The sequence below is a fragment of the Sphingobium sp. WR1 genome (assembly GCF_059693745.1).
In genome coordinates this window covers 112,924-170,594 of the sequence record NZ_JCATID010000005.1, presented here as the reverse complement: position 1 = coordinate 170,594, position 57,671 = coordinate 112,924, and the positions used below count along the sequence as shown (strand labels likewise).

Sequence of the window (57,671 nt, the reverse complement as noted above, 5' to 3'; positions counted from 1 at the left end):
CAATCCCTTTACATGAGGCAGCACGAAACGCATTGGCCAGATGATATGCGGTGCGATGGCCCATAGCTGCTCCCGCTCGCTCAACGCTTCGCGCACCAGCCCGAACTCATAATGTTCCAGATAGCGCAACCCCCCATGGATCAGCTTGGTCGAAGCGGAAGAGGTGCCGCCCGCCAGATCACCCTTTTCCAGCAGTAGCACCTTCGCGCCCCGGCCTGCAGCGTCGCGGGCGATGCCGCAACCGTTCACGCCGCCGCCGATGATGGCGATGTCATAGAGAAACTCGGGCATCAGACGGCTCCCAACAACGTCCATGTAAACGCCATGGCGACAAGAAGGGAAGCCAGCGTGGCGGCGGTCACGGGCAAGGTCGCACGCCAGCCCAACTGCATGATGAGGTCGAGGCGCGAGCGCATGGCCGTCGCGGTCACGGCCAGCAGCAGCAGCGCCTTGGACAGGATAAGGCTGGCATGGGCAACCGGCGCGGGAATGATGACAAGGGAATTGATCGCCACCACCGCAAGGAACAGGGTGATGAACCAGGGCAGCGCCAGCTTGCGAATCCAGCCTCTGTCCTTGCCCTCATCGTCGCTGACCATGATCGACACGATCGCGACGACCGGCGCCAGCAGCGCGACGCGGGTCAGCTTGACTATCGTGGCGTAGCTTCCTGCCATGTCGGAATAGGCATAGCCGCCACCTATCGCCTGCGCGACATCATGGATTGACGCGCCGATCAGGAAACCGGCCTGTCGGTCATCCATATGCAATGCGCCGGCAAGTGGCGGGTAGAAGGACATGGCGAGCGCGCTGGCGACTGAGATGATGACCAGCGTCAGGGCGAACTGGCCCTGGCTTATGCGGCGGCTGCCCAGCACGCCGTACAGCGCCAGCGCGGCTGAGGCGCCGCAGATCGCCGTCGCGCCGCCTGCAAGCAGACCGATCGCCATGGACTGGCCGGCAAGCCGGGCCGCGATGAGCGCCGCGCCCATCGCGGCGGCCATGACCATGAACAAGGCGAGGAAAGGCACCGGCCCCAATTCCCCGATTTGCGCAACAGTGACCTGCGTTCCCAGCACAACGATGCCCCAGCGCAAGCAAGTCTTTGAGGCGAAGTCGAGCCCCGGGTGGGTCCGGGCCTCGCTTGTGACAAAATTGAGCGCCAGCCCGATCAGCAAGCCCATCAGGATGATCGGCGCGCCATAATGTTCGGACAACCAGGCGGCCGCGATGCTGGCGATGCCACAAATGGCGAACCCAGGCCAAAGCCGGCGCCACAGGGCGGTGCGCGACGGGGCCGGCGTGCCCGTCTGCGCGGCTAGGAATAGTTCGCCGTACAGGTCCCCGGCATGATCGGAATGAATAGTCTTCATCCTCGCCCGTCTCTCGCTTATCAAAAGGCTTGTCGTATGTCCTACGGTGTCATATCCCATCTGTATGAGCACAGACGCGGCAGGGCAAGAGCTTTGCACGAAAACGGCCAGGATGGTCGGGGAGAGGTAAGGATGACGACGGAGCACGAAACCATGGGGGCTGGCTCGCCAGACGCGAGCGGGGGCATCGCCCTATGAAAGCGCCGCAACCCGGCGCCGCGCGCGCGCAGAACATGCTGATCGGGCTTATATTTCTTGCGACCGCGCTTAACTATGTGGATCGGCAGGTGCTGGCCTTGCTGAAGCCAATGCTGGAGGCTGAGTTTAAATGGTCGGACCAGCAATTCGCCCATCTCGGCTCCGTTTTCCAACTGGCGGCGGCGGCATCGCTGCTTGGCGTCGGCTGGTTCGTGGATCGGTTCGGTGTGCGCTTTGCCTATGGATTCGCGGTCGCGTTATGGAGCCTCGCCGGCATGGCACATGCTTTGGCCGCCAGCGTGCAGCAGTTCGTCGTCGCCCGCGCCGTGCTGGCGACCGCTGAATCCGTCAATACACCCGCTGCGATGAAGACCGCGGCTATCTATCTACCCACCGAAAGGCGATCGGTCGGCATAGGCATCATCAATACCGCGCCCAACATCGGTGCGATCCTGACGCCGTTGCTGATTCCACCCTTTGCCATCGCCTTCGGCTGGAAGGCGGCGTTTCTGGTGACGGGCGGCCTCGGGCTGGTGTGGCTGGTCCTGTGGCGGATCAATACCGCACAGCTGACGCCGGTCGCCGGTGCATCCGCTCCGGCCGGCGGTAAGGTGGAATGGCATGCGATCCTATCTGATAAGCGCAGTTGGACCATCATTGGAGCGAAGGCCTGTACCGATTTCGTCTGGTGGTTCGTCCTGTTCTGGACCCCGGACTTTTTCGCGCGGCAATTCGGCATGGCGCAGGGCGCGTTGGGTTGGCCTATAGCCATTATCTTCACGCTTGCAGCGCTCGGCGCCATCTGTTCGGGTGCGCTCTATCCGGCATTGCTGCATCGCGGCCTTACTATGAATGTGGCGCGTAAAGGGGCGATGCTGGCCTTCGCCTTGACCGTGCTCATCATGCCGATCGCTATGGCGGTGTCCAGTCCGTGGGTTGCGGCTCTGTGCATCGGCATGGGGCTGTTCGCGCACCAGGGCTTTTCGACCAACCTGTTCGGCATGGCGACGGAAATCGTGCCCGCACGGCGCATTGCCACGGTGATAGCGCTCGGCGCGATCGGCGGCAATCTGACTGGCACAGCCATTATCGAACTGGCGGGCTGGTCGCTGGACAGCGGCCTGGGTTATGCGCCACTCTTCGTGCTGTGCGGTGGTGCCTATCTGGTGGCGCTGTTCTTCATCCACTTGATGCAACCGCGATTGCACGCCGCAGACGGCGCCGCCTGACAAGGATGGTAGAGGCGGGGCAGCCCGTTGGGTCGTTCCTGCCTTTGACCATATCGGTGCAGGCCATCTTCCGGCCAGATGCGACTGATGCGCAAAATGAAGCCCCCGGACGCGAAGCATCCGGGGGCAAAGGGTGAGCGGAATGGCGCGTGCAGACGCTGGCCGCTCTCCCCTTATTTCATGCGCACGCGCAGCGTCAGGCCGGCATAGCGATCCGCGTCGCGCGGGATCATCAGGCGCTGGCCTGCACTGGTGTTCAGCAGCACATAGCTGTCGTCCAGAATGTTGCGGACCATGAAGGTCAGGCGATAGCGATCATCCGGGTCGGAAAAGCCGATGCTGGCGTTCCACAGGCCATAAGCGTCGATCGGGCCGCTTTCACCAAGGTCGGAAAACTGCTTCCCGACATGGCGCCAATCGGTCGACAGGTAGGTTTTCACCGGGCCGAGATCCGCGTCATAATCCACGCCCAGCGTATAATTGAACTTGGGTGCAAGCGGCAGGCGCGTGCCGTCCCGCGCGTCCGGCGCATTGGTCAGCGGGTTCGGGTTGAACTTGCGCACCCGCGCATCGGCATAGGCCGCGTTGGCGCGGAAGGTGAGGCCGGCGACCGGCGCGAACGTCGCGTCAACCTCGAACCCCTTGGACCGCACGGTGCCCGCATTGGTGAGGTTGGTGACGACCGCTCCGTTCAGCAGGACAAAGTTGTTTGCCTGGAATCCGTCATAGTCGACCAGGAAGGCAGCCGCGTTCAGCTGGATCTTGCGGTCCCAGAACTGGCTTTTGAAGCCGACTTCATAGCTGTTGGACGTCTCCGGGTCGATCGGCGTCGAATTGGTTGGGGCGGTGTGATTGAAGAAGACGTTGAAGGCCGGTCCCTTGTAGCCGCGCGTATAGCTCGCATAGGCCATGACGTCGGACGCGACATCATATTGCACCACCGCCTTGCCTGAAAAATTGTTCGCGCTGGTCGCGCCGCTCGACAAATTAGTGCCGTTGCCGCCGCTGGCCAGACTACCGCCTGCGCCGACGCCGGAAACGCCCGGGCCAGTGGCGGGAAGGCCAGTTGTCGCATTGAAGCCGGGCGCACGATAATGGGTGTAGGACACATTATCGTGCGTATAGCGGCCGCCGAGCGTCAAGCGCAGGCTGGGGGTCACTTCATAGGTGGCTTGACCGAAGAGCGCCCAGTTGCGGAAGGACACGTCGCTGTTGGACGAGGCGGTCGGGAACAAGGTATTAACCGTATCGTTCAGGTCGCACGGTTGGCCGCCCGTCACCGGGTCCACCGGCAGGGTGGATCTGTCGCAGGTGATATCGGCGCGAGTGAAATCCTGCGTGTTCTTCGAATACCAGAGGAAGCCGCCGACCTGGTAGGTGAGCGCCTGGTTCTGCGGTGAGGCAAGGCGGACCTCTGCCGACACCTGTTCGGTCTTGACGACGCCACGATCGTGCAGTTCGCCCGTGCCGACGATGGGACGGGGCAGGAAGTCGCCGTCGCGAATTTCGGTATTCTGCCAGTTGCGATAGCCGGTCACGATGCTGAAGGTGTGATCGGCAAAGGTGTCGATGTCGGCATTGAGCGTGACGCTCCACTGGCGGTCGAGCGAGCGGGTAACCAGATTCTGGTTCACCTTGCGCGTGTCTTCGCCTTGCGGGGTGATGCCCAGTTCCTTGTCAAGGACGGTTCCGCGCGACACGCCGGTTACTTCGGCGCAGCAATCATCGTTCGCCTTGAAATAGTCGGCGATCAGGCGCAGCCGCCCGCCTTCGCCGTCATAGTCCAGCAGGCCGCGTGCGCCATAATGCTCATATCCGTTAACGGTGCGATCCTGGCCGCCCGCGATATTGGTGATATTGCCGTCGAAATTGCCATAGAAGCCGGTGATGCGGCCGGTGAGATCCTGCGCAATTGGGCCAGCCACGGTCAGGCGGGCGCGATATTCTTCATCGGTTGTGCCCGAAACAGTAGCTTCGGCCTCCAGATCGTCGGTGCCGCCCTTGGACACGATATTGACGAGGCCCGCCGACGCATTCTTGCCGAACAACGTGCCCTGCGGGCCGCGGAGTACTTCGAGCCGATCGAAATCCACCAGATCGAGGAAGGATTGCCCCGACCGGCTGAGAACGATGCCGTCGACAACGGTGGACACACTTGGTTCTGCCGCGATCGAAAAGCTGATGGTGCCGACGCCGCGCATCACAATGGCGCTGTTGGCGTTGGTCGTGCCCTTGCGGAAGGTAACGGAAGGGACAACAGCGCCGATATCTTCCAGACTCTTGGCGCCGGCACGGGCCATGGCTTCGCCGGTCACGGCGCTGATGGCGATGGGCACATCCTGCACATTTTGTTCAACCTTTTGAGCAGTAACGATAATCTCTTGCACCTGCGCATGGGCGGGCAAGGTCGTCGCCATCGCCAGAATCGATGATGAAAGGCCCAGCGCAACTCGGCCGGCATGAGCAGATGTGCGTGTAATCAAGGTCATAATCCCCTCCATCCTCAAAGCGACATGCAGTTCCAATGTCGAAGCTGTACCTCGGGTTTTCCCGTAGGTTTAGGTTAGCTCTTGATCGACGTCGGATTTTATGTCAAGCGGTGTCATATCAAACGGGGCTGGTGCAGCGGACCCTGTTTCATAAAAAGCACAGACGGGGCTGGGTGTGGCGCTGATTTTCTCCAGGCATGATGACGGGTTTTCCTGCTGGCTGAACGGGTTGGAGATATTGCGTCATACATCCGGGCGGCCCGCACTGACTATTGCGCGGGGCAGCCCCGACGTCGAAATGGTGCGCGGCAATTTCAGAATAAGTGACACGCCCACCGGCTTTTCTCCTTTGCCGCACGTCGAATTCGAATTGTCCGGCGATGGCGTCATCCTGCGCGCAGACGGGGGCGGCCCACCGGGCGCGCGACTATGGTGTCAGGGCGAGTCGCTGCATGTCGAAGTGCTGCGGCCCGGATTCGACCGCATCTGGATCGACCTGATCGCGCTGCCGGGCGAGCATGTCTGGGGCGGCGGCGAACAGATGAGCTATCTCGACCTGTCGGGCCGCCGCTTTCCGATCTGGACCAGCGAACCGGGCGTCGGACGCGATAAATCGACCGAACTCACGCGCTTGATGGACGAGCAGGGCATGGCCGGCGGAGATTATTGGTGGACCAACTATCCCCAGCCGACCTTTCTGTCATCGCGCCTCTATGCCTGCCATTTGACCAGCACGGGCTATTCGGTGCTGGACTTCACTGACTGCGAACGGCATCGGATCGAAATCTGGGAGGGGAATGCCCAGCTCGATTTTCTGGCTGCATCTGACATCGCTGGACTCGTGGGCCGGCTCAGCCATTATTTCGGACGCCAGCCGGCGCTGCCGGACTGGGCGATAGGCGGTGCCATTGTCGGCCTGAAGGATGGCGACAACAGTTTTGCCCGTCTCGATCGGATCATCGATGCTGGGGCGGCGATAGCGGGCCTGTGGTGTGAGGACTGGATCGGCATCCGGCAGACCAGCTTTGGGCGCCGTCTGTTCTGGAACTGGGCCTGGCAACCCGCCCGCTATTCCGACCTGCCCGGCCGCATCACTTCGCTGGCGGAACGCGGCATTCGCTTCCTTGGCTATGTGAACCCCTATCTGGCGGCGGACGGCGCGCAATTTGAGGAAGCGCGAGCGGGCGGGCATCTGGCGCTGCGGCAGGATAGCGACGAACCCTATCTTGTCGATTTCGGCGAGTTCGATTGCGGCGTCGTCGACTTCACCAATCCCGACAGCCTCGACTGGTTCGCCGAGCGGATCATCGGACGGGAAATGCTCGATTTCGGCCTGTCCGGTTGGATGGCTGATTTCGGCGAATATCTGCCCGTCCACCTGCGCCTCCATGATGGCAGCGATCCGATGTTCGCGCATAATCGCTGGCCAGTGCTGTGGGCGGAGGCGAACGCGAAGGCGGTGGCGTCGCGGGGCAAGACCGGTGAGGCGGTCTTCTTCATGCGGGCCGGCTTTTCTGGCGTGCAGGCGCATTGTCCGCTGCTCTGGGCGGGCGACCAGTCGGTCGACTTCACCCGCCATGACGGCATCAACACGGCGGTCACCGCCGCCCTGTCGGCGGGGCTGGTGGGCAACGCCTATTCGCACAGCGATGTCGGGGGCTATACCAGCCTGCACGGCAATGTTCGGACCATCGACCTGATGCTGCGCTGGTGCGAGCTGGGCGCTTTCTCGCCGGTGATGCGCAGCCACGAGGGCAATCGCCCCGATGACAATATCCAGATCGACAGCACGCCCGAACTGCTCGCTCACTTTGCCGCCATGTCGCGGGTGCACGCTGCGCTCGCGCCCTATGTCCGGCACCTCAGTGACGAGGCGGTCGCCACCGGCCTGCCGGCCCAGCGCCCTCTCTTCCTCCATCATTATGAGGAGGCATTGTTTGGCGTTCAGGACCAGTATCTCTATGGCGCGGACATGCTGGTCGCACCAGTGGTCGAAGCGGACGCGGCCATGCGGTCGGTTATCCTCCCGGGCGACGCGCCCTGGCGGCACTTATGGACCGAGCGGGACTATGCACCTGGCCGCCATGACATAGTAGCCCCCTATGGCCAGCCGCCGGTTTTCTATCGACCCTCCAGCCCCTTCGCTTCATTGTTCGCCTCCTTGCTGGAGGTAGCGAAGAAATGAGTGAGAGATCCAATATCCGCGATGTGTCGGCGCGTGCGGGCGTGTCGGTGAAGACCGTCAGCCGGGTGCTTAACGGCCATCCCTACGTCAGCGACGAAATGCGTGAGCGGGTCGAAAGGGCGATGCAGGAACTGGATTTCCGTCCCAGCATAGCCGCGCGTATCCTGGCGGGCACCAAGTCCGGTCAGATCGCGCTCATCTACGATAATCACAGCCCCTATTATATGAACCAGATTCAGATGGGCTGTTCGGAAGGATGCCAGCCTTCGGGTACGCGCCTGCTGGCCCAGCCGGTCGATGTCACGGACCCTGGCGTCGGAGAGCAGGTGCGGGGTTTGGTGACGGAGACCCATGTCGACGGGGTAATCCTTTCCTCTCCCGTCACCGACTGCGTTCCGGTGCTTCAGGCGCTGGAACGCATGGACATTCCCTTCGTGCGGATTTCCCCCGGCACGAACCATGCCATGACCGCATCGGTCTTCATGGACGACGCGCAGGCTGCCGACGACATGACCACCTACCTCATCAACAAGGGGCACAGGTCGATCGGCTTCATCAAGGGCCATGCCAATCATATGGCATCGGAGGAGCGCCTGTTCGGCTACCGTCGTGCGCTGGATCGCGCCGGCCTGCCTTTCGAGCCTGCGCTGGTCGCGCCGGGCGAGTTTGATTTCGAAAGCGGCGTCACGGCAGCGCACCGTTTTCTGGGCGCATCCAGGCGGCCCACCGCCATTTTCGCCAGCAATGACGACATGGCCGCCGGCGTTCTGTCGGTCGCGCATGATATGGGCATAGCCGTGCCCGAAAGCCTGTCTGTCGTAGGTTTCGACGACACCACATTGGCGCGCATGGTGTGGCCGCAGCTGACCACCATTCATCAGCCGACGCGCGAACTGGCGCTTGCCGCCACCCGCCTGCTGCTGGAAGGCGCGCAGCGGCAGCACCAGCGTCTGCCGCATCAGCTGGTCGAACGAGCCTCCGTCGCCTCCATCCTTCCTCCTTTGCAAGACCGACAGGATCACGAATGACTTTTTTACCTGCCCCTGATGCGCGACGCCCGCTCGGGCAAAGCGATATCACCGTATCTTCGCTCGCCTGGGGCAATTGGCGCCTGTGCGGTGAGGATGTCGACGGTGTGGTCGGCCTGATCCACGCCGCGATCGATGCGGGAATCGACTTCATCGACACGGCGGATATCTACGGACCGGACAATGATGAACCGTTCGGCGCATCCGAAGCGCTGCTTGGCCGGGCGCTGGCACGCGATCCGGGCCTGCGCAACCGGCTGGTGCTGGCGACCAAGGGCGGCATTTCCATGGGCGTCCCCTATGATTCCAGCGCCGCCTATCTGGAGAATGCGATCGACGCGTCGCTGACCCGTTTGGGCGTCGACCATGTGGATTTGTGGCAGATCCACCGCCCGGATATATTGACCCATCCGTCGGAGATCGCTCGCGTGATCGGTGCTGCGCACCAAGCCGGCAAGATCCGCGCCTTCGGTGTATCCAACTTCACTTCGAGCCAGATTGCGACGCTGCAGCAGTTCCTGCCGATGCCGATCATATCGACCCAGCCGGAGCTTTCTCCGCTCCAGCTCGGGCCGATCGACAATGGCGAACTGGATCAGGCGATCGCGATGGACATGGCGGTCATGGCCTGGTCGCCGCTGGGGGGCGGGCGCATCGCTGCGCCCGGTAACCCCCGTGAGGAAGCCGTCGCCGCCGCGCTGGACGCTGTGGCTATTGACCATGGGGTGTCGCGCGCCGCGGCCGCCTATAGTTGGATCATGGCGCATCCCGCGCGCCCCATTCCCATCGTTGGAACACAAAAGGCCGCCCGTATCGTCGAAGCCGCCGATGCGCTCAAGGTCCGCTGGACCCGGGAGCATTGGTACGGGGTGCTGGTCGCGTCAAAAGGAGAGCCCCTGCCATGAATGAAATGACGATCACCAAATCGTGCGAAGTCAGCTGGTTTTCGGCACTATGCGATGATGACTATGAATTTCTGGGGCAGCCTGACCCGATGCTGGCATCCAGCTGGGAGCATTGCCGCAACATCGTCCTTCAGGCGGAAAAGGGTGGTTTCGACAATATCCTGCTGCCTTCGGGCTATAGCCTGGGTATCGACACGACCATCTTCGCCGGGGCCATTGCGCCGTTGGTCCAGAAGATGCGCTTGCTGTGGGCCGTGCGCATGGGTGAGGACTGGCCGCCGCAACTGGCGCGCCGCATCGCGACGCTTGACCGCATCCTGGGCGGCCGGCTGACCGTCAACATCATCTCGTCGGACCTGCCGGGCCACAAGATGGAGAGCAAGCCGCGCTACCAACGCACACTCGAAATCATGCAGATATTGAAGATCATGCTATCGGGCGAGCATCTGACCTATAAGGGTGAATTCTACGATCTGGACCTGGCGCCCGCGCGGATCAGCACGGTTTCGGGCAAATGCCCGCCGCTCTATTTCGGGGGGCTCAGCGAAGATGCACGCGAAGCCGCCGCCCAGGGTTGCGACGTCTATTTGATGTGGCCCGACACGATGGACAAGGTGAAGGACATCATCGCCGACATGCGCGCGCGCGCCGCCAAACATGGCCGCACACTCAAATTCGGCTATCGCGCCCATGTCATTGTGCGCGAGACAGAGGAAGAAGCGCGCGCCTATGCCGATCGCCTGCTGTCCAAGCTGGATGCGGACACGGGCGAGGCCATCCGCCAGAAGTCGCTCGATACAGCCAGTGTCGGCGTCACTCGCCAGGCTGAACTGCGTGCGGCGGCGAGCGGCGACGGTTTTGTCGAAGATAATCTGTGGACCGGCATCGGCCGGGCACGCTCGGGTTGCGGCGCGGCGATCGTTGGCAATCCCGACCAGGTGCTGGCGAAGCTGCGCGCCTATCAGGACGCCGGCATCGACGCCTTCATCCTTTCGGGCTATCCCCATGCGGCCGAGGCGGACCTGTTCGCTCGCCATGTTCTGCCGCATATCAACCACGCCCCGCTGACGCTGTAAAAGGCGGCGCTTGGCGAAAGGGAGGAGGTATGGAGCGTTTCGATCCGATCCTGGCGCGCATGATGGCGCGGCGCCGGCTACTGGCCGGTGGCATGATGGCGGTGGCCGGCGGTGCCGCATTGGCGGCAAACCGGCTCCTGCCCGGCGGGCGAACCGAGACGCTGCCGCTGTCCAGCGATTATCCCGAAAAGTGGGCCATGCTGGTGCTGCGTAACCGCCCGCCGCTGCTCGAAACGCCGATGGAGGTGTTCGACAAGAGCGTCTTCACGCCCAATGACCGCTTCTTCGTCCGCTGGCACTGGGCCGACATTCCGCTGGATGTCGATGTCGCCCGGTTCCGGCTGGCGATCACGGGCGGGCGGCGGCCGCTTGCCTTTTCCCTGCCAGACCTGCTGAAGCTGCCGCGCATATCCTATGCCGCGGTCAACCAATGTTCGGGCAACAGCCGCGCCCTGTTCGAACCGCGTGTGCCGGGCGCACAGTGGATGCATGGCGCCATGGGTAACGCCCGCTGGGAAGGCGTGGCGCTGCGCACGCTGCTGAATGCCGCCGGCGTCGACGCGGCGCATCGGATCGTGCGCTTCGGTGGGCTGGACAAGCCGCTTACGCAGGTGGATGCATTCGAAAAATCACTGTCGGTCGATCATGCCATGGATGGGGAGGTGATGGTCGCCTTCGCCATGAACGGGGAGCAACTGCCCCTGCTCAACGGCTTTCCCCTGCGGCTGATCGTACCGGGCTGGTATTCGACCTATTGGATCAAGTCGCTCAACCATATCGAGCTGAGCGATGGAGCGGACGAGAATTTCTGGATGGCCAAGGCCTATCAGATTCCCGCCACGCCTCATGCCGATGTGCCGCCAGGAGCCAAGGATTTTCCCAAGGAGCCGATCAGCCGGATGAATCCGCGATCCTGGATCACCAGCGTCGCGCCGGGCGCACGCATCGCCTACCGCCCGCGCCTCGGCGTCGGCGGCATCGCAATGGGCGGCGATCGGGCCGTGCGCAGGGTCGAACTGTCGGCCGACGGAGGACGCAGCTGGCGCGACGCGCAACTGGGACCGAACGAGGGACGCTACAGCTTCCGGCGGTTCGCCACCAGCCTGCCTTTGCACGGCAAGGGCGAACTCATCTTGATGGCGCGGTGCACCAATGATGCAGGCGAGGCACAGCCGGTCGCGCCCAATTGGAACCCCGGCGGCTATATGCGTAACTGCATCGAAGCCTGCCCCGTAACGATTGTCTGAGCCATGCGCCTGTTCACACCCTTCATCCTATTTAGCCTGACCCTTATCAGCGCGTGCAGCGACACCGATCGTGGAGGCGCGAAAGGTTCCCGACAGGCCGCCGTCGTACCGATTGCGGCGCTGCATTCCGACAGCATCACCCTGCCTGACGACAGCGATAGCTTTGGCGACAGCCCGGCCGCCAGTCTGCTTAACGGCAAATGCCTGTCCTGCCATTCGGCGACGATGGTCCGATACCAGCCGCCCCTGACGCGTGAGCAATGGACCGCCATTGTCGAGAAGATGCGCGACACGTTCAAGGCGCCGATGGAGGAGGCGGAAACCCCGGCGATCGTCGACGCACTGGTTGCAATTGCACCGAGCCGACCCTGATTCCCGTCGGGGCTCCCGCATCTCAATAGGAAAAATGAAGTGTGGCGCGAATCGTGCGCCCAAATTCCGGGCGCGCCAGGAAATAGCGAGAGGTCATCCCCCCCGCATCAAAAGACCCCATGCGCGGATTGCCTTCAGTCAGGCCCAGATTGTTCGTAAGGTTCGTGCCGTTGGCGGTCAGCGTAACATGATCGTTAATTCTGGCGGTGATCCGGGCGTTGATCATGGAAAAAGGAGGCAGACGCTGCGAATTGGCGATGTCGGCATAACGCGCGGAATAATGGATGAGGTCGGCGCTGATCCGCAGGCGCCCGGACCACAGATCGACACTGGGGCTGGCGCGCAGAGCGATGCGCGGTACGCGGATCAACCGATTGCCGGTAACGTCATGGGTCACGGGCACCCCGTCGGACACCTCATTGTAGCGGAAATTGCGATAGCGCGAATCCTGTAGCGTCGCCTGCACATCGATGCTGAACGGGCCGGACAGCTTCGCATAAGCCGACATTTCGAGGCCCATGGCTTCGGTATCGGCGATGGATGTCTGGTCAACATAGGTGCTGGTGGCCGGGTCGAACCGATGGTCGGTGAAGGGAAGCCGCGAAAAATGCGTGCTGAATGCGACGGCGGACAAGTTCCAGTGGCGACGCTGCAGGATCAGGCCGGCTTCCGTCATGGTGATGGGGACGATCGCCTCGTCCGTCCGGTCGGGCTCGGCGTAGAATTCCGTCGCGCTCGGCAGTCGGGCGATGCGGGTGAAGCGCAGGAACAGGCCGGTGCCGCGATCGGGATGGAAATTAACGCCCGCGGTCCAGCTGAAGCCCGAGAAATGCCGGTCGACGGGAGAAAACAGACCCGTGCCGGTCAGCACCGCATCGTCGGCCAGGGTGGCCGGATCGCCCAGATCGACCGCTGAGGAGCCCTCCACCCGACCGCCGATATGCGTCTGTTCCCATCGCCCGCCAAGGTCGATGCGCCAATGTTCGCCCAGCTTCCACTCGTCCGCGGCATAGAGCGCCAGATTGGCGGTTTTCAGCGTTACGCCATCGTACAGGGAGCCATATTTGACAAAGCCATTGTCGGTCAGCGACCCGACCCGTTGCCCGCGCGCATCCACCGCCACAACATCCAGTCGTCGTGCCTGTCCGTGCAGGTCGAGCAGGACGGTGCCCATTATGCGATCATACTCCAGCGCGCTGTCGGCATAGGTCAGCCCCACCGCCAGATCCTGCGAACCCCATTGCTGCATTTGCCCGGTCAGGCGGACGTCGCCGATGAATTCGCGCATCGGCAGCCGGACGGAAAGCAGATTGGCGCCCACGACCAGGCCGTTGCCGTTGCTGTCAGGCAGAAGGGGGGCACCGCTGTCGGCATAGCGTATTTCCGTCCCGACGGCCGTGGGAAAGGCGGCCGCCAGCTGGGGCCAGACGCCGGCGGCATAATCGATACCCGATTGCGGACGCCCGACGGGGAACAGGCCGTTGCGCGATGTGATTCCCGTGCGCAGCCGCGCCTTCACGCCCAGCGCTGCATTCGCACCCAATGCGCGCCGGCCCGACAGCGTATAGAAATCCATACGACTATGGGTTCCTTCCGACAGGTCGAAAGTCTGCGGGCCCGACGACGTCTTGAATGTCACATGGAGATTGTCCGGTCCGGCCAGCGTGTCGAACAAGGGGTCGAAGCCGGGAATGGCGCCCACATTCCCCTGATCGTCGAATTGCAGCGGAACCGGGAGGTAGAGGATGACGCGGTCGTTCAGATGTTTGACATTGAACGACAGGCGCGTCGTCCCGTCATCATAATGGAGGCCGGCGCGGAACTGGCCGCCACGATCGGCGGTGTAGCCCGGATCGCGCAAACCGTCGTCGCGGCGATAGAAGCCGCCGATTGAAACGCCCAGTTCCGGCGTCAGCCGCATCCCGGCAAAGCCATCGACACGCTGATAGCCGAAATTGCCGCCGGTCGCCGACAGGGTGAAGCCGGGCTTTTGCAGAGGATCGCGGGTCAGGAAGTCGATGCTCCCGCCCGGCGCATTGGCTGCGAAGATGCCAGAGGGGCCACCGCGCACGGCCTCGACATGATCAATGGTCGCGTCGCTGCGGAATATCTGATCGGTGTTCAGATAACCAAGGCCCCCATCATATTGGACCGGCAGGCCATCTTCCAGCAACGCCACGGACGAATAGCCGTCGGTCGGTATGCCGCGCGCCCGGATATTGTTGCTGGCTTCACCGCCCGTGCTTTCCACCCAGAATCCGGGGATCTGCTTGAACAGGTCGGCGGTCGATGACGGTCCGGCACGGGCCAGCGCCTCGGCGTCGATCCGGGTTATCGCATAACTGAGTTCCGGCGCGCTCAGCGGCGTCTGGAGCGCGCGTCCCGTGACGATGATGTCAGGCGAGGGCGCGGGGCGTGGCTCGGGGGAAGGCGGGGGAGCGGGCGGCGTGGGCCGGGCGCCGCGCCGCACCGGAGTCGGTTGCGGTATCGCCTTCAGCGTGACGATGCCGTCGGCGAAGCGGATGATCCCGAGGCCGCTGCCGCGGAGCAGCCGCTCCAACGCGCGGCGAGGCGTCATCGCACCCTCCAGCGACGGACTGCGCCGCGCGGCGGCAAAGGCATAGGGGTAGAGGATCTGCATACCTGTCTGGCGCGCAAACTGGTCGAGTGCGCTGGCGAGACTTTGGGCAGGAATGTGAAAATGAGAGGGCAATGAGGTTGATGCCGCCGCCCCCGTTGGCGCAGCCGCCAGCAACGTCAGGAGGAAGCAAAGGCGGCGAGTCGGAGGCATCCCGCTCCAGTGGCGCTCCTACGCGACAGCTTTGTGTCAGGCTCTGGAAGCGTTCAAGTGCCGCGCGATGGGAACAGCAAGATTGTCTCGCCTTGCTGGCGATGGGCAATGCCGAAGCCGTCCTCAAGCGCGACGAGAAAGGCTTCGGGATCGGTGGTATGAAAAGTGCCACCCAATCGTGTCGCGCCAAGCGCCGGGTCCTGCACGACCAGCTTGACCTTGAGATAGCGATTATATTCGGCAATCGCCTGATTGAGCGTCATGCCGCGGAACAGGATCTCACCGCGTTCCCACGCGATTGCGTCCGACAGGGCCTCCGCTGAAAGCTGGTCGACATGCACATCGCCATGGCTGACGCTGAGCAGGCTGCCGGCATCGAGCGTTCGGCTTTGGGTGTTGCGGTAGATGGCGGCCGCGCGCCCCGCCAGGACCAGCAGACGCGCTTCGCTCGGGTCGATCCGCAGGCTGAACTTACCCGCGCTCAGCCGCCCGTCGATGGGATCGCTATAGAGCCGGAACGGCTGGCCGCCCTCCTTCACCAAGAGGGTCGCTTCCCCCCGTTCGACCCAGAAATCGCGCCCGTCGCCATGGAACCGCCATGCCACGCGCGTATCGGTGTTGAGCATGGCCTGGCTGCCGTCCTGAAGGCTCAGGATACGCCGTTCCCCTACGGTCGTTTCGGCATAGGCGCGACGCGGCCAGGCGATGAAGGCGCCCGCCCCGGCAAGCCCCAGCAGGCCGGCAAGTCCCCCTGCAACCGCACGACGCGAAACCATGGCGCGGGAGGCTGGGGTGCTGATTTCCTCATCCTGCGATACGGATGTGTCCAGCATGGCGGACAGGCGCTGGTCCGCCGTCCGCTTCCATGTCGCCGCCACCTGCGCAAAGGCCGAGGCATGACGCGGGTCGGCATTGCGCCACCTTTCGAACGCATCGGCGTCGGCGGAACCATTGTCGAGCGCCACCAGCCATTCAATGGCCTGATTGCTCAGACTTGTTCCAACCTTTCCCTGCTCTCGCATTGAGATGCCTGCTCCGCCTTCACCGATCCATCCAGTCGATTCCGCCGCTCTATCAACAGGCGAAGGGCTCTGACCAGATGCGTTTCCACGGTGGAGACGGAAATATTCATTCTCTCCGCTACAAGCGCGGGAGGAAGTCCCTCAATTCTCCGCAGATGCAGCGCCTCGCGCATACGGGGCGGCATCTCCTGCATGACGCGGACGATATGGCGCAATTCCGATCGGTCTATCGCGATCACATCGGGCGTAGGGTCCTGATCGGCGATCTCCAGCGATGTCAGCATCGCCCCCTGATCGAGCCGCACCACGTCCGCGCGGCGGAAGCGTTCGATGGCCAGATTGCGGATGATGCGCATGGTGAAGGCATGGGGATTGGCTATTCCGGCCCAATCCTCCAGCGCGAACAGCCGGGCATAAGCTTCCTGGACCAGTTCCTCCGCCTCGTCCTGTTGCCGCACGAGACTCAAGGCATAACGGCGATGTTCCTGATGGAAGACAAAGACATGGTCCGCAAACCAGATGTCGATGTCGCGAAGCATGGGCATGTCTCGTTACGCTCCATCGGAATCGGCAGATGGTCCGTGCCCTAGGGCGCGGTTGTTACAGTCGGTTGACAGTGAAGCGGACAGGCGCGGTTCGACGCTTGTGAAAAATATTTTCGTTTCGAGTAGCGGCGCCGTCCGCTTTCACCGTCTGCGCCTCGACAGTTCAACGCATGGCCATCCGCCCATGCCGGTCGCGCAACCGCGCTTCCGGCAACGGGGTCGGCTGCGCCTGCGCCAGAGCTTTCGGGAACGGAATAAAGGGGACACCGACCATGAAATCCTTGCTGACTACTGCATCGCTCGTTGCGATCCTGTGCGCGGGCGCCATGCCTGCGCTGGCCCAGGAACAAAAGCCCGCCGACAATGGCGTCGATACGCAGGGCGGCAATTTCAACGACATCATCGTCACCGGCCGCGCCGGCACCAAGGTGCGGACCAAGGCGGAAACCAGCTATTCGGTCACCAACATTTCCGAGGAAAATCTGCGCCTCCAGGCGCCCACCAGCGTGACCGAAGCGCTGAAGTCGGTTCCCGGCTTCTGGGTCGAGGCGTCAGGCGGGGAGGCGAGCGGCAATGTGCGCGCCCGCGGCGTGCCGGTCGACGGCTTCGGCTCGGTCCAGCTTCTGGAGGACGGCATCCCGGTCCAGCATGATCCGGCGCTCGGTTATCTGAACGCCGACCAGGCCTTCCGCATCGACGAGACGATCGAGCGGATCGAGGTGGTGCGCGGCGGTCCGGCCTCGCTCTTCTATTCCAACGCGCCGGCCGGCGCGATCAACTTCATTCCGCGCAAGGTCGGCGATCAGGCGGAAGGCCTTATCAAGATGACGCTGGGCGCCGACAGCCTCTACCGCACCGATTTCTGGATCGGTGCGCCGGTGGGCGACTGGAAGGTCGCGGTCGGCGGCTTCTATCGGTCCGAAGGCGGCGTGCGCGATCCCGGCTTTACAGCCAACAAGGGCGGCCAGATCCGCGCCACCATTTCGCGCGAGTGGGAAAATGCGAAGTTCAGCGTCGATGTGAAGCGCGTGGACGACCGGGTCGCCTTCTACACCGGCATCCCCATGCGCACCTATTCCGACGGTGAAATCCGCGCAGTGCCAGGTTTCAACGGCCACAGCGGCACGGTCGCCGGCCCCGAAACCGCGCATATCAAGATGGTGCAGGGCGATGGCAGCATCTATGATTTCGACAATACGGTTGGAACGCAGGTCAAGCGGACGCAGATCACCACCAATTTCGAGATCGAGCCGGTCGACGGCTGGAAGATCAGTAACACCTCGCGCTACAATGACACGACGACGCGGCGCAACGGCGTCTATCCCAACAGTCTGCAAAGCGCGACCAGCCTGCTGACCGCCAATGCGGGTCTCCTGTCGCAGGCGCCGGGCGCAACCGCGCTGCAACTGCGCTATACGACCAGCGGCGAAATCTACGATACCGCCAATCAGAACGGCAACGGCCTCGTCATCAATGGCGGTCTGCGCGGCATCACCATGCCGGTGAAGGAATTCATGAGCGACACCCATATCGCTCATCGCTTCGAGATGGGATCGACCACCCACGACGTCACCTTCGGCTATTATTTCGCAACAATCGATCAATATTTCAGCCGCTATTCCTCCACCGCGCTGCTCGACGTGCAGGACAATGCCCGGTTGCTCAGCCTGGTCGCGGTCGACGCGGCGGGCAATGTTGTGCGCAGCTTCTCCGACACCAACGGCATCTACAAATATGGCTATGAGTGGGAGGACGCCCATGGCGAGCAGACCACCCACGCCCTCTATCTGGCCGACGAATGGCAGATCACGCCGAAATTCCGCCTGGACGGCGGCGTCCGGTGGGAAAGCATGAATGCGCGTGGTTCGGTGGCGCTGAAAAAGACCGTCAATCTGGGCACGCCCTCGACCTCGTCGATCATCACGGGCAGCGGCCTTTCCGCCAATTATGACGAGACGTTTAACCATGCGACCGTGACGGCGGGCATGAACTATCAGTTCAACGCGCGCGCTGGAATGTTCGCCCGCTACACCTATGCCAACCGTATGCCCAGCCTTGGCAGCTTCATCACCAGCCCAACGGCCAAACCGATCACCCAGACGATGGATCTGGGCGAAGTGGGCTTCAAATATAACAGTCCGCTGTTCGACGTGTACGCCACCGGATTCTGGACCAAATATAATAATGTCTCCTTCACCAACTATCGCTTCGACCTGAACACGGGCGCTTCCAGGACCGAGGCGCTGTTCGCGGACACGCAGACCTTCGGTCTGGAACTGGAGGGCACGGTGCGGCCGGCGCGCTTCTTCGATGTGTCGGCAACACTCACCCTGCAGGATCCGAAATATAAGGGGCTGGTCTATACCGACTCGCAGCAGCGCGTGAACGATTATGACGGCAACCGCCTGATCCGCATCCCCAAGGTCAGCCTGCGCGTCGTGCCGGGCGTCAACCTGCTGGACGATCGCCTGCGTATCCAGGCGGCCTATGAATATCAGGGCCCACGCTATGTCGACACCGCCAACTCGGTGCGCCTGCCCGGCTATTCGGCCATTAACCTCAGCGCCCGCGCGCAGGTGACGGACCGCCTGTCGCTCTATGGCTATGTCGACAATCTCACCAACTCGCTGGGCCTGACCGAAGGTAATCCGCGTGCCGGTGAAGTGCAGAATGCAGATGCGGGGGCCAACACCTTCATTGCGCGTCCGCTGATCGGCCGGAATTTCCGTGCCGCCCTCATGTACAAGTTCTGACCATGGGGAAGGGGATCGCATCCGCCGCCTTCGTCGGCCTCGTCCTGACGCTGTCCTTTCCCGCATGGGGGCGGCCAGCCGAGCCGGCCCCCTCCACCGCGGGTCAGGAAGCGGTCCCCTATCGCACGATCACCGGCACGATCGGTCGTGCCGATTACGAACATTATCGACAGGTTCCTTTCGACTTGCCCGAAGGCGTCGCGCGCGTCACCATCCGGTTCCGCTATGGTGGCAAGGAGCAGAAATCAGTCATCGACCTCGGCCTTGCCGACCCGGAGCGTTTCCGGGGCTGGAGCGGCGGCACGCGCGATCATATGACGCTCAGCCTGGAGGAGGCGACGCCGGGCTATCTGCCCGGCCCGCTGCCGGCCGGACGCTGGAACATCATATTGGGCGTCCCCAATATCCGCGAGGGCGTGGAGGCGCCGTTCGAGGCTCGCATCTTCATCGACCGCGCGCCGACCTTTACCGCCTTCGAGGAAGCGCCGCTCAACCCCGCGCCGGGATGGTATCGCGGCGACCTGCACATGCACAGTGGCAACAGCGACGGCAAATGCCTCTCCCAAAAGGGAGAGAAGGTGCCATGCCCGGTCTATCGAACCGTCGAGGCAGCGGCGGCACGGGGTCTAGATTTCATCTCTCTCACCGATCATAATACGACAGCGCATTTTGCCGCCCTGCGCGAATTGCAGGGTTCGTTCGACAAGATGCTGCTGCTCCCGGGGCGGGAGGTGACGACCTTTTTCGGCCATAGCAATGTTTTTGGCTCTACCGGCTTTCTGGATTTCCGCACCATTGCGCCCACCTATGCCGAGGCGGCGAAGTGGATGGACGCGGTAAAGGAACAGGGCGGCATCGTGTCGCTTAATCATGCCGGCGCGCCGTCGGGCGAAATCTGCATGGGCTGTGGCTGGCGCATCGCCGACCTTCCTCCCGGCGCGGTGCAGGCGGTCGAGGTGGTGAACGGCGGCACCATGGCGGAGACCGGCTCGGCGGAAAGCCCCTTGCAGGGTCTGGGCCTTTGGCGTCGGCTGCTCGATAACGGACAGCATGTCACCGCCATCGGCGGCAGCGACAACCACAATGCGGACATTCCCGCCGACAAGCCGGGCGCCATCGGCACGCCGACGACGGTCGTCTATATGCAAGACCTGTCGACACGGGGCTTCCTGGACGGGGTTCGGGCGGGCAGGGCGTTCGTGGATGTCGAGGGGACGCATGATCGCATTCTCGACCTTCGGGCCGAAAGCGAGGGTGCCAGGGTCGTCATGGGCGGTACATTATCCGCCGGCAAGGGCGCGAAGGTCAGGCTCATCATCTCGGTCGAGGGGGTGACGGCGGGGAATATCGACCTGCTCATCGACGGACGGAAATATCGTCTTCCGATCGGAAAAGCTTCTATCGACAATAGGTTCGACTGGGTTTCGGACGGCGCGCGCCATTGGATCAGCGCGGATGTGCGTGGAAGTGACGGCCGTCTGCTGCTGATCGGTAATCCCATCTATGTAAATTCCGTGAATTGAGATCATGGGACTTAGCAGCCATTTCCGTGCCAACCGTTGAACGCCTGGGAAGGATCGGTTGTTGGTGGGCAGGGAATGGCGTTGGGTAAATCGTTGGATGGCCCTATGCTGTGCGAAAGGACCGCACTGCTTAGGGGAAAGAAATGAACCCGTTTCCGCATGACATCTTCACCGAGCCGACCAATGTCGATCCTGACACGCTGGCAAATCTGGGCCCGCTGGCTCGGCTTGCCGGTCGATGGGAAGCGCATAAGGGCGTGGATATCAACCCTAAGGCCGATGCGCCCGAGCGGCGCGTCTTCATCGAGCGCGCCTCGTTCGACGCCATCGATCCGCAGACCAATGGGCCTCAACTTTTCTATGGATTGCGCTATCACACGCACATCACGACCAAGGAAGAGGATATCACCTTCCACGACCAGATCGGATACTGGCTCTGGGAACCGGCGACCGGATTAATTCTTCAGACGCTCGCGATCCCCCGCGGGCAGGTCGCGCTGGCCGCAGGCCATGCGCAGCCAGGGGATGACAGGCTCTCGCTGCGGGCCACGCGCGGGCAGACCCAGGATGGCATCTGCTCGACGGCTTTCCTCGAATATGGCTTTCGTACGGACAGTTATCAGATCGACATATGTTTCGATGGCGATGATGCCTGGAGCTATGACGTGCGTACCACGCTGGTGGTGCACGGCCGACCTGCACCGTTCGACCATCATGACAAAAATACCCTCAGGCGCGTCGCATTCGGCAAGCCCAATCCCCTCAAACACATATTGGACCTGCGCGCGAAAAAGGCCTCAGGCGATTAAAGCCGACCGTTACGTTCCCTTGGCTGTTTGCCTATGGGAGATAGGAGATAGATGTTTTCTGTGATCGGCCCCCAGTGAGTGGTCCGTGTCGATTATTAGTGCATTGTTGCCTCCGTTGCCATTGCCGCCTGGAGGTGGAGCGAAGCGGAACCGGAGGGCGGCAATGGCGGCGAAGCCGTTTCCGGCGCTCGACCCGCTTGCGGTTGACCGTCCAGCCCGCATCGCGCAGCAACGCCGTCACCCGGCGATAGCCGTAGCAACCATATTGTCGTGCCAATATGTCTCTATCAGATACTCGGAGCGCCTCGCTGAAGCAGGCATCGAGCCCTCAGTCGGGAGTGTCGGTGACAGCTATGACTGTGCTTTGGCCGAAACCATAAACGGCCTTTACAAGGCCGAGGTTATCCACCGGCGAGCGCCATGGCGATCCTTTGAAGCCGTGGAATATGCCACGCTCGAATGGGTGGACCGGTTCAACAACAGGTGCTTGCTGGAACCCATCGGCAATATCCCACCCGCCGAGGCTGAAGAGCAATATTATGCCATGCTGGACGATGTCTCCATGGCTGCGTAACTTAAACCAAATAGCCTCCGGCAAACCCGGGGCGGTTCACAGCGCCGGAGATAGACCATCTTTCGTTGATCTTCACGCATGTCTCATCAAGGTGCCAGCGCCGATAGGTAACCCCGATCCGCTGCCGCTGGATTCTGCAGCAGACAGCGGACCGGACCTGTTCCGCCAGAGCTAGAATTTGGCGCGTACACCAAAATTATAGCGGGCGCCTGTATCCTGGAGCAGCAGGAAGCGGCTCTTCACCGCCGACCATTCGTCCACATATTCGTTAGTGACGTTGACGCCCTGAACATAGACCTGGAAATTGGACGTCAGGTCATAGGAAAGGTTGAAGTCCAGCTGGCCATAGGACGATCGGTTGCGCGGACGTGACTGGCTGTCGCGGCAGTTGCGAAGATAATCGGAGCGCCAGTTGTAGGACACGCGTGCAGACAAGCCATATTTTTCGAAGAAGAGGCTACCGTTCGCCGAGTGGGGTGACAGGCCGTTATAGCCGCATCCGTAATCCTCCAGCGTCTGGTCGCGCTTGGCCGAACTCGACACATAGGTGTAGTTGCCCGTGACGCCGAAACCCGATGCAAAACCGCCCAGTGCATCGAACGAATATTGGCCGCCGATTTCCACGCCCTTGATCGTGCCCGTCTGGCCATTGCGGGTGCGGGTGTCCTGGAAGGTGCGACCGAACTGCTGAACGGGCAGCGTCTGGAGTTCGAGAAAGTCGGACAGGTCTTTGTAGAAGCCGCCGATGCTGAGATAGCTGACACGCGAGATATACCATTCAAGCGCGAGGTCATAGTTGGTCGACCGGAACGGCCGCAGGTTGGGATTGCCGCCAGAGGAAGTCGGAATGGAAATACGGCCGCCGAAGTTGTTGTTGACGCCAAGGTCAGTCAGCGTCGGGCGGGTGATCGACTGAGAGAAGGCGGCGCGCGCGATCAGATTGTCGGTGAGATTATATTTGATGTTCGCCGATGGCAGCGCATTGACATAGCTGTTGCGCACCGCGATCGCGGTCGCGGGGCCATAGGTATATTGTAGCGTGTCGTCGCCCGGCGTGGCGGTGATGCTGGTAACAGGAGTGTCGAAGCCGGAGGAGAGAACATCGGTCTTGATGACGCGCACGCCAACATTGCCGTTCCAGGCCGATCCGCCAAACTCCATACTGATATAGCCCGCCGTGAGCCGTTCGCGGACGTTGACCGTGCCTCGCAGCTGTTCGCGGACACCGAAGGGGCCCCCGTCCAGCGCCAGCGCCGCCTGTGCAAATGCAGCCTGTTGTGCGGGCGTACGGCCGTTCGACGGGATGGACAGCGTCGCGGGATCGTTGAGATAGGCAAGGAAGGCTTCGGGGTCGAACTGGAACACGGTCGGCGGAATGTTGCGATCGCCGCCGAGCAGGTTGCTCCAATCATAGGGCTCCAACAGGCCCGATGCGATCGGCACCTGATAGCCGCAATAGGTGCAGCTGGAATCGCTGTTGTTGAAGGAGCGGTTGATCTTGCGCCGCTGGGTATAGGACAGGCCGATCTTGACCGACTTCAGGATCGAATCCTGGATGTCCCATTTGGTGTCGAGATGGAATTCCGACCCGCGATCGCGCGAGCGGTTATTGTCGATCCCCATATAGTGAAGGCGCTGGAAATTGGGATCGTTGATGATGCCATTGTCATAGGTGACGGTGGGCAGGTCGCCGCCGTCGTTCAGATTGAACTGATAGGTGTAGGGCAGCAGGCCGCCGATCACGAGATACTGGTTGGGCGACTTGCGGTTCGCTCCCGTCATCGACGCGTCGAACATGACTTGGATATCGTCTGTGGGGTTCCACTTGATGTTACCGCCGATCTGATAGCTGTCGGACAGGCGGTTGGTGGTGTTGTAGACATGATCGATCTTGGCATTTATCCCATTGTTGGTGAGCAGCGGACCATATTCCGCCGCGAATTGCGGGTTCTGCGCCAGGAAGTCGGCACCCAGCATGCTGAGGCTGGTCATGGTGCCGTTTTCATCGAAGGTCGGCTGATAATAGGGTGCCGCCATGAAGTTATCCATTTTGCGGACGACGCCGCGGACGTTGAACTTTGAATAAATGCCGTCGATCGTGATTTCAAGCGTATCGGACGGGCGATATTGCACCGTACCCGATAGGTTGATGCGCTCGCGCTCCTCCTGCGCGCGCTGATAGTAGAGGCTCTGGGGCACGTTGACGTTGCCCGACACCGGATAGCGAGGATCAGAGCCTGTGATGAGCGTCGGCACGCCGTTCACGTTCTGGACGATATCGGGCCGTCCATTGATCCAGCCGTCGATCGCGATGGTGTCGGCTTGGCTCTTGCGCTTGGTATAGGAGCCCGCCAGCACTATGCCCAACGTCTTGTCCGGATTGGTCCACGACACGTTCGCAGCGAAATCGGGCGATGCCTTTTCCCGCAGCGTGTCGTAGATGGCGCCAAGCTGCGCCGTCGCATGAAGACCGTCGCGTCCTTCGAGCGGACGGGCAGTGACGATGTTCACCGTCGCGCCGATACCGCCTTCCTGCAGTTCGGGCACCGGTGACTTGTAGATGTCGGTACGCTGGATCATGTTGGACGAAAGGACGTCGAACGAAAATTCGCGCCCCGTATTGTCCGTCGCCATGACGCGGCCATTGACGAGGACGGTGTTGAATTCGGGGCCGAGGCCGCGAACGGTGATGAACTGGCCTTCACCGCCCGAACGGTCAATGGCAACGCCGGTGATGCGCTGAAGCGATTCCGCGATGTTCGCGTCGGGGAATTTGCCGACTTCGACGGCGCTGATCGAATCCACGATCTGGTTGGCGTCACGCTTAGTCTGCGCGGAGGAACTGAGGCTGGCCCGAATGCCAGTAACGACGATATCCGCAGAGCTTGCGTCGGAGTTGCCGCGCGCCGTGCTCAGAGTGTCCGTTGCAGCGCCTGTCGACGGGTTTTGAAGGACTTCGGCGGCCGCGCCCTGCGCGGCGGCCAAGGAAGGTATTGAGCAGCCAGCACCCAATGCGGCCAGAATCCACCACTGCCTCATATCTCTCTCCCAACTAAATTATCGTCGTTACCGAGCAAGAATAGCGGTGCGCCTCATGAGTTTGATTTACCGCTAAACCAACTCAAGCAGATTGAGCTCTGCTGTAGAGTTGCGTTCAATGACAATGCGACGAACAAGCGCTGGTGTGCGATGAATTAACTCGCCGAGACCCTCAAATGCCGATAGCTCACCATGTTAACGCAAACGTTTGTTGAGATGCCTTCACGTTGCGAAGTTTGTCGCTCGAGTCGCCCACCTTAGGTGTTAGTCCCGGTATTTGATGGTGCATTATTGAGCCAGGAATGGAATGGGCCAGATTTTTCATGGGAGCGCCCGCACGACAGCGGCGGTCCATAGTCAAGAGAGCCTGAGGGTCTTGGCGAAGCGCTATGGCGTCAACTAGAAGACCGTCGCGAAGTGGAAGAGGCGCACGGCGGTCAAGTCATCGAGCCGGTCGCGCGGGTCGTCGAGCGCATCGTCGAGGAAGCGCCCAGGGCAGAGGCCGGAGAAAGCGCGTGGCGACGAGGATGGATGGTAATGCGAAATCAGATGGAAAATGGGGATTGCTCCAGTGGCGATGATGAGGCGCGGCGCGGCAAGCGGGTGCCTGCGCCCTCCGGACTGACATGGAGCCTTAGAGGAAGGCAGTCACGGCTCTCCCCTTCAATCCGGCAAAAGCTTGTCCAGCGTGATCGGTAGGTCGCGCACGCGCTTGCCGGTTGCATTGAACACGGCGTTCGCCACCGCCGCGCCGACCCCGGTGATACCGATCTCCCCGATGCCGCGTGCGCCCAGCGGCGACCGGGGATCGGGGATGCCGGTCCACATCACATCGATCTGCGGCACGTCCAAATGGGTGGGAATATGATAATCGGCGAGCGATGCATTCATGACCCTGCCGCTGCGCTCATCGAACAATGTCTCTTCCGTAAGGGCCAGCCCGAGGCCCATGATCATGCCGCCCCGAAACTGGCTAGCTGCCGTTTTGGGATTAAGGATCGTGCCGCAATCGAAGGAGCCGAGCAGCCGATCGACGCGCACCTCTCCGGTCACGTCGCTGACGCGCAGTTCGCAGAAGATGGCGGACGTGCTGTGCATCGCGAATTTGAACATTTCGAGCGGCACGCTGCCTGCGGCCGTCACCGTAACCTCTCCGCGCGCGGCGCGATCGAGGATCGACCGGAAACTCTCACATCGGATCGGATCGGCGATGCTCGCTATGCCTTCGTTGATCAGATGAACTTCGCCCGCGCGTAGACCGGCCAGAGGGCTGGCGTTGCCGGCCAGACGCAGCAGTTCCTCGATCAGCTTGTCCGAAGCCGCGATAATCGCCCCGGCGACTGACGCCGTCTGGGACGATCCGCCCGCCATGGGTGCTGCGGGTAGGTCCGAATCGCCCAGCTCGAAACTGATGGCCTCGAGCGGAAGCCCCAGCCGGTCGGCCGCATGCTGCACCTGCACCGTGGCCGTGCCCATCCCCATTTCCTGCGCGGAACAGGCGATGATTGCCGACCCGTCGCTCCGCAGCGTGATGCGGACATTGGCACCCGGCATGCGCGCATACGGGAAGCTGCCCGTCGCGCAACCCATGCCGATCCGCCATTCGCCCTCACGCTGCGATCCCGGTTCCCCATCTCGCCGGTCCCAGCCGAACCGCTTGGCGCCATCGGTGAAGGCCTGTGCCAGGGCATGTTGGGAAAAGGGCGTGCCGGAAACCGGATGCCGATCTGCGATGTTGCGCAACCGCAGATCGAGCGGGTCGATTCTCATATCATGCGCCAGCTCATCGACCGCGCTCTCGATCGCGAAGGTGCCGATCGCTTCGCCCGGCGCGCGCATGAAGGTGTTGGGCACGATGTCGAGATCGACATGACGCTGGAGGAACTCGCAGCTCTTTGCGTCATAGAGCGCGCGTGACCCAAGCGTATACTGCTCCGGGCAAGCGCCATAAGGTGGCATCACCGAATAACCGCTATGGATCAGTGCGGTGAACTTGCCCGCTGCGTCCGCGCCGATGGCGACGCGTTGTTCGGATGGAGTCCGGCCGCCGATGATGCGGTAGACGCCCTCGCGACTGAGCGTCAGCCGGACCGGCCGACCGACCATCCGCGCTACGGCAATCGCGACGATTTGGTGATCCCACATGCCCTTGCCGCCAAAGCCGCCACCGACCAAGGGCGAGAGGACGCGAACCTGCTCCTTCTTGAGGCCAAAAAGCTTGGCTATCGCGGTGGCACTGGGCGCGACCATCTGCGTCGTATCGTGCACCAGCAGGGAGTCGCCTTCCCATATGGCGGTGACCGTGTGGAGTTCAATCGCATTGTGATTGTGCGACGGCGTGCGATACAGATTGTCTACCTTATGGACCGACCGCACCAGTTCACGCTCGGCATTGCCGATCGAGACATGGTTCTTCTCGAACAGGACCGAAGCGGGGGTCCGGGCATCGGCCTTGGCATCCTCGAACACGGTCTTCGCCGGTTCCGCCGTATAGTCGATGGCGATCAGCGATGCGGCATGGTCAGCCTGCTCCTGCGTCTGCGCGATCACCGCCGCGACGATCTGGCCGTTATAATGGACCTGCGCGTCCTGCAGGATCGGCAGATTGCTGTTCCCGACAGCCGACATGTCGCTTATCCCGATCAGGGGAAGCGTGCCCAGGCGCGGCATGTTCCGGTGCGTCACGATCAGAATCACGCCGGCTGCAGCCTCTGCCGCGGCGGTGTTCAGCCGCGCGATCCTGCCGCGTGTGATCGGACTATGAACCAGCGCTGCATAGGAGAGATTCTCCGCCGTCACTTCGGCGGCGAACTGCGCCTCGCCAGTGACTTTGAGCGGTCCGTCGAGCCGCGATGCCTGCCGCCCGATCGCGGCTCTGCGTTCGATGAGCGGGTCGGGAGTGCCGCCCGGCAGCCAGCCTGCTGGCACCCAGCCGATGACGGTCCTGACCGAGCCGATCACGGCATTCTGGATCTTGGTCATTGGGCGTCTCCAGCGAGTTCGACGAGCATGGCCCGCAGGGTTCGCTTAGCCAGTCCGCGCTTGAAACCATTGCCAGGCAGCAGCGCGGCCTCGGCAAATTCCGCCTCGAACGCTGCCTCAATCTCGGGCAGGGACAGGCGCGCGCCGCGCAGCGCCTCCTCGATCCGGCTCGCGCGCCATGGCTTGGGCGCGATGCCGCCGAACGCGACACGGATATCGTCGATCCTGCCATCGCGCATGATCAACCCCGCCGCGATCGAGACAAGGGCAAAGGCATAGCTCGCCCGGTCGCGCACCTTGCGATAGGCGGAGCGGGCCGCAAATGGGGACGGCGGAAGCGCGATCGCAACAATGATCTCCGCCGGATCGAGCATGGTTTCGATATCGGGCCGCTCATCGGGCAGGCGATGGAACGCGACCAGCGGGACGACACGCTCGCCACCTGGACCCGCGATATGCACCTGGGCATCAAGCGCGGCGAGCGCAACGCACATATCCGATGGATGAGTGGCGATGCAGGTGGCCGAACCGCCCAAAATCGCATGATAGCGGTTGAAGCCGCCGATCGCGTCGCACCCGCTGCCCGGCACCCGTTTGTTGCAGCGCGCGCCGGCCACATCGTTGAAATACATGCACCGGGTTCGCTGCATCAGGTTGCCACCCATGGTCGCCATATTGCGGACTTGGGCCGATGCACCGGCCAGAATGGCGCGCGACAGCATGGGATAGTGGGAACGCACCTGCGGATGCGCCGCGACCGCGCTGTTGCGCGCGGCTGCGGCGATGACGAGGCCACCGTCGTCCGACTGATTGATCCTCTCTGACAAGGCCGTCACGTCAACCAGCCGCGACGGCGTTTCCACTCCCTTACGCATCAAGTCGACCAGATTGGTGCCCCCGCCAAGCAGGCGAGCACCTTCAACGCGGCCCATATGCACGGCGTCGGAAACCGACGCAGCGCGAGCATAGGTGACAGGGTTCATGGCCGATGTTCCCCCGCAGCTTCGAGACCGGCAACTTCAAGAATCGCGTCTATGATCCCGTTATGGGCGCCACAGCGGCACAGATTGCCGCTCATCCGTTCCTGCACTTCGCCCCGCGATAGAGTGATATGGTCCGCCGCGAGATCGGCGGTGACATAGCTCGGCATGCCGGCGGCGACTTCTTCCAGCATGGCTGTAGCCGCACAGATCTGACCCGGCGTGCAATAGCCACACTGGAAGCCGTCATGCGTGATGAAGGCGGCTTGCAGGGGATTCAGCGCCTCGGGAGTGCCCAGCCCCTCGATCGTCGTGACGGATCGCCCGTCCGCCTGCGCCGCCAGAGTGAGACAGGACAGGACACGTTTCCCATCGAGCAGGACAGTGCAGGCTCCGCAAGCCCCCTGATTGCAGCCGACCTTGGTGCCGGTCAGGTGCAGTTGCTCGCGCAACATATCAAGCAGAGAGACCCGGGCATCTCCTGGCAGCGGAAAATCCTGGCCGTTGACCGTTATCGACATGGGGCATGCTCCTCGTTCGACGCATGTGCGCGACAGTTCGCTGCCATTAAGATAAAACGAAATTCGTATTATTCAATCATCGTTATATACGATTTTCGAGATCATGGCGATGAACTGATCACGCTCCTGGGGCAGCAACCGGTCCAGCATCAGCCGATACAGGTTCCGGTACATTTTACGCTGGACCATAACATAAGCCTGGCCCTCGTCGGTAAGTTCCAATGCGACGGCCCGGCGATCCTCTTCAACCCGGGCGCGCTTGAGAAAGCCACGCTTGACCAGACGGTCGGTAGCCGATGAAATCGTTGTATTGGGCGTACCCACAAACCGCGCCACGTCGCTTGGCCCGCAGGCAGGATGTTGTGCCACATAGAAAAGCGTTTGCTTGTCAAGTTCGTTCAGCGGCTTTTCCCCGCTGATCGCTTCGGCGAGCTTATACCGACGCGTAAAGGTTTCGAACGCGGAGCCCAGCGTGGCGAGTTGGTCATCGGTCGGCTTGGTCATGGCAATCGCATAACGCGCCAAGCCTGCTTATGACTAGACGGTCTGGCGTATAACTTTGTCACCAAAACTGGATTCCAGTCCCATGGGCGGGATCGACCAAGGCTGCGTATAACCATTCCGCTGCAATCGAAATGAACAATGCTGGAGTCGGGGCTGCTCTCTTCGCGCAGCAAAAATCCATGACGATGCTCTCGGGATCAAGCTCGCGCGATGGAACTCGCCATCGATGTTTTTGCGCAGCGTCGGACCCTTCCAAGACGCTCAGCCGCCAATTTTTGACCGCCAGGTGCCGATGGTCCGCTTTCCGCTCACGACTGCGGGTTGCCCATGTAAATGACCGTTCGACGACCCAACAACGCGGCAAGAGAACGAAGCCGCGTTTGCCTTCGGGCAGCTTCATGACCTCCAGGGAGACGCGAAGATGTTGAAATTTCTGGACTTAGCCGCCACGAATTTCTGGCGCGCAACGGAATTGTGGCGGGAGTGTCTGCCACGCATGTACCAGGTTCGCTACGAATTGCGCGTTCATCTTCTTCATGACGCTGCTGCGATGAAGCTTCACGGTGATCTCGGTGATCCCCAGTTCATACGCGATCTGCTTGTTGAGGGCGCCCGCCACCACTGCGTGCATGACCTGTCGTTCGCGTGGCGTAAGAGAGCTGTAGAGTGCGACATTGCGGTTGGTGAGCACGGCGGCGTCTCGCTGTTCACGATCCGCTGCGATAGCCCTGTTCACTGCGTCCAACAGCGTCTGGTCCCGGAACGGCTTGGTCAGAAATTCCACCGCACCAGCCTTCATCGCCTGAACGGTCATGGGGATGTCGCCGTGCCCTGTCAGGAAGATAATTGAAGCCGAGATTCCATCGGCGGAAAGTTGCGCTTGGAAGTCCAGGCCATTCAAGCCCGGCATACGGACGTCGAGAATGATGCAGCCCGGTCGCTCAAGGATGTCAGTGCCCGAGAGATCTCGAGGAGAGGCGTATCCCGCTACGTCGATGTTGACCGAGGCCAGGAGGTCGCAGATCGCGTGGCGGACATCGTCGTCGTCGTCGATCACGATCACGCGCGGCTGAGCCTCCTCGATGATACAGGACGTGTCTTTCTCAATAGCCGAGTCCGTCGACTTGGCAGGTGGAGACGCCTGACCTTGTGTGGGGAAATCCCGCTGCGCGTTAAGCAGTGATGAGCCAAGGTCTGAATGCGTCATTGTTCAACTCCCCTGTGATCGCCGCTTGGCACCATCCCTGATCGCGGCAATACGAGTCCGCTCTCTGTCCGCCGTGCGATCGTCAAGCCATTGCCCAAACTCGGCACTGAACGTCGGAGGCGCCTTGCGCCCCACTGCGTTCGCGATATCCAGAAGCGTAGTCTCCGCCATCTCCTTGCGCATGTTCTTCTCGGCACGCAGCATGACGGCATGGATTGAGCAAAAACCGCGGCTCGCCCAGGCTGGCGGATCATCGCCAAACAAGGGGCATCTCAACCGCACCTCCTTACAGTCGAACAGCCGTTTTCCGCCGTCGACCGCGTCAACGACGTCGAGAACGGTGATCGTATCAGCAGATCTGGCCAATCGATAACCGCCGGCGACGCCAGTTTGGGCCGAAAGCAGGCCGGCCTTTTCGAGCTTGGGCAGCAGCTTTGCGACCAATGCCGGCGAGACTCCCGTCAACTCGGCGAGATCACGACTGCTGGCTGGCGTGTCTCGCTGGGGCACCAGCCAGAGAAGGCAATGAAGGGCGTATTCGACAGCCGCTCCATATAGGCTGACAACGGCGCGACCGTCGTCAGTCGGAGATGCGGGCGTATCGCGGGATAGCGCTTTCATAACACAACCCATATAGATCCATGTTAAAATTGTCTACCGCCGATAAGCGCTACGACAACGGAAATCACGGTCTCAGGGCTGGGAATTTCTTGACATTTGTACAGCTGCCTGGGTCGATCGAATATATTGTTACGGGCGCAGCAATAGGCAGCCGTCCCGTTCGCGTGATGCGCCCAAGTCTCATCGATCACCCGCCCTACATCATCCGCAACGACGTTAGCCCTCTTCATCACAAGCTGGATGATCGGGCTCGCGAGCAATTCTTCGAGGGTCGGTAGGGGGCGGTTGCCGAAGATTCATGCAACCTCCCCCTACCGGCATCAACTATTCCGATCCGGCAGATTGGCCGCCCGTAGGCCCTTGGCTATTGCGACTGGACGCCGGGTGCCTGACATCCGTCTGGCGCCTATGAAGCTTTGCCATCAAGAGGGGAGACTCTGCCCGATAAAGTTATTCCGCAGCGCGAGCCACTGGGATATCCCGTCAATGCTCGGAGTGTAGATCTTGCCGCGGGCCGTCTCCGTCAGCCTCATTCTGGACTTCCGAGCGCGGCAAGACAACGCGAAATTCCGCGCCTCCCTCCGGCCGATTGGATACCGACAATGTCCCCCCATGCGCCGCTACGATAGACTGGCATATCGCAAGGCCGATACCCATGCCCTGATCCTTGGTCGTGAAAAATCCATCAAAGATGCGGCCCAGATTATCGGTCGGAATACCCGGACCGTTGTCGCGCAAGCTGAAGACAAGAGCGCCGGCTCCATCGATTTCGGTCGACACCATTATCTCGCCATCGCCCCGGCCTTCGATCGCCTGCACCGCATTCATCAACAGGTTCACCACGACCTGTTGGAGTTGGACGCGGTCGCCGATGATGGGCGGAAGCCTCCGCGCATAGGAAGCGGCTACCCGAATATTACGGATCTCGATCTCGTGGCGAACGAAGAGCAGGCTTTCCTCAACAACCTCGTTGAGAGGAAGCGGAACGGGTTGGGGGGCGTGCTTCACTGCCATCTCGCGAACGCGCTGAACGATATCGCCCGCGCGGCGCGCGCTTGCAACGATCCGCACCGTCAACTCCTTTGCCTTTTCAATATTTGGTTCTTTTCGCGACAACCAGCGCAGGCTCGTCTCCGCATTGGTCGTGATCGCGGCGAGTGGCTGGTTAACCTCATGCGCGATCGAGGTTGTCATTTCACCGAGCGTGGCGACGCGCGCGGCATGCGCAAAATCAGCCTGGATCTGGCGCAGGTCGGATTCCATTTTCAGCCTCTCCGTCACATCGGTCATGCTGAAGATGGTTACGTCGAGTTCGGCCCGCAGCTTTGGATAGGTAACCGAGAAATGCACATCGAGAAGCCGTCCATCGAGCGAACGAACTTTGATCAGTTCGCTATAATTCTGCTCGTTATTGAAGCGGCCAACCATTACGCGACGCAGCGCATCGGGCGTCTCGGTGAACAAGTAACCCACCGGCCGCATAAGATCGTATATTGTCGCACCGCCGAATAGTTCAACTGCGCTGCGATTGACATCCGTGACCGGAACCGTGTCGGCGCTGAGCCGGATTAACTCGGGATGTTCGTCGAGATAGGCATCGAAGTCACGAACACCCTTCGCATAAAGGTCGGCGTAAATATTTCGCATATGGCTCGCATCGACCTGCCACAGCGCGACCGGCATATAATAGACAAGCTTGCGGTAGCGCGCCTCGCTCGCACGCAGATAAAGATAGGATCGATCGTCATCGGCTGTGCCATTAGCTGCGGCAAATACTCTATTGGGACGCCCACCGGCCTCTGGCAACCAAACCGTCAAAAGCGGGTCACGCAAAATTCCGTCCGATGGAAGCTGGCGCCGGTAAGTCCTGTCGGCCGTTCCGCCGGCCACGGCTTGAGCGATGAGTTCGGCCAGTGCCGAGCGGGCCTCGATCGGCCAGAAAACTGCGATCGATTGACCGATCATCGTCTCTCGCCCACGATTGCCCCCGACCAGCCGTGCAGCACGTTCATTGACATCGATAATCCGCGTTGCCTGCACTATCTCGTGTGCGAGCATCGTGAGTCGCTCTTGATCCGCGGTCAAGCCGGCGCTACGCAAGACCTCGATCTCGGTGATCCAGCGCAATGCGCCCGCGATGTCCAACTCCCAACTCGCCGCCATCAATCGGTCTGGCATGTGCCAGTCGGCGCCATCTTCCGAACCATCCTTTGACGACCGCCGCCCATACTCAACGATGTCGCGCGGACTGCCCTCCCCATCGAATCGAACATACTGCCGAACGTCAGCAATGACTGTCGCTCCCGAGGATGTCCGCCGGATGACCGTTCCTTGCCAAACACCTTCCAGCATTAGCAGGCGCCAATGCTCGTTTCCGCCGGCGGTAGGTTCTGACAGATTCCTGATATCTTGACCGAGCATTGCAAGGGCCGGCCAGCCGTAGAGCACTTCCGATGCGGGGTTCCAATATTGGATGGAGCCCGTCGTGTCGAAGATGATGACACTTTCCGACACAAGGTCTGCGATGTCAGGCTCGCACGAAGCAGTGGAGGCCATTGGAGAGGCGCCGTCCGGCGCCTTATCGCTCATCCCAATATTCCTCTGGCCAAAGATAGTCCCCTCCCGCCAAAGCGGACTGCAGATGACCCAGCAAGACATCGTCGGTAACCGGTTTCATCAGCCATGCCATGATGCCAAGTTCGAACGCTCGATTGCGATCACGCTCGTTGCTGACTGATGTCAGGACAATCGTGGGAAACGCCGGATCGATCGTGCGAAGCCGATCAAGCAGGTCGATTCCACTCATCCCGGGCATTCGGATATCGGTGACCAAGGCGTCAAAGCCGCTTGCGGGATAGGTCGCCAGAAAGGCAGATGCGCTGCCGAAGCAACGGCACGTGAGCCCGGTCGACATCAGCAACTCGCAAAGCGCTTCGCTAATTTCTTCGTCATCATCGACAATCGCGACGAGCGGAATCTTGGCCACGCGCTTGAACTCTCTTTCATAGACTTCGACAGTCTATGCCACTGTCGCTTACAAGGCACGGCATTGTAATTATACGAAGGATTAGGAAGGTTGGATTTCTCACAGTTCGAGGCGCAATTCCCCCAGATTCGTATCAATTCGCCGATTGATGGGCCTGTATCTTCATCATGAGAGCTTTGCCTTCTGCGCGCAAGGAAGCCGAGTTGCGACTCATTTCCTTTCTCCATCGGCCGCGAACCGCTTACCTCCGTCCGGGCGCAGCATTTCTTTGAGAAGATCGAGCGCGGTTTGCGCGCGCACCGTGGTCCGGGCGCCTGGCGGCTCGATCGCCCAGAACAGCCTCTGCTGATCCGAGCCGAGGCAAAGCGTGATGACGAGTTCAGCGGTTCGACGAGGATCGCCGCGACGAAGCGTTCCGTCCGCCATGTGCGATATGAAAAAGCCGGCAAGCGTCGTTTCGGCGGCGCTGATCAATCGATCGTAAAGCATTTGTCCAGCCGCCGCGCGTCCGGTCGCACCAGCCACCTGACGTTGGAGTTTCAAGGCGGCTGGCGTCGACATCGACGCGATAAAGGCCTCGATGAAGGAGCCGAGAATTGCGAATGCTTCGCCTGGATGGCCGAGGACCGCAAAGGTTTCAACGTGGAATGTCGCAGTCTCGTTGTCGACAAAAGCGTCAAACAGATCGTCCTTGGACCCAAAATGCCCCCACAGCGTGGCCTTCGAGCCGCCGACTTCCGCCGCAATGGCCGACATCGACGTAGCGGCATGTCCACACGTCAAAAAATGGCGCCGCGCAACCGCCAGGATGCGGCGGCGCTGCGCCGCCCGACGCGCAACGACGCGACTCTTGCCGCTTTCCCCAGAGATGGCCTGCAGAGGCATGGGATCAGGACACGGTAGTTTCGACTGCTTCCCACCCGCCGCCGAGTGCCTTGTAGAGCGCCGCGAGTTGCTGGAGTCGTGCCGCCCGTGCCTGGATCAGCATCCGGTCGGCTGCGGTATAAGCGACCTGCGCCTGGAGCAGTGCGGTCAAATCTTCCTCACCCGCCGCATAGCGCCGCCGCATCAGTTCGACCGCCTCAGCGGCGGCGGCGTGCGCCGCTTGACGCTCCTCCTGCACGAAACCCGCTGCTGCATAACGATTGATCGTCGTTTCGCTGTCGGCAAGTGCGCTCAGCACCGCGCGTTCGTATCGCGCCGTGGCTGCGTCGGCGCGCGCATCGGCTGCGCGGATCTGCGCGCGGATGCGACCACCTGAAAAGATCGGCCAGTGCAATGACGGCCCGACCTGGAAGCGAAAGCTGTTGCCGGAAAAAAGATCGCCCAGTGTCTGAGCCTCTAGCCCGATCCCGCCGAGCAGCGAAAAACGCGGAAAAAGCTCTGCCGTCGCCACACCGACCTCTGCCGTCGAGGCAGCGAGGTCGCGCTCGGCCTGCCGGATGTCGGGCCGCCGCCGCAACAGGTCCGATCGCAGCCCGACGGCGATTTCGGCATCGACGGCCGGAAGCAGGCCGGGGTCGCGCAGTCGCGCGTGCAGCACCTCCGGCGGTTGTCCCACCAATAGCGCGATACGGAAGGCCGCTGCGGCCGCATCGCTGTCATAAGCGGGGATCGCGGCGGCAGTCCCCCGCGCCAGCGTTTCGGCACGCACCAGCTCGACGCGCGATGCAAGTCCGACGCGCAGGCGATCGGCGATCAGCCGAGCGATATCGGACTGCGCTCGCGCATCGACGGCGGCGCTGGCCTTGAGCGCCTGCGCCGTCCGAAGGTCGACATAGGATCGCACAACCTCGGCGATGGCCTGCATGACGACCGCGCGACGTCCTTCTTCGGCCACTTCTACGCGCGCCTCGGCGCTTTCGATGGCGCGTCGCGTGCTGCCCCACAGGTCGATTTCCCACGAGGCGTCGAACCCCATGTCGTAGATCGACAGATTGCGGCCGAGCCCAGGCACCTTCCCGACCGGCAAAAGGCCGTTCTCGCTGAGGCGGTTTTCGGTTGCGCTTGCGGATACGCTCGCCTGCGGCAACTCCCGACCGACAACCGCGTCGCGATTGGCGCGCGCCTCGCGCAGCCGGGCACCGGCTTCCTCGAGATCCTTGTTGCCCGCGATCGTTGCATCGACCAGTTCGGTCAGCAAGGGATCGTTGAAGCTGCGCCACCACGCGCCATCGACCGCCTCACTGCTGACCTGGCCGATCCATGCCTCGCCGACCGTGACTTCGGGCCGCATATAATCCGGACCGACCGTCGTGCAGCCTGCGAGGCAGAACGCTGCAAGCGCAGCGGCGAAGGCGAAATATCGGGGCTGTGTCATGAACTTGCCTCTGCTGGAACGGGTTTGTGCTTGCCCATCGTCTTGGCGAGCAGGATCTTGAACGCGACGATGCAGGGTGCGCCGAAGACGAAGAGCAAGGCGACGAGGTTGAACGCAGTGTCGAAGGCGATCACCGCCCCCTGCCCACCGACGGCGCGACCAACCATCGCCGTGGCGGTCTTTGCCGCGGCCCCCGCCTCGACGCCGCGCGCGACGAGCAGGTTGGTCGTCGCTGCGATCCGTTCGGCGAGCGCGGGCGATCCCGCGTTGATCGCGGCGCCCAAAATCGTCTGATTGTGGACGACGCCATGATCGATGGAGGTCTGGAGCGCCGCAACGCCGATCAGCCCGCCAAGCTGGCGCCCGATATTGAAGATGCCGATGCCGAAGGCGACGCTCGCGGCGGGCAATTTGCTGAACGCGATCAAGTTGATCGACAGGAAGAGAAAGCCGAGCCCGAAACCGCGCAGCAGCACCGCTGGCATCATGTCCGCGCTGCCGCTTTCGGCATTGGAGCCCGAGAGCATCCACATCGCGATCATGATCGACAGGATGCCGAAGGGGACCGTCGCGACCGGCGGCAATCCGCGAGCCTGCATCATGTAAGCGGCGAACAGCAGCGTCGCGAGAAAGCAGGCACCGCTCGGCAGCAGCAACGCGCCGGCCTCGGTCGGGGTGAAGCCGAGCACCGAAACCGCGAAGCCGGGGATCAGGAAGGCGCTGCCGAACAGCGCGGCGCCCGCCACGAAGCTGACGAAGAAGGCGAAGGCGAAATCCTCGGTCCGGAACGTCGAAAGGTCGAGCAGGGCATCTGACCGCGCCCGGAATTGCCGAATGGCGAGGATGATGAGGCCGATCACGGCGATGGCGGTCAGCCAGCCGATCCGGCTTGCTTCGAACCAGTCCCAGCGGCTCCCCTGCATCAGCACATAGGTTGCGCAAAGCATGGCGGCGGCGAACGCGAGCAGGCTCATTCCGTCGAGCGGGCGCGGCGGCGCCGGCCGCGCCGGGGTCGGAGCGGCCATCATGAGCAGGCCCGCGCCTGCGAGTGACAAGGGCAGGACCCAGAAGAATATCGAGGTCCAGTCCCGCGCGTCGATCAGCCATCCCTCGAGCAAGGGCGCGACGGTCGCGGGCGCGACGGTCGCGCCCATTGCGAATATCGCCTGCAGGATCGGCTGGCGCGCCGCCGGGAAGTTCCAGAACAGGATCGCCTGCCCGCTGACAAGCAATGTGGCGCCTGCCAGTCCCTGAACGAGGCGAAGCATGATCAGCAGGTCGAGGTCAGCCGTCACGGCGGCCGCGGCGCACGCCGCGCCCATGACCAAAGTCGCGGCCAGCAGCACTTGCCGCGGATCGATCCGCGTCAGCAACCAGGGCGCCAACGCGAAACCGATGAGCTTGAGCGCGGTATAGCCGACGTCGAGCAAGGCGAACTCGTCAGGTGTCGCGTGGGTATCGCCGATGATATCGGCGCGGCCGAGCGACAATATGGTGCTCGCAACCGCCTCGGTGAGGCTCGCAAGCACGATGCCGGCGACGAGCAACCAGCCGGTCGTGGCCTCGGCGGGCGCCGCCTCGGAGACAGCAGCGGCGGTCATGACCGGCTACCGCGCATCACCTCGACCCGCGCCGAGAGGCCCGGGACGAGCCGCCCGGCAAGCGGATTTCCGCGCAGTCGGATCTTCACCGGCACGCGCTGGACGACACGGACGAAATTGCCCGTCGCATTGTCGGCCGGGATCAGTGCGAACGCGGACCCGCTGCCCGGCGCGAGGCTGTCGACGAAGCCGTCGAGCGCGACGCCGGGATAGCCATCGACGCGTATCCGCACCGCCTGCCCGGGCCGGATATGTTCAAGCTGGGTTTCCTTGAAATTGGCGACGACATAGAGGTCGCCGACCGGCACGATGTCCAGCAACGGTGCGCCCGGCGCGACCAGCCGACCGACGCGGATCTGGCGATTGCCGACCACACCTGCGATTGGCGCCCGGACGATCGTATTCTCCAGATCGATCTGCGCGAGATCGCGCGCTGCCTCTGCCTGCGCGACCGCCGCGACCGCCGCCTCGTGGTGCGTGCCGAGCAGGTCGATCCGCTGGCGCTGAGCATCAAGCGTTGCGTTCGATGCCGCCAACCCGGCCTGCGCACGCGTCTGGCCAGTGTCGCTTTCATCGACCTGCGCCTGGCTGACCGCGCCACCGTCGACCAACGCCTCCCGGCGGTCGCTGGTCTTGCGCGCGAGCACAAGATCTGCCGACGACGCGCGCCGCTGCGCCGCCGCCTGCCGCACCAATATATGCTGCAATCGAATATCCTCGGCGCTGCTCGCCAGACGTGCGTGCGCCGCTTGTACGTTGGCCTCGGCCTGCGCGAGCTTGGCGCGATAGTCGCGGTCGTCGATGCGGAAGAGAATATCGCCGGCCCTGACAGCCTGGTTATCGCGCACTTCGACCGCGACGATATAGCCCGCGACCTTGGGCGCCAGCGACGTGACGTCGCCACGCACATAGGCGTTGTCGGTCGCTGCGGCCTCTTCAGCCGCCGCCCACGCCCAACCGGCAACTCCGATCGCCACTGCGACGAAGATCAACAGCAGGCCGGCCTTTTTCCTTTTTGTCATGCTCGCCATGATCACTCCGGTAATATGCGTTACCATTGACTATTACGGTACTGATTATTACCAGTCAATGACGTTGAATGCAGAAGAAGGAGAATCCCGCGTGTCTGAGGTGACGAGCGGAAACCGGTCGAAAGTCGGGCGCGATGCGCTTCTGGCGGCCGCGGCGGTCATATTCTTTGAACAAGGCTATGCCGCCACTCGGATCGACGACATCATCGAGCGCACGGGCGGATCGAAGCGCAACATCTACAGCGAGTTCGGTAACAAGGAGGGATTGTTCGCCGCGATCGTTTCCGATCAGGCCGGCCGAGCGCTCAAAACGTTGAGCATCGACAATCCGGAAGGTCAGGAACTGAGGGACATGCTCCTCAACTTCGGACTGCAATTGATCGACATCTACATGTCGCCCGCGCTGCTCGGCGTCTATCGCATCGCAGTGACCGAACATGCCCGCTTTCCGGACCTTGTGCGGCAATTCTACGAGCTGGGGCCGGGTCTTGCGAGCCGGACGCTCGCCGACGTCCTCGCAGCCGCTCAGACGCGCGGCGAGATTGGCGCCTGCGACAGCCTTACCGCAGCGGATCATTTCGTGGGCATGATCCGCGGCAACGTGCACCTTCAGGTCGTCCTGGGCATAAGGTCTCCGCCAAAGGCCAAAGAACGGAGCGCGTTGACTATGTCCGCCGTCGATATTTTCCTCAACGGCGTTGGTTATCGCGCGGAGGCGGCTAGCTAGCCACAAGCGAAATGCGTTGCACCACCCCGCGACGATCCCCTCAACCAATGGTCGGGATGGACGGAGACGCGCGCAAAGTCGTGAATCTCGATAGGTCTGCATACTCCCTCTCCTTGAAAAGGGGGTGGTCGCCGCCCGAGAACGTGGGGGGAGGCGAGGGTCGTTCTCGGGCGGCGTGTCAGCAGGCGGCGCGCAATCTGTTTTGCGCAGTCGTTCACTCTGCTGAACCTCAATTCGGTCAGAACTCCCAATAGGCTGGCACCAGGCGGAAAACGTCGCCGGCGATGGCCACCCGACAGTAGGGGAAGGTGACGTGAGCGGCCACGATCAGTTCGCGGCTCGCCGCCAGCTCCCGCAGGAGGTTGATCCGGACGCGAACCGCGTCCTCGGGGTCGTGGTCAAACGCATTATACCAGTCGGGGCGGTCGAAATGGTCCTGGAATACGGCATCACCGAGGAACGTCATCCGGTCGCCGCCGGAGGCCAACTGGACCACGCTGTGCCCCGGCGTGTGGCCGCCGGTGCGCCGCACCACGACGCCCGGCGCCACCTCGTATTTGTCCTCGAACAGTCGCATCTGGTCACGATACTCGTCGGCGAACCGCTTGGCGGTCGCCGCCAGCACCTCCGACATCCCGGAAAAGCTGTTGCGCGAGAAATCGGGGGATTCCCAGAAGGCAAGCTCTGCGGCAGCCAAATGAATCGGCACGTCGGGGCGCAACCGGCCGCCCAGCCTGTCGGCGAGCAGCCCACCGACATGATCCACATGCATGTGGGTGATCACCACGTCAGTCACTGCTTCGAGGTCGATGCCAGCGGCGTCCAGGCGTCGGGCCAGCAGCCCCGCAGACTGCGGCAAGTCCGCCGGGAACTCGGCCCCGATCCCGGCATCGACGAGTATCGTCCGGCCGCCGCTACGGATCACGACCACGTTGAGCGGCCATTTAAAAGTTTCGGGTGGTTGCCGCATGTTGTCCAGCCAGGCGGCCAGCTCGGCCGGGTCGCTATTGGTCGCCAAGGTGGCGAACGGCAGCGGCAGAACACCGTCGCTGATGACAAGCACTTCGATCTCGCCCACCCGCAGCGCGTAACGCGACGGCACGAGATCTTGGACCTCCGATCCCCGTAGGATGGAGAAGGTGTCTTGTTTCATGTCTCGATCCTCCTGAATGACGCCTCAAACATGGCGTAAACGAGACTAGGTCGAGTGGCGCATTCAGTCCATTGGTATTAAAGTATCGTGTGAACCATACAAAAGTATAAGCTATAAATTTCAATAAAAAATCGTGCAATAAATCAATATTAACTTTAATTGCTGATAATATATCAGATTTATTGAGGTAATATAGATAAATTTCCATAATTTTAATTGTGAATATTATGGCCGATACCGGACTCGGCGCAGCACTCATCGTGCTGCACGGTCGGCCCGACATATCATGGGCGGCGTTTTCGCTGAGAGCATTATTGGGGACATCGTCCAGAGTATGAGGATGAATATGACCGCTTCTACCGGCGCTGCCGATCCGCGATCGTTGTCAGCCGCGACGCAATGACGACAGGCAATATTGGTATCGGCATGGCGGCAAAATGCGCATCGCCCAGAAGTTGCCGAAACCAGAGAAAGATCGCGACTAGAATGCCTCCGCCCAACATCCCAACCGCAAGGAAGCGGGCAAGGCGGGATAACGAAATCCCAGCCGGTGGCGACCCGCGCAGGTGCCTAGCCATCAACGCCTCTGGCCGAGCGCAACCAATTCGCTCGCTTCCTGCAAAGCCGAATCTGAAAAGCCGACCGTGCGTACCTTGGCAAATTCCTGGTCACTCAGCACACCACGTTCCACGCGCACCAGAATGCAATAGCGCCGCAATGCCTCCAGCCGGTCGTCCGCGAGTTGGTTTGGGGGAGAACTGCCACATATCCAGCCGAGGAACCGGATGAGCGCGCAAGGTGGCTCGATGCTGGAAGGATGATCGAACAGCGAAATCGCAACGACGCTTTGTTCCAACGCAGTCAACGAAGCCGAGTCCGGTTGGACCAGGTTGGTAGGATGATCCGGACAAAATCGGAAATCGCAGGCCAATTCGTTTGCAAAGTCCTCGCTATGCAATAGCTCCTGATTTTCGAGAAGCATCGGACTGTTCCTTTCATCAACGAGTTCGATCCTGTCCCCCCGATCCGAAGGTAACGACAGCGGGGACATCTTCCCCGCTGTCAGGGCTTCGCCTCAGCCGTCAGCGCCTAAAAATCGACTGTGCGGGCGGCGAGCACATTCTCATAAGCCGCCGCACGTTCAGCCGCCGGAGGATAGATCCAGACCTCGTTGATCTCCTTCTTGACGGCCTTGGCCTGTGCGCCGCTGATCTCCAGCTTGGAATCCCATCCGCGCGTGAAGACGGCATTGTCGGGGCCAAGATCGAGACAGGTCACATAGACGGGCTGATCGTAGGGAAGAGTCGCCTCTCCCAGCAGATCCGCGGCGGCGTTGTGTCCGGCAAAGGCGCCCAGACGGCGGGCATGTTGACACGACATGGCCGCATAATTCCCCGCCGTATCGGTCTGCGCCTTGGCGGTGTCACCCGTCGCGAAGATATTGCCCGGACCCGGCACGCGCAGATCAGGCTCCACGATGACGCGGCCCAGATTGTCGCGCTCGGCGGGCAATTGCGCGGTCAGCGGCGAGGCGCGCATGCCGCCGGACCAGATCACAGTCGAGGTTTCGATCTGCTCGCCATTGGCCAGGGTCACGCTGCTGTCATCGAGTGACGCGATGCCGACATTCAATCGCGTTTCCACGCCCAGCGCACGCAGCCGCTCCTCGATAAAAGGCCGTGGCTCCGCGCCCATCGCCGGCGCGACATGCTCGGACCGGTCGACGATGATGACGCGGATATCGGCATCCTCGCCCAGTATCTCGCGCAGACGCCCCGGTATCTCGGTCGCGAATTCCAGCCCCGTGAAGCCGGCACCACCGACGACGACTGTGTTGCGCGCGATCGACGCCGGCTTCTCCGCCAGCGAGTGCAAATGGCGATCGAGCGCTACCGCTTCGGCCAGTTGCGTCGCGGCAAAGCCGAACTCGGCGAGACCAGGGATCGGAGGAGCAAAGCCGTCGCTGCCAGCGGCAAGGACCAGTCGATCATAGTTCAGGCTAGTCGACGTGCCATCGCTCGCGAGGATCGCAATCGTCGACGCAGTGCTGTCGATTGTCTCGACGGTGCCTTTGTAATAGTTGATGTCGGTCGCGCCGAACAATTCGGTGAGAGGCGCGACCATCTGTTCAGGATTGCGTTCATAGAGACGCGGGCGGATGACCAACTCCGGCTCTGGCGAGACTATAGTGATCATCAAATCGTCCGGCGAGACGCCCTTTTCATGACGCAGGCGAGATGCGCCTAAGGCTGCCATCATTCCCGCAAAGCCGGAACCGATAATCACGATATGCTTGGACATGATATTCCTCCTCGTCCTGATCGAAGACAACAGTGAAGTGATGGTTTGGCATCCCCGCCGAAGCGGAAGCATGACGCACGCCAAAATCAGGGGAGCAAGAGAGCCAGATCAGTAAGCGCCATCGACGTCCGTTCTCGATGCTATCCGCATATCTGGGACCTTCATCGGTTCGGGTGAGGCTTCACTGCCTTGCTTTGCTCTCCTCAGTCGATTGGTAACTCCATTTGACGTTTCATCTATAATGAAAACGGCCCGGAACTGTCGAGAATGAGGCACCCTATGCAATGGTTGAGGTTATCCTGTCTGAAAGCATAGGTCTCGATTTTCACAATATGGCGCATCTGCTGAATCGACGTGGGCTGAGGACATCGCTTACGATCTAGCGGCGGCCTGATCGACATAGATTTAGACCTTTCCATCCCAGTTCATGCGAAGGAGAGGCGAGATGGGAGAGATTCATTTTCTGCAGAGTAGCAGACTGTATCGTAAGCTGATTCATGGCCCTCACAGCGAGTTCGCCAGCGCATTTGCGGATCGGCTCTTCGCCGATCAACTCACCCAACAGTGTACGATGCGATCGCTCACCCTGGTCCTTGGTTTTGCCGCCTTATCCGAGATGGAAGCGAAACGGGCAAGACGTCGATTGCATCCGCGCAGCTATCCCATTCTCCAGGATCATATTCATACCAGCTTGTTGCTGCGCACGAGCTCGCGATACCAGTCGGCGGACAGCTTGGGGGCGCTTCTGGGTCTTGAAGTCCATATGGTGGATACCGAACAGCTTGGTATAGCCGTCCTCCCACTCGAAATTGTCCATCAGGCTCCAGACGAAATAGTCTTTCACCGGCAGCCCCTCGCGCGTGGCGCGGCGGCGCCTTCGCTCGATCTGGCCGCGCCGGACATTTACGACCGGGCGAGCCGCAATGTCTTCAAGCATGTCGACCTCTACACCCGGGCGGACAATGCGCTGATGATGCCGGAAATCGGCAATGCCGCTGAATATGCGCGCTATTTCTGGGCGGCGCTGGGCCGCGGCGTGATCGGCTTTGCGCCCTTCGGCATGGGTGGAACCGGCTATTATAACCCGCTGGGTGCCAAGGGTTTCGACGACGCGACGCTGGACGCCTTTGCCGCCAAATATCGGATCGTGGCGGCGGCGCCCTGGGCGAAGATCGCCTTCGACCACCCCGTCTGGGGCGCGGCCGAGCCGGATGACGGCGCGCCGGTCAGCACGACCATGGGCGACTGGACCATCATCGCCAGCTTCGGTCACTAGCAGTTCGGCCAGCGCGCATGGTTCCCCAAGACGGACCTGCCGGCCTGGACGGCTGCGCCGACCGGCGGCATGGTGGTTGCGCAGCTATCGGCCTATGAATTTCTCTTCACCGGCGACCATGTCCGCGTCTCCTTCGATCCCAAGTCGGGCAGCGCGCCGGGCGGCATGGTCGTCCGGGTCGAGGAAGGGCATTTCGATAAGGGCGCCTGGGTTATGGACCGCATCTGGAATGGCGATCAGACCGATTATGGCCTGAACCCGATCGACCAGCCGGTGTGGATCAAGGTGACGATGGGCCGCTATCGCTAAAGCGATTTCAAGTCAGATGGAACATCTGACGACTCGGAGCCGAAGGCCATTGTAGCTAAATCATTGAAAACAAAAAATATAGCCTGTTCCGATTCAATTTAATCGGAACAGGCTCTAGGACAAGAGCGGCACCATCGCCAGCCTGTCCGACGATGTCAGGAACAGGCTGGCACCGCCTTGGCCGAAACAGATATTGGCGACCGCCTTGCCGGTGCCCACCAGGCCCAGCGCTTCACCCTCCGGCGTCAATATATGGACGCCGCCCGGCCCGGTGGCGAAGACATGGCCGCCGGGGCCAACCTTGATCCCGTCGGGCAGGCCCGGCTGGCTCTGCGCCAGTTCGGGGCGGAAGTCGTGGAACAGGCGCTGCCCGGTCGGCCGCCCATCCCTGCCTATCGTATAGGCTCGCACTTCGGGCCGTTTCTCGTCCGACAGGGCGAGATACAGGGTCCGCCCGTCCGGCGCGATCGCCACGCCGTTGGGGCGGTGATGGCTGCCGTCCAGCAACGTCACCTTGCCGTCCGGAGCGAGCATATAAAGGCCGTTCTGCGGCAACTCGCGCAGGATGGACTGATCACCGTCGGTGAAGCCATAGGGCGGATCGGTGAAATAGATCATGCCCGATGGCGCGATGCACAGGTCGTTGGGACTGTGGAATCGCTGGCCCTCGAACCGGTCGGCCAGGATAGTGCGCTTACGGGTCTGAAGGTCGATGCGCACGATCGCGCGCGTGCCACTGTCCGCGGCGACCAATGCGCCGTCCTTGTCGATGGTCAGGCCGTTGAGGCCCGCCTCCCGCACCCCCGCCGGGATTTCACCCTGAACGCCGGACGGCGACAGGAAGGGCGTGGCGCCTTCGCCCCGGCGCCAGCGATAGACGATATTGGCGGGCGGATCGCTGAACAGCAGATAATCGCCCTGCGGCGCCCACACCGGCCCTTCGGCCCAGCGGAATCCCTCCGCCAGAAATTCCACCTTGGCGGACGGCGGAAGGATCGCGTCCAGGCCGGGCGCCAGGCGTTGGATGAAACCGGCCGGGGCGGGAGCCGGCGCAGCCATGGCCGCGACCGGCAGACTCGCCAGGCCTGCCAGCACGGTGCGTCGTGCGATCATGCGTTGATCCTGACGCTTCGTCCCTCGGCGGCGGATTGATAGATCGCCTCTATCACGCGCAGGTCGGCCAGCCCTTCCTCACCCGCCACGATCGGCGTCGCACCGCCGATGATGCATTCGGCCATATGATCGAGCTGCCCGGCAAACTGGTTCTTCGCCGGTGCGGGCAGCGTGCGGGGCGCGGTCACGCCATCCTTGCGGATTGTCATCGTCTGGCCGGAATAGGGTGTCGCCGGTTCCATATCGATCCAGCCCTGTGTGCCGCTGACGCGATACGCATTATGGGATGAACTGTAGCTGGAAATGCAATTGGCGATGATGCCGGACGGAAAGCGCAGCAGGAAGCTGATCCGGTCCTCCACGGTGCGGAAGCGCGGATCGGACCGGTCGGTGGAGTCGACTGCGCTCACCTCCACCGGTTCCTCCCCGGTCAGATAGCGCGCGGCGTTCAGGCTGTAGATGCCGATGTCCATCATCGATCCGCCACCCGACAGGGGCCGGTCCAGCCGCCACTGATCCGGCCTGATCGGAAAGCCGTGATCGGCGGTGATGAGCCGCGTCGGCCCGACATGGCCATTGCGCGCGAGATCGATCGCCAGCCGATTATAGGGTTCGAAACGCGACCGATAGCCGATCATCAGTTTCGTGCCGGCCTTGCGGCAGGCGGCGATCATCGCCTGGCATTCCGCCACGGATATCGCCATGGGCTTCTCGCACATCACATGCTTGCCGGCCTGGGCGGCGCGGATGCTATATTCGGCATGCAGACTGTTGGGCAGCACGACATAGACCACATCGATATCCGGATTGTCGCGGATGCGGTCATAGTCGGCATAGCTGTAGCGGTGGGTCTTCGGGATCCCATATTCCGTGCCATATCGGTCGAGCTTGGCGGGTGTGCCGCTGACCAGCGCCACCAGCCGGGCATGGTCGCACCCGGCGAAGTTCGGCATGATCTGGCGCGTGGCATAAGAGCCAAGGCCGACGATCGCATAGCCGATCCTGCGTGCCGGCGGTGTCGCCGCGCGTGCGTGCAGGCCTGTCAGCATCATGCTGGCGCTAAGGCCACCCAATATCTCGCGACGGGAACCGGTCGTCATGCCATCCTCCCAGCCCATGAAGGGATCGTTCAGTCCGCCACGCGGCTCATGGCCGGGCGCAACCAGCCCAGATTGCGGGCGGCGATGGCCGCCTGGGTGCGGTTACGGACATTGAGCTTGCGCATCAGCGCGGTCATATGGACCTTCACTGTAGCCTCGGCCATGCCCAGTTCATAGGCGATCTGTTTGTTGAGCAGCCCCGAATGGACGCAGCGCAGCACCTTCATCTGGGTCGGGGTCAGGCGGGGCGGTTCTGCGCCTCTACGGTCGACGCGTCCGAATTCCTGCTGATCGAGACTATCGTGCAAATCCATCGCGAAGTGCATCCGTCCTCTCCCTGTTCGGTCCGATAAAGTGCGCCAACTTATTGGCCCGCTGGCGGCATCGGAGTCGGTAACGCTAACAATAAGAGAATCAGTCAGACAGCTTCAAGCAAAAAATTGGCTGTTTTCACGAATAATCTAGGATATCGAGAATTTTCCTCTATAATCTGTCTAACAGATTTCAAGGTTCATAGGGCTGAATCGCTGGATTCCAGCGGATTAGGAGAGGGGTAGGATGGCGCTATCAATACGTCGTTCGGCTGCGTTTGCCGATATGGGTTTCCCCGCCGGCGCCGGGGCGCAGCGGCGATGAGCCCGGCGGACTATCGGCTTGTCCTTGCCGCCAGCGTGGGTATCGCCCTGTCCATCGCCCTCATCATCCGGGGGCGCCTCCATCCCTTTGTCGGCCTGCTCTGCGGCGCCTTCACCGTGGGGTTGCTCGCCGGACTGCCGATGGAGGAAACCGCCAAGGCGGTCGAAAAGGGCGCGGGCGCCATATTGGGCGGGACCGGCCTGGTCGTCGCTCTGGGCCTTGGCCTTGGCGCGATGCTGCAATTGTCGGACGGCGCGGGCGGCCTCGCGCGCGCCGCGCTGCGCCTGTCGGGTGTGCGCGGCGCGCCCTGGGCCAGCCTCTTCACCGCGATCGTCATCGGCCTGCCGCTCTTTTTCGAAACCGGCCTGGTTCTGCTGCTGCCGATCGTCGCTTCGGCGGCGGCGGCGCTGCCGGCCGGGCAAAATGGCGACACTGCCAAATTGCGCCTGATGTTGCCCGCGCTGTCGGGCTTGTCGGTGGTTCATGCGCTGGTGCCGCCGCATCCCGGGCCGCTGCTGGCGGTCAATGCGCTGGGCGCGAATCTGGGCCTGACGCTCGTCTACGGCCTTATCGTCGGCATTCCGACCGCGATCATCGCCGGTCCCCTGCTGGCGCGCTTCACGGCGCCGGGCGTCAAGCTCAATCCGCCCCTGCTCGATCCGGTGAAGGCAGATGTCCCTACGCCCTCGGTGGGCCGCGCGCTGACCGCGGTGCTCCTGCCGGTGGTGCTGATCGCCGCCGGTCAGGCGGTCGCGTTGCTGCCACCAGCCATGGCCGTCCATTTCCACTGGCTGGCCTGGGTCAGCGATCCGGTCGTCGCCCTGCTGGTCGCGGTGTTGGTCGCTCTGCCTCTGCTGTTCGGCCGTCGCATTACCGACCGCACCATCCAGAACGCGATCTGGACGGAGGCGATGACGCCCGCAGGCGGCATCATCCTGGCGATCGGGGCGGGTGGCGCGCTTAAGCAGGTGCTGGTGACGGCCGGCCTGTCCGACATGCTGGTGCGCATTGCCCAGGGCGGCGCAATCTCGCCGATCCTGCTTGCCTGGAGCGTATCGGTCTGCATCCGCCTGGCGACCGGCTCGGCCACCGTGGCGACCATCACCACGGCCGGTGTGATGCAGGGGCTGGTGGCGGCGTCGGGCGTGGAACCCGAATGGATGGTGCTGGCGATCGGCGCCGGCTCGCTCTTCTTCTCCCATGTCAATGATCCGGGCTTCTGGCTGGTGAAGAGCTATCTGGGCACCGATATGCCCGGCACGTTCCGGACCTGGTCGATCATGGAGACGGTGGTGGCGATCGTCGGCCTGCTATTGGTGCTTGTCGCGAGCAGCATCTTCTGATCAGGGGGGTGAGGTCATGATGAGCCAGTCGCGACTTTCCGATCATGTCTATGCGCAGGTCGTCGACATCATCAAGGCGGAGGATCTGGAGGTCGGTGCGCGCCTGCCGTCGGAGGCGCGGCTGGCGGAAATGTTCGGCGTGTCGCGCGCGATCGTGCGCGAGGCGCTGATGCGGCTGGCGTCGGACGGCATCACGGAGGCGCGGCGCGGGGCCGGCTCCTTCGTCAAGAGCCGCCCGTCCGACCGGCTGGCCATGTTCATGGCATCGACCGAGCTGCCGACCACGCTGGGCAGTTATGAAGTGCGTTTCGTGTTGGAGGCGGAGGCGGCGCGCCTCGCCGCGACCCGTCGCACCGCCCAGGAAATGGCCTATGTGGAGGAAGGGATGGAGATGCTGCGCGCGGCACTCCTGTCCAGCGAACCAGCCCATGTCGAGGATATGGAACTGCATCGCCGCATTGCCAAGGCGACGGGCAATCCCGCCTTCCTGCTCGCCTTCGACGCGCTGCATGGCGATGTGGACAAGATCATGCGGGCGGGCGTCGACATCAGCCGGTCACGCCCGCCGGAGGTCATCGCCACGATGCTGCGCGAACATGAGCAGATCGTCGCCGCCATCCGCGCCCAGGATCCCGAAGGCGCAGCGCTCGCCATGCGCTGGCATCTGTGGGAAGGGCGCCGTCGCCTGATGCCCTGAAGCGATTGCCCTGAAGCGCTTCAGCTTAGCCAGGCCAGCACCTGGTCCCGCAACTGTTCCGGCGCGACATCGGTGGTCAGGATCATCGTGCGCGCATCGGGGGCCGGGCGCTCCAATGTCGCGATCTGGCTGTCCAGCAGGGTCGCTGGCATATAATGGCCGGGCCGGTTGTTGAGCCGGGCCAACAATTCCTCCCGGCTATTGTCCAGCAGCACAAACCGCACATGGCTGCCGATCGCCGATCGCAGCCGGTCCCGGTAGCTTTCCCGCAACGCGGAGCAGGCCGCGACCGCTGCGCCATATGTCTCACTCGCTGTCGCAGTCGCGGCGCCCAGCCGGTCGAGCCAGGGCCAGCGATCCTCGTCGGTCAGCGGCTGCCCGCCGCGCATCTTCTCGATCGCAGCGGGGGCATGGAAACTGTCCCCCTCCAGGAAGGGACAGGCCATGGCGTCCGCCAGCAGGGCGCCCAGCGTCGATTTGCCGCAGCCGCTCACACCCATGACGATCACGGCGAGAGCGGACGAAGGGGCCAAGGATGATAACAAAGCGACGTCCCTTGCAGACGGACGGCGTCGAACGGCGCCGCGACACTGTTCCCTCGCTATAGAATCGCGGATCGCCGCGTGCAAACTACGACCTTCGTCGCAAGTGCCAAGTCCAGGCCGGATCTTTAATCAGGCGATCCCAGGTAGATAACAGCATGGAGAGGCGGCTATGATCGGACGCAGCATGATCGCGGCTTTGTTGGCGGCGACCACTTTGGGAGCGCCGGCCCGGGCCGCAAGCCCGTCGGTTTTCCCCGTCGCGCCGGACGAACCCCATGCCGTCACGGTCAAGGCGAAGGGCGACGGCAAGGCCGACGACAGCGCGGCGATCCAGCAGGCGCTGGACCAGGCGCGCGACAAGACCGGCCATGGCATCGTCTTCCTGCCGTCCGGCACCTATCGCATCACGCGCAGCCTGATCGTACCGGCGGGCGTGCGCGTCTATGGCGTCGGTCCTACCCGGCCGGTCATCCTGCTGGGCGCCGACACACCGGGATTTCAGCAGGGCGTGTCGACGATGGTCATCTTCGCGGGCGGCGATCAGTATAATGTCGGCAAGGTGCCCGTTCCGGTGCCGACCGTCGTACCGCGCGACAAAGTGGTCCGGGATGCCAATTCCGGCACCTTCTATTCGTCGATGAGCAATGTCGATATCGAGATCGGCGCGGGCAATCCGGCGGCTGCGGGCGTGCGCTTCCGCATGGCGCAGCATGCCTTCCTCAGCCACATGGAGTTCCGCCTGGGCACGGCGTTCGCCGGCGTCTATCAAGCCGGCAATGTCATCGAGAATGTCCATTTCCAGGGCGGCCGCTACGGCATCGTCACGGAAAAGACCTCCCCCGCCTGGCAGTTCACCCTTCTGGACTCGACCTTCGACGGCCAGCGCGACGCCGCCATCCGCGAGCATGAGGTCGATCTTACCCTCGTCAACGTCGCGATCCGCAACACGCCGGTCGGGATCGAGATCGACCGGGGCTATAGCGACAGCCTCTGGGGCAAGGATGTCCGGTTCGAAAATGTGTCGAAGGCCGGCGTCGTCATCTCCAACGAGAATAATGTCTTCACCCAGGTCGGTTTCGACAATGCGCTTGTCCAGAACAGTCCGGTCTTCGCCCGCTTCCGCGACAGCGGCAGGACGGTGGATGGCAAGGGCAAGGCCTATAGGGTCGCAAATTTCTCCTACGGCCTCGCCGTGCCGGACCTGGGCCATCAGGGCGAATATAAGACGGAAGCGGATATTCAGGTCCTGCCCGCCATGCCCGCGCCGCGCGAAAGGGCCATTCGCGACCTGCCGCCGATGCGCGAATGGGTCAATATCCGCACATTGGGCGCGATGGGCGACGGTAAGGCCGACGACACCGTCGCGATCCAGAAGGCGATCGACAGCCATCGCATCCTCTATTTCCCGGTCGGCTTCTACAAGATCACGAACAAGCTCACCATCCGCCCCGACAGCGTGCTGATCGGCCTGCATCCCGCCATCACGCAACTCTATATTCCCGACGACAATCCTGCCCATGCGGGTCTCGGCCCGGTGCTGCCGATTCTCGAAAGCCCCAAAGGCGGCGACAATATCCTGTCGGGCCTTGGCCTCTTCACCGGCCGCATCAATCCGCGCGCTTCGGCGCTGCTGTGGCGATCGGGCGAGAAAAGCCTGGTCGAGGACGTGAAGATTATGGGCGGCGGCGGCACGCCGACCGCCGACGGCAAGATGCTGGGCGCCTTGCGGGTCAATACGGGTGATCCGGTCACCGACGGACGGCTGGACGCCCAATATCCCAGCATCTGGGTGACGGACGGCGGCGGCGGTACCTTCGCCGACGTGTGGAGTCCCAACAGTTTCGCGCAGGCTGGATTCTATATCACCGACACCAGCACGCCCGGCCATGTCTATGAAATGTCGGTCGAACATCATGCCCGTAACGAATTCGTGCTCGACAATGTGCAGAATTGGGAGTTTCTGGCGCCGCAAACCGAGCAGGAGGTGGATGACGGCCCGGACGCCATCTCGCTCGACATCCGCAATTCGAAAAATCTGCTGTTCGCCAACTATCATGGCTATCGCGTGACGCGCACCTATGCGCCGGAAAAAAGCGCGGTCAGGCTGACCAATTCGAGCGATATCCGTTTCCGCAACGTCCATATCAATGCCGAGAGCGGCTATGCGACCTGCGACGACGAAGGCTGCGGCACTTTCCTGCGGGCAAGCAAATATCCGTTCGACAATGCGATCGAGGATGTGAGCCGCAAGCTGCTGGTGCGCGAGCGGGAATTTGCCAAGCTCGACATCGGCGCGGCCGACCGCAAGATCACGCCGGTCTCGCCCAGCAGCGCCAGGGTCGAGAAGCTGGAGGATGGCTTTTGGTCGATCTCCGGCGCGGCGGTGGACGCCAAGGGCGCGCTCTACTTCATCGACCGCCGCTTCCAGCGCATCCATCGCTGGAGCGAAACCAAGGGACTGGAGATCGTTCGCGACCATGCGCTCGATCCGGTCAATCTGGCGATCGACGGGTCGGGTCATCTGCTGGTCCTGTCCTCTCTGGGGCCGAAGGCGGGCGTCTATTCTGTCGATCCGGAAGGGCCGAAGGACCAGATGACGCTGATCCAGCCGACCCCGATACGCGCGGGCGGCGCGGCGAAGACGCTGCTGCCGGTCAACTGGTGGAATAATGGCGAGTTCAGGGACCAGCTCGACCACAAGACATATGCGTTCACCACGCTCGCCGAGATGTTCGCGCGCGACGCCGGCACGCCCAAGGCGAAGGAATATCTCTCCCCCGACGGCAGCCTGTCCCTGCCCGCCTTCCGCACATGGCAGCAGGGCCCCATCGATCATACAGGCTGGCGCTGGTCCGACAGCCTGAACGCGAACGGCCTCATCGGCGGCAAGCCGGGCGAGCGCCTGTTCGTCACCAATGGGTCGGAGAATATAACCTATAGCGGTACGGTCGGCGCGGGCGGCACGCTGACCGACCTCAAGCCCTTCGCCAATCGCGGCGGCGAAAGCGTCGCGGTGGATGGTCAGGGGCGCGTCTATGTCGCGAACGGGCAGATCTTTGTCTATGGTCCCGACGGCAAGGAAACGGGACGCATCGACGTGCCGGACCGGCCGTTGCAGATCCTGTTCGGCGGGCCGGACAAGCGCACGCTCTTCATCTTGACGCATCACGCGCTCTACGCGGCAAAGCCCTGAAATCAGGGCTTCCGGCAGCATCTACGACCTATGTCGTAAGTGCGGCGGACGGGGCGCGGGGATAGGCTTTGTAGGATCGCCCGACATGGGCGCGACCGGCTCCGGGAGGATGGGTCGGATATAAAGGGGAAGGATCAATGAAAGTGACGATCGCAATCCATCGGCAACTGGCCGGCGTCAGCCTGGCGGCGGTGGCGACCATGGCCTTGGCCGGACTGGCGCAGGCCCAGACCCAGACCCCGACCCAGTCCGCCCCCGCGCCGCAGCCCCAGAGCATCACGCCGCAGGACCAGGCCGACGATGCGTCCGCGCCGCGCGCCGCCGATATCGTCGTCACCGGATCGCGCATCACCACCAGCGGTTTCAATGCGCCCACGCCCACCACGGTTATCGGCGAGGAGCAGATCGCCAACAATGCGCAGCCCAATATCTTCAACACCGTGGCCCAGCTGCCTTCGCTCCAGGGATCGACCGGCGCGGCGACCGGCACCTTCAGCACGTCGAGCGGCCAGCAGGGGCTGAGCTCCTTCTCGCTGCGCGGCCTCCAGCCCATCCGCACCCTGACGCTGCTCGACGGCCAGCGCGTGGTCGGCGCCAACGTTACCGGCGTGCCCGACATCAGCATGTTCCCGCAACTGCTGGTGAAGCGGGTCGACGTCGTGACCGGCGGCGCCTCGGCTTCCTATGGGTCGGACGCGGTCGGCGGCGTCGTCAACTTCATCACCGACACCCATTTCGAAGGATTCAAGGGCAATATCCTGGGCAGCATCACCAAATATGGCGATGACGAGACGGCGCTGGTCCAGGCCGCCTATGGCAAGTCCTTCATGGACGATCGCCTCCATCTCGTCCTCAGCGGTGAATATGACCATGAAGGCGGCGTCGGCGCGGGCGATTTCGGCACGGACCTGGCCGGCAGCCGCGACTGGTATCGCGCCACCACCTTGATGAATACCGGCCAGACCAATAATGGCCTGCCGCAGTTCAACTATCGCGACTATGCGCAACCCTATCAGTTCGCGCGCTACGGCCTGATCAACAATGGTCCGTTGCAGGGCATCGCCTTCGATCAGAATGGCACGCCCTATAATTTCAACTATGGGTCGAACGGCCAGCCGACCGGCACCGGCGCCGTCACCAACTGCTATCCCGGCAACAGCTTTTGCGAGGGCGGCGATCTGTCGGGCGCGCCGGGGTCGGGCGCGTCGCTCAAGTCCAAGCTGGAGCGCATCAACGGCTATGGCCGGATCGGCTTCGACTTTGCCGAGGACAATGAAGCCTATGTCACGGTCAATGTGGCGCAGGTGAAGACCAACAATCAACCCAGCCCCGGCTATGGCCGCGCGAGCCTCAGGGTCGAATGCGCCAACGCCTTCCTGCCGCAACTGGTCAAGGATCGCTGTGCCACTGCCGGCATTACCTTCTTCAATTTCGGGTCGAGCAACGCTGCCTTCCCCGATCCGCAAGTCTATACTGACCGGCGCCAATATCGCTTCGTCGCCGGGGCCAAGGGCAAGTTCGAGGTCGGCGGCTCCGACTGGAACTATGACGCCTATTATGAACATGGCATCACCATTTCCGACATCCGGGTGAAGGATATTGTCCTTCAGAACCGCTATGCGGCGGCGGCCAATGCGATCACCCTCAACGGGGCGATCATTTGCGCCGATCCGGTGGCGCGGGCCAATGGCTGCCAGCCGATCAACATCTTCGGCGGCTTCACCCCCTCTGCGTCGGCGCTCGCCTATGTCGCCCCGCATGAAAATGGTCCGTTCCAGCACACCAAGCTGACCCAGGACGTCGCCAGCCTGAACTTCTCGGGCAATCCCTTCGAGTTGTGGGCCGGGCCGGTGTCGGTCGCGTTCGGCGGCGAATATCGTCGGGAATTCTACCGGGTGAATGCGGACCCCTATGGCGCCGGCGTTTCGGACCTCAGCCCCAACAGCCCGGACTATCCCGCCGATCCGCTGCTCAACGCAGCGCAGGGCAATAACTGGGCAGCCGGCAATTACAAGAATGGCCGCGGCAAATACGAAGTCTATGAAGGTTTTCTGGAAGTCGACCTGCCGCTGTTCGACAGCCAGTCGGTGGGCCGTGCGAACCTGAATGCCGCCGGTCGCGGCACCCATTATAGCACGTCGGGCACCGTGTGGGCGTGGAAGGTGGGCGGTACCTGGGACACGCCGCTCGACGGCATTCGCCTGCGTGCCGTGACGTCGCGCGACGTGCGTGCGCCCAACCTGTCGGAGCTGTTCGCGGCGCCGACCGTCACGACGCTGCCCAATTTCAACGACCCCTTCCAGGGCGCCGCCGTGCAGGCGTTCCAGAGAACGATCGGCAACCCCAATCTGAAGCCGGAAATCGCGCGCAACACCGAAATCGGCATCGTTCTGGCGCGGCCGTCCTGGCTGCCGGGCCTCAGCCTGTCCTTCGACTATTATGACATCAAGCTGAAGGGAGTTATCTCCAGCCTGTCAGCGCAGCAGATCGTGCAATTCTGCTTCGATGGCAATCAGGCCTTCTGCGGCGGCTTCAGCCTCGACAATGCCAATGTTCAGGACAATTTCATCAATGTCCAGCCGTTCAATCTCGCCTCCTGGCGGACCAGCGGGTTCGATATCGAGGCCAGCTACCAGTGGCAGCAGCCGCTTGGGCTGCCCGGCAATTTCACCGTCCGCGCGCTGGGCACCCATATCCGCAAATTCATCGTCAATGCTGGCGTCGCCGGCGTGGACCCGGTCGATCAGGCCGGCGCCAACAACGGCAATACGCCCGACTGGAAATGGCTGGCGGTGCAAACCTATGACAGCGGCAGGTTCAGCCTGACGGTGCAGGAACGCTGGTTCAGCGACGGCACCTTCGGCAACCAATATGTGGTCTGCCAGTCGTCCTGCCCCGCCTCGACCGGGAATCATCCGACCATCGATTATAACAGGATGAAGGGCGCCTTCTATATGGATATCGGCGCGACCTTCAAGTTCAGCGACCGTCTGTCCATCTATGGCAAGGTCGATAATCTGTTCGATAAGGACCCGGTCGCATCGCCCCAGACCAATACCGGTCTGGATATCAATCCGGCGCTCTACGACACGCTGGGCCGCATCTATCGCGCGGGTGTCCGCTTCAACTTCTGATCGTCCCTGATCTCCCCCAACCTCGTCCCGGTTCTGCACGGCCGGGACATCTTCTTTTCGGAGCTTGCCGAATGTATCGCTGTTTGATCGGCGCCTGCGCATCGATGCTGCTCTGTCTGGCGGCGGTCCAGACGGCGCAGGCTTCCCCGTCCGTCTATGTCAGCGCGCCCGACGAACCCCGCGCCGTCGCCGTGCAAGGGGTGGGTGATGGCCGCGCCGACGACAGCGCCGCG

At 62.3% G+C, this 57,671-nt stretch carries 42 protein-coding genes and 5 pseudogenes (2 of these 47 only partly in view); 18 read left to right on the top strand and 29 right to left on the bottom strand.

Going from position 1 to position 57,671, the window contains the following annotated elements; all coding sequences use genetic code 11:
- A protein-coding gene (locus AC58EF_RS08785; protein WP_497275673.1) for a glycerol-3-phosphate dehydrogenase crosses the window boundary here: on the bottom strand, positions 1-291 show its start. It extends 1,194 nt beyond the left edge of the window; 291 of the gene's 1,485 nt are visible here — the first part of the coding sequence; the start codon lies at positions 289-291; its stop codon lies beyond the left edge, outside the window.
- The gene (locus tag AC58EF_RS08780; protein ID WP_497275671.1) at positions 291-1,373 is read right to left on the bottom strand and encodes a YeiH family protein; all 1,083 of its coding nucleotides are present in this window, start codon (positions 1,371-1,373) and stop codon (positions 291-293) included. The genes AC58EF_RS08785 and AC58EF_RS08780 overlap by 1 nt, the downstream gene beginning before the upstream one ends.
- A gap of 194 nt (positions 1,374-1,567) precedes the next feature.
- Here AC58EF_RS08780 and AC58EF_RS08775 point away from each other — a divergent pair, with 194 nt between their 5' ends.
- Positions 1,568-2,800 (top strand): MFS transporter, encoded by a 1,233-nt coding sequence (locus AC58EF_RS08775; protein WP_497275669.1) that lies wholly within the window; start codon positions 1,568-1,570, stop codon positions 2,798-2,800.
- 173 nt (positions 2,801-2,973) lie between these two features.
- Here AC58EF_RS08775 and AC58EF_RS08770 read toward each other — a convergent pair whose 3' ends face one another.
- The gene (locus AC58EF_RS08770) at positions 2,974-5,289 is read right to left on the bottom strand and encodes a TonB-dependent receptor (protein WP_497275668.1); all 2,316 of its coding nucleotides are present in this window, start codon (positions 5,287-5,289) and stop codon (positions 2,974-2,976) included.
- Between the two features lie 175 nt (positions 5,290-5,464).
- On the opposite strand from AC58EF_RS08770, the gene AC58EF_RS08765 reads away from it, so the two are divergent.
- From AC58EF_RS08765 to AC58EF_RS08740, 6 genes are read left to right on the top strand one after another with little or no spacing between them, the layout of a single operon-like run.
- Positions 5,465-7,474, top strand: a complete 2,010-nt coding sequence (locus AC58EF_RS08765; RefSeq protein WP_497275666.1) for an alpha-glucosidase — start codon at positions 5,465-5,467, stop codon at positions 7,472-7,474.
- Complete coding sequence (locus AC58EF_RS08760; protein WP_497275664.1) at positions 7,471-8,502, top strand: LacI family DNA-binding transcriptional regulator; 1,032 nt, start codon at positions 7,471-7,473, stop codon at positions 8,500-8,502. Before AC58EF_RS08765 ends, AC58EF_RS08760 begins: the two co-directional genes overlap by 4 nt.
- Positions 8,499-9,407, top strand: a complete 909-nt coding sequence (locus AC58EF_RS08755; RefSeq protein ID WP_497275662.1) for an aldo/keto reductase — start codon at positions 8,499-8,501, stop codon at positions 9,405-9,407. The genes AC58EF_RS08760 and AC58EF_RS08755 overlap by 4 nt, the downstream gene beginning before the upstream one ends.
- Before the next feature lie 5 nt (positions 9,408-9,412).
- The gene (locus AC58EF_RS08750) at positions 9,413-10,483 is read left to right on the top strand and encodes an LLM class flavin-dependent oxidoreductase (RefSeq protein ID WP_497275847.1); all 1,071 of its coding nucleotides are present in this window, start codon (positions 9,413-9,415) and stop codon (positions 10,481-10,483) included.
- A 29-nt stretch (positions 10,484-10,512) separates the two neighbouring features.
- Positions 10,513-11,730 (top strand): molybdopterin-dependent oxidoreductase, encoded by a 1,218-nt coding sequence (locus AC58EF_RS08745; RefSeq protein ID WP_497275661.1) that lies wholly within the window; start codon positions 10,513-10,515, stop codon positions 11,728-11,730.
- 3 nt (positions 11,731-11,733) lie between these two features.
- Positions 11,734-12,102 (top strand): cytochrome c, encoded by a 369-nt coding sequence (locus AC58EF_RS08740; RefSeq protein WP_497275659.1) that lies wholly within the window; start codon positions 11,734-11,736, stop codon positions 12,100-12,102.
- 22 nt (positions 12,103-12,124) lie between these two features.
- On the opposite strand, the gene AC58EF_RS08735 is transcribed toward AC58EF_RS08740, so the two are convergent.
- The 3 genes from AC58EF_RS08735 to AC58EF_RS08725 all read right to left on the bottom strand — a co-directional run bounded on the left by AC58EF_RS08735 (position 12,125) and on the right by AC58EF_RS08725 (position 16,460).
- Positions 12,125-14,743, bottom strand: coding sequence for a TonB-dependent receptor (locus AC58EF_RS08735; RefSeq protein ID WP_497275657.1), 2,619 nt, complete (start codon positions 14,741-14,743; stop codon positions 12,125-12,127).
- 203 nt (positions 14,744-14,946) lie between these two features.
- Positions 14,947-15,915, bottom strand: coding sequence for a FecR family protein (locus AC58EF_RS08730; protein ID WP_497275656.1), 969 nt, complete (start codon positions 15,913-15,915; stop codon positions 14,947-14,949).
- Entirely contained in the window at positions 15,882-16,460 is a 579-nt protein-coding gene (locus AC58EF_RS08725) for an RNA polymerase sigma factor (protein ID WP_497275654.1), read from the bottom strand. Before AC58EF_RS08725 ends, AC58EF_RS08730 begins: the two co-directional genes overlap by 34 nt.
- Before the next feature lie 272 nt (positions 16,461-16,732).
- Here AC58EF_RS08725 and AC58EF_RS08720 point away from each other — a divergent pair, with 272 nt between their 5' ends.
- From AC58EF_RS08720 to AC58EF_RS08710, 3 genes are all read left to right on the top strand, one after another.
- Complete coding sequence (locus tag AC58EF_RS08720) at positions 16,733-19,213, top strand: TonB-dependent receptor (protein ID WP_497275653.1); 2,481 nt, start codon at positions 16,733-16,735, stop codon at positions 19,211-19,213.
- A gap of 2 nt (positions 19,214-19,215) precedes the next feature.
- Complete coding sequence (locus tag AC58EF_RS08715; RefSeq protein ID WP_497275651.1) at positions 19,216-20,736, top strand: CehA/McbA family metallohydrolase; 1,521 nt, start codon at positions 19,216-19,218, stop codon at positions 20,734-20,736.
- A gap of 143 nt (positions 20,737-20,879) precedes the next feature.
- Positions 20,880-21,545, top strand: a complete 666-nt coding sequence (locus tag AC58EF_RS08710; protein ID WP_497275649.1) for an FABP family protein — start codon at positions 20,880-20,882, stop codon at positions 21,543-21,545.
- A 184-nt stretch (positions 21,546-21,729) separates the two neighbouring features.
- Here the strand turns inward: AC58EF_RS08710 and AC58EF_RS08705 are convergent.
- A pseudogene (locus AC58EF_RS08705) lies at positions 21,730-21,828 on the bottom strand (IS3 family transposase); the annotation flags it as partial.
- Between AC58EF_RS08705 and AC58EF_RS08700 the strand changes: the two are divergent.
- Positions 21,820-22,119 (top strand): annotated as a pseudogene (locus AC58EF_RS08700) (integrase core domain-containing protein); the annotation flags it as partial. The pseudogenes AC58EF_RS08705 and AC58EF_RS08700 sit on opposite strands and share 9 nt — an antisense overlap.
- A 171-nt stretch (positions 22,120-22,290) precedes the next feature.
- Here AC58EF_RS08700 and AC58EF_RS08695 read toward each other — a convergent pair.
- The 14 genes and pseudogenes from AC58EF_RS08695 to AC58EF_RS08630 all read right to left on the bottom strand — a co-directional run bounded on the left by AC58EF_RS08695 (position 22,291) and on the right by AC58EF_RS08630 (position 39,902).
- Positions 22,291-25,158, bottom strand: a complete 2,868-nt coding sequence (locus AC58EF_RS08695; RefSeq protein ID WP_497275647.1) for a TonB-dependent receptor — start codon at positions 25,156-25,158, stop codon at positions 22,291-22,293.
- 663 nt (positions 25,159-25,821) lie between these two features.
- Complete coding sequence (locus tag AC58EF_RS08690) at positions 25,822-28,140, bottom strand: xanthine dehydrogenase family protein molybdopterin-binding subunit (RefSeq protein WP_497275645.1); 2,319 nt, start codon at positions 28,138-28,140, stop codon at positions 25,822-25,824.
- Positions 28,137-29,123, bottom strand: coding sequence for an FAD binding domain-containing protein (locus tag AC58EF_RS08685; RefSeq protein ID WP_497275644.1), 987 nt, complete (start codon positions 29,121-29,123; stop codon positions 28,137-28,139). The genes AC58EF_RS08690 and AC58EF_RS08685 overlap by 4 nt, the downstream gene beginning before the upstream one ends.
- Complete coding sequence (locus AC58EF_RS08680) at positions 29,120-29,641, bottom strand: 2Fe-2S iron-sulfur cluster-binding protein (RefSeq protein ID WP_497275642.1); 522 nt, start codon at positions 29,639-29,641, stop codon at positions 29,120-29,122. The genes AC58EF_RS08685 and AC58EF_RS08680 overlap by 4 nt, the downstream gene beginning before the upstream one ends.
- Before the next feature lie 72 nt (positions 29,642-29,713).
- Positions 29,714-30,145, bottom strand: coding sequence for a MarR family winged helix-turn-helix transcriptional regulator (locus tag AC58EF_RS08675; protein ID WP_497275640.1), 432 nt, complete (start codon positions 30,143-30,145; stop codon positions 29,714-29,716).
- Between the two features lie 280 nt (positions 30,146-30,425).
- A pseudogene (locus AC58EF_RS08670) lies at positions 30,426-30,560 on the bottom strand (IS5/IS1182 family transposase); the annotation flags it as partial.
- A 24-nt stretch (positions 30,561-30,584) separates the two neighbouring features.
- Positions 30,585-31,352: a response regulator transcription factor gene (locus AC58EF_RS08665; protein ID WP_497275639.1), complete on the bottom strand. Its 768-nt coding sequence runs from the start codon at positions 31,350-31,352 to the stop codon at positions 30,585-30,587.
- 3 nt (positions 31,353-31,355) lie between these two features.
- Positions 31,356-31,973, bottom strand: a complete 618-nt coding sequence (locus AC58EF_RS08660) for an RrF2 family transcriptional regulator (RefSeq protein ID WP_497275637.1) — start codon at positions 31,971-31,973, stop codon at positions 31,356-31,358.
- A gap of 483 nt (positions 31,974-32,456) precedes the next feature.
- Positions 32,457-34,562 carry an ATP-binding protein gene (locus tag AC58EF_RS08655; protein ID WP_497275635.1) on the bottom strand — a complete coding sequence of 702 codons (2,106 nt, stop codon included), beginning with the start codon at positions 34,560-34,562 and terminating at the stop codon, positions 32,457-32,459.
- Positions 34,552-34,959, bottom strand: coding sequence for a response regulator transcription factor (locus tag AC58EF_RS08650; RefSeq protein ID WP_497275633.1), 408 nt, complete (start codon positions 34,957-34,959; stop codon positions 34,552-34,554). Before AC58EF_RS08650 ends, AC58EF_RS08655 begins: the two co-directional genes overlap by 11 nt.
- A gap of 210 nt (positions 34,960-35,169) precedes the next feature.
- Entirely contained in the window at positions 35,170-35,844 is a 675-nt protein-coding gene (locus AC58EF_RS08645; protein ID WP_497275631.1) for a TetR/AcrR family transcriptional regulator, read from the bottom strand.
- 4 nt (positions 35,845-35,848) lie between these two features.
- Positions 35,849-37,279, bottom strand: a complete 1,431-nt coding sequence (locus tag AC58EF_RS08640) for an efflux transporter outer membrane subunit (RefSeq protein ID WP_497275629.1) — start codon at positions 37,277-37,279, stop codon at positions 35,849-35,851.
- Positions 37,276-38,880, bottom strand: a complete 1,605-nt coding sequence (locus AC58EF_RS08635) for an MFS transporter (protein WP_497275627.1) — start codon at positions 38,878-38,880, stop codon at positions 37,276-37,278. Before AC58EF_RS08635 ends, AC58EF_RS08640 begins: the two co-directional genes overlap by 4 nt.
- Positions 38,877-39,902 (bottom strand): HlyD family secretion protein, encoded by a 1,026-nt coding sequence (locus tag AC58EF_RS08630; RefSeq protein ID WP_497275625.1) that lies wholly within the window; start codon positions 39,900-39,902, stop codon positions 38,877-38,879. The genes AC58EF_RS08635 and AC58EF_RS08630 overlap by 4 nt, the downstream gene beginning before the upstream one ends.
- Between AC58EF_RS08630 and AC58EF_RS08625 the strand changes: the two genes are divergently transcribed.
- Positions 39,901-40,638: a TetR/AcrR family transcriptional regulator C-terminal domain-containing protein gene (locus AC58EF_RS08625; RefSeq protein WP_497275624.1), complete on the top strand. Its 738-nt coding sequence runs from the start codon at positions 39,901-39,903 to the stop codon at positions 40,636-40,638. The genes AC58EF_RS08630 and AC58EF_RS08625 overlap by 2 nt on opposite strands.
- Before the next feature lie 238 nt (positions 40,639-40,876).
- Here AC58EF_RS08625 and AC58EF_RS08620 read toward each other — a convergent pair whose 3' ends face one another.
- The 4 genes and pseudogenes from AC58EF_RS08620 to AC58EF_RS08605 form a co-directional block, all read right to left on the bottom strand.
- Positions 40,877-41,791 carry an MBL fold metallo-hydrolase gene (locus AC58EF_RS08620; RefSeq protein WP_497275622.1) on the bottom strand — a complete coding sequence of 305 codons (915 nt, stop codon included), beginning with the start codon at positions 41,789-41,791 and terminating at the stop codon, positions 40,877-40,879.
- Between the two features lie 577 nt (positions 41,792-42,368).
- Positions 42,369-42,773 (bottom strand): hypothetical protein, encoded by a 405-nt coding sequence (locus AC58EF_RS08615; protein ID WP_497275621.1) that lies wholly within the window; start codon positions 42,771-42,773, stop codon positions 42,369-42,371.
- A gap of 107 nt (positions 42,774-42,880) precedes the next feature.
- Positions 42,881-44,092, bottom strand: coding sequence for an NAD(P)/FAD-dependent oxidoreductase (locus tag AC58EF_RS08610; RefSeq protein WP_497275619.1), 1,212 nt, complete (start codon positions 44,090-44,092; stop codon positions 42,881-42,883).
- Positions 44,093-44,773: 681 nt separating this feature from the next.
- Positions 44,774-44,963 (bottom strand): annotated as a pseudogene (locus AC58EF_RS08605) (family 1 glycosylhydrolase); the annotation flags it as partial.
- Between AC58EF_RS08605 and AC58EF_RS08600 the strand changes: the two are divergent.
- Positions 44,958-45,677 (top strand): annotated as a pseudogene (locus tag AC58EF_RS08600) (DUF5597 domain-containing protein); the annotation flags it as partial. The pseudogenes AC58EF_RS08605 and AC58EF_RS08600 sit on opposite strands and share 6 nt — an antisense overlap.
- A gap of 114 nt (positions 45,678-45,791) precedes the next feature.
- Here AC58EF_RS08600 and AC58EF_RS08595 read toward each other — a convergent pair.
- Genes AC58EF_RS08595 through AC58EF_RS08585 form a run of 3 tightly spaced genes read right to left on the bottom strand, consistent with a single transcriptional unit; the run spans position 45,792 to position 48,216 of the window.
- Complete coding sequence (locus AC58EF_RS08595; protein WP_497275618.1) at positions 45,792-46,790, bottom strand: SMP-30/gluconolactonase/LRE family protein; 999 nt, start codon at positions 46,788-46,790, stop codon at positions 45,792-45,794.
- Positions 46,787-47,890, bottom strand: coding sequence for a Gfo/Idh/MocA family protein (locus AC58EF_RS08590; protein ID WP_497275617.1), 1,104 nt, complete (start codon positions 47,888-47,890; stop codon positions 46,787-46,789). Before AC58EF_RS08590 ends, AC58EF_RS08595 begins: the two co-directional genes overlap by 4 nt.
- A gap of 29 nt (positions 47,891-47,919) precedes the next feature.
- A complete protein-coding gene (locus tag AC58EF_RS08585; RefSeq protein WP_497275615.1) occupies positions 47,920-48,216 on the bottom strand; it encodes a response regulator transcription factor in 297 nt (98 codons plus the stop codon).
- A gap of 306 nt (positions 48,217-48,522) precedes the next feature.
- Here AC58EF_RS08585 and AC58EF_RS08580 point away from each other — a divergent pair, with 306 nt between their 5' ends.
- Both AC58EF_RS08580 and AC58EF_RS08575 read left to right on the top strand, forming a co-directional pair.
- Positions 48,523-49,869, top strand: a complete 1,347-nt coding sequence (locus AC58EF_RS08580) for a GntP family permease (protein ID WP_497275613.1) — start codon at positions 48,523-48,525, stop codon at positions 49,867-49,869.
- A 19-nt stretch (positions 49,870-49,888) separates the two neighbouring features.
- Positions 49,889-50,566, top strand: a complete 678-nt coding sequence (locus AC58EF_RS08575; protein WP_497275846.1) for a FadR/GntR family transcriptional regulator — start codon at positions 49,889-49,891, stop codon at positions 50,564-50,566.
- A 20-nt stretch (positions 50,567-50,586) separates the two neighbouring features.
- Here AC58EF_RS08575 and AC58EF_RS08570 read toward each other — a convergent pair whose 3' ends face one another.
- Complete coding sequence (locus AC58EF_RS08570; RefSeq protein WP_497275845.1) at positions 50,587-51,066, bottom strand: gluconokinase; 480 nt, start codon at positions 51,064-51,066, stop codon at positions 50,587-50,589.
- A gap of 214 nt (positions 51,067-51,280) precedes the next feature.
- On the opposite strand from AC58EF_RS08570, the gene AC58EF_RS08565 reads away from it, so the two are divergent.
- The 3 genes from AC58EF_RS08565 to AC58EF_RS08555 form a co-directional block, all read left to right on the top strand.
- Entirely contained in the window at positions 51,281-54,304 is a 3,024-nt protein-coding gene (locus AC58EF_RS08565) for a glycosyl hydrolase family 28-related protein (RefSeq protein ID WP_497275612.1), read from the top strand.
- 137 nt (positions 54,305-54,441) lie between these two features.
- On the top strand, positions 54,442-57,438 hold the full coding sequence (locus AC58EF_RS08560) for a TonB-dependent receptor plug domain-containing protein (protein ID WP_497275610.1): 2,997 nt from the start codon (positions 54,442-54,444) through the stop codon (positions 57,436-57,438).
- A 71-nt stretch (positions 57,439-57,509) separates the two neighbouring features.
- On the top strand, positions 57,510-57,671 hold the start of the coding sequence (locus AC58EF_RS08555) for a glycosyl hydrolase family 28-related protein (RefSeq protein ID WP_497275608.1). It continues 2,889 nt past the right edge of the window; 162 of the gene's 3,051 nt are visible here — the first part of the coding sequence; its start codon is at positions 57,510-57,512; the stop codon falls past the right edge of the window.

Coding starts and splice junctions, on each gene's coding strand:
- AC58EF_RS08775 (WP_497275669.1), top strand. CDS start 1,568: ATGAAAGCGCCGCAACCCGGCGCCGCGCGCGCGCAGAACATGCTGATC.
- AC58EF_RS08625 (WP_497275624.1), top strand. CDS start 39,901: ATGCTCGCCATGATCACTCCGGTAATATGCGTTACCATTGACTATTAC.
- AC58EF_RS08610 (WP_497275619.1), bottom strand. CDS start 44,092: ATGTCCAAGCATATCGTGATTATCGGTTCCGGCTTTGCGGGAATGATG.
- AC58EF_RS08665 (WP_497275639.1), bottom strand. CDS start 31,352: ATGACGCATTCAGACCTTGGCTCATCACTGCTTAACGCGCAGCGGGAT.
- AC58EF_RS08570 (WP_497275845.1), bottom strand. CDS start 51,066: ATGGGTGTGAGCGGCTGCGGCAAATCGACGCTGGGCGCCCTGCTGGCG.
- AC58EF_RS08685 (WP_497275644.1), bottom strand. CDS start 29,123: ATGAACCCTGTCACCTATGCTCGCGCTGCGTCGGTTTCCGACGCCGTG.
- AC58EF_RS08655 (WP_497275635.1), bottom strand. CDS start 34,562: ATGAGCGATAAGGCGCCGGACGGCGCCTCTCCAATGGCCTCCACTGCT.
- AC58EF_RS08740 (WP_497275659.1), top strand. CDS start 11,734: ATGCGCCTGTTCACACCCTTCATCCTATTTAGCCTGACCCTTATCAGC.
- AC58EF_RS08725 (WP_497275654.1), bottom strand. CDS start 16,460: ATGCCCATGCTTCGCGACATCGACATCTGGTTTGCGGACCATGTCTTT.
- AC58EF_RS08675 (WP_497275640.1), bottom strand. CDS start 30,145: ATGACCAAGCCGACCGATGACCAACTCGCCACGCTGGGCTCCGCGTTC.
- AC58EF_RS08760 (WP_497275664.1), top strand. CDS start 7,471: ATGAGTGAGAGATCCAATATCCGCGATGTGTCGGCGCGTGCGGGCGTG.
- AC58EF_RS08745 (WP_497275661.1), top strand. CDS start 10,513: ATGGAGCGTTTCGATCCGATCCTGGCGCGCATGATGGCGCGGCGCCGG.
- AC58EF_RS08715 (WP_497275651.1), top strand. CDS start 19,216: ATGGGGAAGGGGATCGCATCCGCCGCCTTCGTCGGCCTCGTCCTGACG.
- AC58EF_RS08565 (WP_497275612.1), top strand. CDS start 51,281: ATGATCGGACGCAGCATGATCGCGGCTTTGTTGGCGGCGACCACTTTG.
- AC58EF_RS08720 (WP_497275653.1), top strand. CDS start 16,733: ATGAAATCCTTGCTGACTACTGCATCGCTCGTTGCGATCCTGTGCGCG.
- AC58EF_RS08730 (WP_497275656.1), bottom strand. CDS start 15,915: ATGCGAGAGCAGGGAAAGGTTGGAACAAGTCTGAGCAATCAGGCCATT.
- AC58EF_RS08680 (WP_497275642.1), bottom strand. CDS start 29,641: ATGTCGATAACGGTCAACGGCCAGGATTTTCCGCTGCCAGGAGATGCC.
- AC58EF_RS08590 (WP_497275617.1), bottom strand. CDS start 47,890: ATGACGACCGGTTCCCGTCGCGAGATATTGGGTGGCCTTAGCGCCAGC.
- AC58EF_RS08560 (WP_497275610.1), top strand. CDS start 54,442: ATGAAAGTGACGATCGCAATCCATCGGCAACTGGCCGGCGTCAGCCTG.
- AC58EF_RS08755 (WP_497275662.1), top strand. CDS start 8,499: ATGACTTTTTTACCTGCCCCTGATGCGCGACGCCCGCTCGGGCAAAGC.
- AC58EF_RS08690 (WP_497275645.1), bottom strand. CDS start 28,140: ATGACCAAGATCCAGAATGCCGTGATCGGCTCGGTCAGGACCGTCATC.
- AC58EF_RS08595 (WP_497275618.1), bottom strand. CDS start 46,790: ATGATCGCACGACGCACCGTGCTGGCAGGCCTGGCGAGTCTGCCGGTC.
- AC58EF_RS08660 (WP_497275637.1), bottom strand. CDS start 31,973: ATGAAAGCGCTATCCCGCGATACGCCCGCATCTCCGACTGACGACGGT.
- AC58EF_RS08770 (WP_497275668.1), bottom strand. CDS start 5,289: ATGACCTTGATTACACGCACATCTGCTCATGCCGGCCGAGTTGCGCTG.
- AC58EF_RS08640 (WP_497275629.1), bottom strand. CDS start 37,279: ATGACACAGCCCCGATATTTCGCCTTCGCCGCTGCGCTTGCAGCGTTC.
- AC58EF_RS08615 (WP_497275621.1), bottom strand. CDS start 42,773: ATGCTTCTCGAAAATCAGGAGCTATTGCATAGCGAGGACTTTGCAAAC.
- AC58EF_RS08585 (WP_497275615.1), bottom strand. CDS start 48,216: ATGCACTTCGCGATGGATTTGCACGATAGTCTCGATCAGCAGGAATTC.
- AC58EF_RS08780 (WP_497275671.1), bottom strand. CDS start 1,373: ATGAAGACTATTCATTCCGATCATGCCGGGGACCTGTACGGCGAACTA.
- AC58EF_RS08735 (WP_497275657.1), bottom strand. CDS start 14,743: ATGCAGATCCTCTACCCCTATGCCTTTGCCGCCGCGCGGCGCAGTCCG.
- AC58EF_RS08630 (WP_497275625.1), bottom strand. CDS start 39,902: ATGACAAAAAGGAAAAAGGCCGGCCTGCTGTTGATCTTCGTCGCAGTG.
- AC58EF_RS08695 (WP_497275647.1), bottom strand. CDS start 25,158: ATGAGGCAGTGGTGGATTCTGGCCGCATTGGGTGCTGGCTGCTCAATA.
- AC58EF_RS08620 (WP_497275622.1), bottom strand. CDS start 41,791: ATGAAACAAGACACCTTCTCCATCCTACGGGGATCGGAGGTCCAAGAT.
- AC58EF_RS08710 (WP_497275649.1), top strand. CDS start 20,880: ATGAACCCGTTTCCGCATGACATCTTCACCGAGCCGACCAATGTCGAT.
- AC58EF_RS08645 (WP_497275631.1), bottom strand. CDS start 35,844: ATGCCTCTGCAGGCCATCTCTGGGGAAAGCGGCAAGAGTCGCGTCGTT.
- AC58EF_RS08580 (WP_497275613.1), top strand. CDS start 48,523: ATGAGCCCGGCGGACTATCGGCTTGTCCTTGCCGCCAGCGTGGGTATC.
- AC58EF_RS08635 (WP_497275627.1), bottom strand. CDS start 38,880: ATGACCGCCGCTGCTGTCTCCGAGGCGGCGCCCGCCGAGGCCACGACC.
- AC58EF_RS08750 (WP_497275847.1), top strand. CDS start 9,413: ATGACGATCACCAAATCGTGCGAAGTCAGCTGGTTTTCGGCACTATGC.
- AC58EF_RS08575 (WP_497275846.1), top strand. CDS start 49,889: ATGAGCCAGTCGCGACTTTCCGATCATGTCTATGCGCAGGTCGTCGAC.